General features: G+C 70.5%; 55 protein-coding genes and 1 tRNA gene (1 of these 56 cut by a window edge). 30 read left to right on the top strand and 26 right to left on the bottom strand.

Annotated elements, in window-relative coordinates; all coding sequences use genetic code 11:
* A protein-coding gene (locus LW587_RS11425) for an N-acetylmuramidase domain-containing protein (protein WP_232629718.1) crosses the window boundary here: on the top strand, positions 1-883 show its 3' portion. The gene continues 476 nt to the left of window position 1, outside the view; 883 of the gene's 1,359 nt are visible here — the last part of the coding sequence; the start codon falls outside the window, past its left edge; the stop codon is at positions 881-883.
* 165 nt (positions 884-1,048) lie between these two features.
* Here the strand turns inward: LW587_RS11425 and gorA are convergent, their stop codons facing one another.
* The 5 genes from gorA to LW587_RS11400 form a co-directional block, all read right to left on the bottom strand.
* Positions 1,049-2,434 carry a glutathione-disulfide reductase gene (gene gorA / locus LW587_RS11420; RefSeq protein WP_232629717.1) on the bottom strand — a complete coding sequence of 462 codons (1,386 nt, stop codon included), beginning with the start codon at positions 2,432-2,434 and terminating at the stop codon, positions 1,049-1,051.
* Positions 2,431-3,618, bottom strand: a complete 1,188-nt coding sequence (locus LW587_RS11415; protein WP_232629739.1) for an O-antigen ligase family protein — start codon at positions 3,616-3,618, stop codon at positions 2,431-2,433. Before LW587_RS11415 ends, gorA begins: the two co-directional genes overlap by 4 nt.
* A gap of 74 nt (positions 3,619-3,692) precedes the next feature.
* Complete coding sequence (locus LW587_RS11410; RefSeq protein WP_232629716.1) at positions 3,693-4,271, bottom strand: DUF2059 domain-containing protein; 579 nt, start codon at positions 4,269-4,271, stop codon at positions 3,693-3,695.
* A 96-nt stretch (positions 4,272-4,367) separates the two neighbouring features.
* The gene (gene rpiA / locus LW587_RS11405; protein WP_232629715.1) at positions 4,368-5,081 is read right to left on the bottom strand and encodes a ribose-5-phosphate isomerase RpiA; all 714 of its coding nucleotides are present in this window, start codon (positions 5,079-5,081) and stop codon (positions 4,368-4,370) included.
* 120 nt (positions 5,082-5,201) lie between these two features.
* Positions 5,202-5,711 carry a hypothetical protein gene (locus LW587_RS11400; RefSeq protein ID WP_232629714.1) on the bottom strand — a complete coding sequence of 170 codons (510 nt, stop codon included), beginning with the start codon at positions 5,709-5,711 and terminating at the stop codon, positions 5,202-5,204.
* A gap of 242 nt (positions 5,712-5,953) precedes the next feature.
* On the opposite strand from LW587_RS11400, the gene gph reads away from it, so the two are divergent.
* From gph to LW587_RS11385, 3 genes are all read left to right on the top strand, one after another.
* Positions 5,954-6,664: a phosphoglycolate phosphatase gene (gene gph, locus LW587_RS11395; RefSeq protein WP_232629713.1), complete on the top strand. Its 711-nt coding sequence runs from the start codon at positions 5,954-5,956 to the stop codon at positions 6,662-6,664.
* A gap of 77 nt (positions 6,665-6,741) precedes the next feature.
* The gene (locus LW587_RS11390) at positions 6,742-7,401 is read left to right on the top strand and encodes a hypothetical protein (protein ID WP_232629712.1); all 660 of its coding nucleotides are present in this window, start codon (positions 6,742-6,744) and stop codon (positions 7,399-7,401) included.
* Positions 7,402-7,663: 262 nt separating this feature from the next.
* Entirely contained in the window at positions 7,664-7,960 is a 297-nt protein-coding gene (locus tag LW587_RS11385; protein ID WP_232629711.1) for a GCG_CRPN prefix-to-repeats domain-containing protein, read from the top strand.
* 85 nt (positions 7,961-8,045) lie between these two features.
* On the opposite strand, the gene LW587_RS11380 is transcribed toward LW587_RS11385, so the two are convergent.
* The gene (locus LW587_RS11380; protein ID WP_232629710.1) at positions 8,046-9,287 is read right to left on the bottom strand and encodes an argininosuccinate synthase; all 1,242 of its coding nucleotides are present in this window, start codon (positions 9,285-9,287) and stop codon (positions 8,046-8,048) included.
* 218 nt (positions 9,288-9,505) lie between these two features.
* On the opposite strand from LW587_RS11380, the gene LW587_RS11375 reads away from it, so the two are divergent.
* Positions 9,506-10,132, top strand: a complete 627-nt coding sequence (locus LW587_RS11375; protein WP_232629709.1) for a 2-hydroxychromene-2-carboxylate isomerase — start codon at positions 9,506-9,508, stop codon at positions 10,130-10,132.
* Between the two features lie 101 nt (positions 10,133-10,233).
* Here LW587_RS11375 and LW587_RS11370 read toward each other — a convergent pair whose 3' ends face one another.
* The 4 genes from LW587_RS11370 to LW587_RS11355 form a co-directional block, all read right to left on the bottom strand.
* Entirely contained in the window at positions 10,234-11,559 is a 1,326-nt protein-coding gene (locus LW587_RS11370; protein ID WP_232629708.1) for an MFS transporter, read from the bottom strand.
* A gap of 256 nt (positions 11,560-11,815) precedes the next feature.
* The gene (locus LW587_RS11365; RefSeq protein ID WP_232629707.1) at positions 11,816-13,093 is read right to left on the bottom strand and encodes an MFS transporter; all 1,278 of its coding nucleotides are present in this window, start codon (positions 13,091-13,093) and stop codon (positions 11,816-11,818) included.
* Positions 13,094-13,128: 35 nt separating this feature from the next.
* The gene (locus LW587_RS11360) at positions 13,129-13,509 is read right to left on the bottom strand and encodes a tautomerase family protein (RefSeq protein ID WP_232629706.1); all 381 of its coding nucleotides are present in this window, start codon (positions 13,507-13,509) and stop codon (positions 13,129-13,131) included.
* Between the two features lie 12 nt (positions 13,510-13,521).
* Positions 13,522-13,938: a MarR family winged helix-turn-helix transcriptional regulator gene (locus tag LW587_RS11355; RefSeq protein WP_232629705.1), complete on the bottom strand. Its 417-nt coding sequence runs from the start codon at positions 13,936-13,938 to the stop codon at positions 13,522-13,524.
* Between the two features lie 307 nt (positions 13,939-14,245).
* Here LW587_RS11355 and rlmH point away from each other — a divergent pair, with 307 nt between their 5' ends.
* From rlmH to LW587_RS11340, 3 genes are read left to right on the top strand one after another with little or no spacing between them, the layout of a single operon-like run.
* A complete protein-coding gene (gene rlmH, locus LW587_RS11350; protein ID WP_232629704.1) occupies positions 14,246-14,743 on the top strand; it encodes a 23S rRNA (pseudouridine(1915)-N(3))-methyltransferase RlmH in 498 nt (165 codons plus the stop codon).
* Positions 14,740-16,137 (top strand): murein hydrolase activator EnvC family protein, encoded by a 1,398-nt coding sequence (locus LW587_RS11345; protein WP_232629703.1) that lies wholly within the window; start codon positions 14,740-14,742, stop codon positions 16,135-16,137. Before rlmH ends, LW587_RS11345 begins: the two co-directional genes overlap by 4 nt.
* Positions 16,137-17,459, top strand: a complete 1,323-nt coding sequence (locus tag LW587_RS11340; protein ID WP_232629702.1) for a S41 family peptidase — start codon at positions 16,137-16,139, stop codon at positions 17,457-17,459. Before LW587_RS11345 ends, LW587_RS11340 begins: the two co-directional genes overlap by 1 nt.
* Positions 17,460-17,976: 517 nt before the next feature.
* Here LW587_RS11340 and LW587_RS11335 read toward each other — a convergent pair.
* Entirely contained in the window at positions 17,977-18,753 is a 777-nt protein-coding gene (locus tag LW587_RS11335) for an isocitrate lyase/PEP mutase family protein (RefSeq protein WP_232629701.1), read from the bottom strand.
* Between the two features lie 367 nt (positions 18,754-19,120).
* Positions 19,121-19,282 carry a hypothetical protein gene (locus LW587_RS11330; RefSeq protein WP_232629700.1) on the bottom strand — a complete coding sequence of 54 codons (162 nt, stop codon included), beginning with the start codon at positions 19,280-19,282 and terminating at the stop codon, positions 19,121-19,123.
* 325 nt (positions 19,283-19,607) lie between these two features.
* Between LW587_RS11330 and LW587_RS11325 the strand changes: the two genes are divergently transcribed.
* On the top strand, positions 19,608-20,681 hold the full coding sequence (locus tag LW587_RS11325; RefSeq protein ID WP_232629699.1) for a hypothetical protein: 1,074 nt from the start codon (positions 19,608-19,610) through the stop codon (positions 20,679-20,681).
* 75 nt (positions 20,682-20,756) lie between these two features.
* Here the strand turns inward: LW587_RS11325 and LW587_RS11320 are convergent, their stop codons facing one another.
* Together LW587_RS11320 and LW587_RS11315 are read right to left on the bottom strand one after the other, a co-directional pair.
* Positions 20,757-21,812: a cytochrome-c peroxidase gene (locus tag LW587_RS11320; RefSeq protein WP_232629698.1), complete on the bottom strand. Its 1,056-nt coding sequence runs from the start codon at positions 21,810-21,812 to the stop codon at positions 20,757-20,759.
* A 69-nt stretch (positions 21,813-21,881) separates the two neighbouring features.
* Complete coding sequence (locus tag LW587_RS11315) at positions 21,882-22,229, bottom strand: hypothetical protein (RefSeq protein ID WP_232629697.1); 348 nt, start codon at positions 22,227-22,229, stop codon at positions 21,882-21,884.
* A 207-nt stretch (positions 22,230-22,436) separates the two neighbouring features.
* On the opposite strand from LW587_RS11315, the gene LW587_RS11310 reads away from it, so the two are divergent.
* The 8 genes from LW587_RS11310 (at position 22,437) to LW587_RS11275 (ending at position 33,692) form a co-directional block, all read left to right on the top strand.
* A complete protein-coding gene (locus tag LW587_RS11310; RefSeq protein WP_232629696.1) occupies positions 22,437-25,292 on the top strand; it encodes an EAL domain-containing protein in 2,856 nt (951 codons plus the stop codon).
* Between the two features lie 229 nt (positions 25,293-25,521).
* Positions 25,522-26,379, top strand: coding sequence for a manganese catalase family protein (locus LW587_RS11305; protein ID WP_232629695.1), 858 nt, complete (start codon positions 25,522-25,524; stop codon positions 26,377-26,379).
* A gap of 73 nt (positions 26,380-26,452) precedes the next feature.
* Positions 26,453-26,962, top strand: a complete 510-nt coding sequence (locus tag LW587_RS11300; RefSeq protein ID WP_232629694.1) for a ferritin-like domain-containing protein — start codon at positions 26,453-26,455, stop codon at positions 26,960-26,962.
* A gap of 215 nt (positions 26,963-27,177) precedes the next feature.
* Entirely contained in the window at positions 27,178-29,445 is a 2,268-nt protein-coding gene (locus LW587_RS11295) for an ATP-binding protein (RefSeq protein ID WP_232629693.1), read from the top strand.
* Between the two features lie 5 nt (positions 29,446-29,450).
* Positions 29,451-29,912, top strand: a complete 462-nt coding sequence (locus LW587_RS11290) for a response regulator (protein ID WP_232629692.1) — start codon at positions 29,451-29,453, stop codon at positions 29,910-29,912.
* Entirely contained in the window at positions 29,909-31,630 is a 1,722-nt protein-coding gene (locus LW587_RS11285) for a response regulator (protein ID WP_232629691.1), read from the top strand. Before LW587_RS11290 ends, LW587_RS11285 begins: the two co-directional genes overlap by 4 nt.
* 296 nt (positions 31,631-31,926) lie before the next feature.
* Positions 31,927-32,988, top strand: coding sequence for a tryptophan--tRNA ligase (gene trpS, locus LW587_RS11280; RefSeq protein WP_232629690.1), 1,062 nt, complete (start codon positions 31,927-31,929; stop codon positions 32,986-32,988).
* A gap of 17 nt (positions 32,989-33,005) precedes the next feature.
* A complete protein-coding gene (locus tag LW587_RS11275) occupies positions 33,006-33,692 on the top strand; it encodes a haloacid dehalogenase type II (protein ID WP_232629738.1) in 687 nt (228 codons plus the stop codon).
* Between the two features lie 108 nt (positions 33,693-33,800).
* Here LW587_RS11275 and LW587_RS11270 read toward each other — a convergent pair whose 3' ends face one another.
* The 3 genes from LW587_RS11270 to LW587_RS11260 all read right to left on the bottom strand — a co-directional run bounded on the left by LW587_RS11270 (position 33,801) and on the right by LW587_RS11260 (position 36,331).
* Entirely contained in the window at positions 33,801-34,454 is a 654-nt protein-coding gene (locus LW587_RS11270; protein ID WP_232629689.1) for a pyridoxamine 5'-phosphate oxidase family protein, read from the bottom strand.
* A 181-nt stretch (positions 34,455-34,635) separates the two neighbouring features.
* Complete coding sequence (ilvC, locus tag LW587_RS11265; protein WP_056469640.1) at positions 34,636-35,655, bottom strand: ketol-acid reductoisomerase; 1,020 nt, start codon at positions 35,653-35,655, stop codon at positions 34,636-34,638.
* Between the two features lie 37 nt (positions 35,656-35,692).
* Positions 35,693-36,331 carry a TetR/AcrR family transcriptional regulator C-terminal domain-containing protein gene (locus LW587_RS11260; protein ID WP_232629688.1) on the bottom strand — a complete coding sequence of 213 codons (639 nt, stop codon included), beginning with the start codon at positions 36,329-36,331 and terminating at the stop codon, positions 35,693-35,695.
* A gap of 194 nt (positions 36,332-36,525) precedes the next feature.
* Here LW587_RS11260 and LW587_RS11255 point away from each other — a divergent pair.
* A tRNA-Val gene (locus tag LW587_RS11255) sits at positions 36,526-36,600 on the top strand.
* 196 nt (positions 36,601-36,796) lie between these two features.
* Here the strand turns inward: LW587_RS11255 and LW587_RS11250 are convergent.
* A complete protein-coding gene (locus LW587_RS11250) occupies positions 36,797-38,134 on the bottom strand; it encodes an SLC13 family permease (RefSeq protein WP_442919129.1) in 1,338 nt (445 codons plus the stop codon).
* 223 nt (positions 38,135-38,357) lie between these two features.
* Between LW587_RS11250 and LW587_RS11245 the strand changes: the two genes are divergently transcribed.
* On the top strand, positions 38,358-39,011 hold the full coding sequence (locus tag LW587_RS11245; RefSeq protein WP_232629686.1) for a GntR family transcriptional regulator: 654 nt from the start codon (positions 38,358-38,360) through the stop codon (positions 39,009-39,011).
* Positions 39,012-39,021: 10 nt separating this feature from the next.
* Here the strand turns inward: LW587_RS11245 and LW587_RS11240 are convergent, their stop codons facing one another.
* Positions 39,022-39,249 carry a hypothetical protein gene (locus LW587_RS11240; RefSeq protein ID WP_232629685.1) on the bottom strand — a complete coding sequence of 76 codons (228 nt, stop codon included), beginning with the start codon at positions 39,247-39,249 and terminating at the stop codon, positions 39,022-39,024.
* A gap of 126 nt (positions 39,250-39,375) precedes the next feature.
* The gene (locus LW587_RS11235; protein ID WP_232629684.1) at positions 39,376-40,044 is read right to left on the bottom strand and encodes a GntR family transcriptional regulator; all 669 of its coding nucleotides are present in this window, start codon (positions 40,042-40,044) and stop codon (positions 39,376-39,378) included.
* Between the two features lie 210 nt (positions 40,045-40,254).
* Here LW587_RS11235 and mdcA point away from each other — a divergent pair, with 210 nt between their 5' ends.
* The 9 genes from mdcA to LW587_RS11190 all read left to right on the top strand — a co-directional run bounded on the left by mdcA (position 40,255) and on the right by LW587_RS11190 (position 47,084).
* Positions 40,255-41,913, top strand: a complete 1,659-nt coding sequence (mdcA, locus tag LW587_RS11230; RefSeq protein WP_232629683.1) for a malonate decarboxylase subunit alpha — start codon at positions 40,255-40,257, stop codon at positions 41,911-41,913.
* 10 nt (positions 41,914-41,923) lie between these two features.
* Positions 41,924-42,232 carry a malonate decarboxylase acyl carrier protein gene (gene mdcC / locus LW587_RS11225; protein WP_232629682.1) on the top strand — a complete coding sequence of 103 codons (309 nt, stop codon included), beginning with the start codon at positions 41,924-41,926 and terminating at the stop codon, positions 42,230-42,232.
* Positions 42,233-42,235: 3 nt separating this feature from the next.
* A complete protein-coding gene (locus LW587_RS11220; RefSeq protein ID WP_232629681.1) occupies positions 42,236-43,156 on the top strand; it encodes a biotin-independent malonate decarboxylase subunit beta in 921 nt (306 codons plus the stop codon).
* Positions 43,143-43,859, top strand: a complete 717-nt coding sequence (mdcE, locus tag LW587_RS11215) for a biotin-independent malonate decarboxylase subunit gamma (RefSeq protein ID WP_232629680.1) — start codon at positions 43,143-43,145, stop codon at positions 43,857-43,859. Before LW587_RS11220 ends, mdcE begins: the two co-directional genes overlap by 14 nt.
* The gene (mdcG, locus tag LW587_RS11210) at positions 43,852-44,508 is read left to right on the top strand and encodes a malonate decarboxylase holo-[acyl-carrier-protein] synthase (RefSeq protein ID WP_232629679.1); all 657 of its coding nucleotides are present in this window, start codon (positions 43,852-43,854) and stop codon (positions 44,506-44,508) included. The genes mdcE and mdcG overlap by 8 nt, the downstream gene beginning before the upstream one ends.
* On the top strand, positions 44,505-45,359 hold the full coding sequence (gene mdcB, locus LW587_RS11205; protein ID WP_232629678.1) for a triphosphoribosyl-dephospho-CoA synthase MdcB: 855 nt from the start codon (positions 44,505-44,507) through the stop codon (positions 45,357-45,359). Before mdcG ends, mdcB begins: the two co-directional genes overlap by 4 nt.
* Positions 45,356-46,288 (top strand): acyltransferase domain-containing protein, encoded by a 933-nt coding sequence (locus LW587_RS11200; protein ID WP_232629677.1) that lies wholly within the window; start codon positions 45,356-45,358, stop codon positions 46,286-46,288. Before mdcB ends, LW587_RS11200 begins: the two co-directional genes overlap by 4 nt.
* Positions 46,289-46,427: 139 nt before the next feature.
* Positions 46,428-46,646 carry a hypothetical protein gene (locus tag LW587_RS11195; RefSeq protein ID WP_232629676.1) on the top strand — a complete coding sequence of 73 codons (219 nt, stop codon included), beginning with the start codon at positions 46,428-46,430 and terminating at the stop codon, positions 46,644-46,646.
* Positions 46,647-46,727: 81 nt separating this feature from the next.
* A complete protein-coding gene (locus LW587_RS11190; RefSeq protein WP_232629675.1) occupies positions 46,728-47,084 on the top strand; it encodes a hypothetical protein in 357 nt (118 codons plus the stop codon).
* A gap of 286 nt (positions 47,085-47,370) precedes the next feature.
* Here the strand turns inward: LW587_RS11190 and LW587_RS11185 are convergent, their stop codons facing one another.
* Positions 47,371-48,903: an acyl-CoA carboxylase subunit beta gene (locus LW587_RS11185; RefSeq protein WP_232629674.1), complete on the bottom strand. Its 1,533-nt coding sequence runs from the start codon at positions 48,901-48,903 to the stop codon at positions 47,371-47,373.
* Between the two features lie 221 nt (positions 48,904-49,124).
* Between LW587_RS11185 and LW587_RS11180 the strand changes: the two genes are divergently transcribed.
* Positions 49,125-50,279 (top strand): 2OG-Fe(II) oxygenase, encoded by a 1,155-nt coding sequence (locus LW587_RS11180; protein WP_232629673.1) that lies wholly within the window; start codon positions 49,125-49,127, stop codon positions 50,277-50,279.
* 115 nt (positions 50,280-50,394) lie between these two features.
* On the opposite strand, the gene LW587_RS11175 is transcribed toward LW587_RS11180, so the two are convergent.
* Complete coding sequence (locus LW587_RS11175) at positions 50,395-50,787, bottom strand: winged helix-turn-helix transcriptional regulator (RefSeq protein ID WP_232629672.1); 393 nt, start codon at positions 50,785-50,787, stop codon at positions 50,395-50,397.
* A 103-nt stretch (positions 50,788-50,890) separates the two neighbouring features.
* Here LW587_RS11175 and LW587_RS11170 point away from each other — a divergent pair, with 103 nt between their 5' ends.
* The gene (locus LW587_RS11170; RefSeq protein WP_232629671.1) at positions 50,891-51,760 is read left to right on the top strand and encodes an NAD(P)H-binding protein; all 870 of its coding nucleotides are present in this window, start codon (positions 50,891-50,893) and stop codon (positions 51,758-51,760) included.
* Positions 51,761-51,862: 102 nt separating this feature from the next.
* Here the strand turns inward: LW587_RS11170 and LW587_RS11165 are convergent, their stop codons facing one another.
* From LW587_RS11165 to LW587_RS11150, 4 genes are all read right to left on the bottom strand, one after another.
* Complete coding sequence (locus LW587_RS11165) at positions 51,863-52,675, bottom strand: ATP12 family chaperone protein (RefSeq protein ID WP_232629670.1); 813 nt, start codon at positions 52,673-52,675, stop codon at positions 51,863-51,865.
* A 40-nt stretch (positions 52,676-52,715) separates the two neighbouring features.
* Positions 52,716-53,417, bottom strand: a complete 702-nt coding sequence (locus tag LW587_RS11160; RefSeq protein WP_232629669.1) for an HAD-IA family hydrolase — start codon at positions 53,415-53,417, stop codon at positions 52,716-52,718.
* Positions 53,418-53,436: 19 nt separating this feature from the next.
* The gene (locus LW587_RS11155) at positions 53,437-53,748 is read right to left on the bottom strand and encodes a serine/threonine protein kinase (RefSeq protein WP_232629668.1); all 312 of its coding nucleotides are present in this window, start codon (positions 53,746-53,748) and stop codon (positions 53,437-53,439) included.
* Positions 53,749-54,165: 417 nt separating this feature from the next.
* On the bottom strand, positions 54,166-55,273 hold a 1,108-nt coding region (locus LW587_RS11150; protein ID WP_232629667.1), incomplete at its 5' end, for an RluA family pseudouridine synthase.

Genomic DNA, 55,273 nt, shown 5'->3' with positions numbered 1-55,273 from the left:
ATCTTCAGGCATCGATGATGATTTGAGAGCAAGGCGCTGGGAAGTTGTTGCTAGAGTCTACAACGGTCCGGCTTATAAGAGAAATGGCTATGACATAAAGCTTAAGAGGCGTTACGAATATTGGAGATCTCAACCAGACTCAGTGAAATCGAGCGGAGTAGAAATAAGAAATCCGATAAATATTGTGGAGCAAGGGCTGGATGCTGAAAGGCGCGCAAATTCAAATCCGGTTCTTCTCAGCACATTTTCGAATGATGAGGTCAAGCAGATACAAATTAGATTAAGGGCTCTTAAATATTTTGAGGTTGGGAAGGCCGATGGGCTATGGGGGACAAGAACTATTGGTGCTATCGCCGCATTTCAAGCGAATGAGGGCCTGCCGATCACCGTAAATAAAACACCCATGCTCGATCCGGAGACTCGGCAGCGCCTCACAACCGCTCAAGAGCGTGAAGTTAATTACAAGCGCCAGACAAGCCGTGCGCATGATATTAGAAGTCAAGGATCAATAGCAATTGCCCGAGCAGATCAAATTAATCTTGCCCAATGGGGGCAGATTGTACTAGCCGTATTGGAATGTGTCGTTCTTGCCTACAAAAGTTTTCCAGATCAGAATATCGGGATCTATGGCGGACTGTTGACTATGTTTGGGAGTCCTATCTGGTTAGTTCCGTTGGTTCAATTTGCCATTGCTCTTTATACACGATTGAAATCTAATAGTGTAATTGTGGCGCGCGTGAATGCTGAAAGATCGGGTCTTCACAATGGCGAGCCAGGCCCATCGCGGACTCCTCCAAATGAGTTTCCGCCCACGATCAATCAGGGGCTCGGCATCGAGCGCCGAAGTCCATCGGTCTTTGGGTTGTTGCTTGGTCCACGTTGATTGGTGAAAATAACGCATTGCGTATTATACGACTCTGGCAGAGCGTCGGGTCGACTGAACGGTTTCTGTCCCTAGTCATGAAGGATATATGCTTGGTGGCTGACTGCGATCGAAGTGAAGTGGCCGCACTGCCTCTTTCAGCGCTCGTTCAATCGAGTCCTAATCCTACCCCACCCCGGCCGGATGCTTCACCACGAAGGGCGTGCGCAGGGTCACCAGCTCCTCGCCGAGCGTCGGATGCACGGCGATGGTGCGGTCGAAATCGGCCTTGGTGGCGCCCATCGTCACCGCGATGCCGACAGCCTGGATGATCTCGCCGGCATCCGGCCCCATCACGTGGACGCCGACCACCCGGTCGCTCGCCCGCTCCACGATCACCTTCATGATCACGCGTTCGTCGCGGCCCGAGAGCGTCGCCTTCATCGGGCGGAAGCTCGCCTTGTAGACGTCGATAGCGTCGTAGCAGCCGCGGGCCACGTCCTCGTTATGGCCGATCACGCCGATCTCCGGCGTCGAGAACACGGCGGTGGCGATCAGCCGGTGGTCGACGCACCAGGGCTTGCCGCCGAACACCGTGTCGGCGAAGGCGTGGCCCTCGCGGATCGCCACCGGCGTCAGCGCGGCCCGGCCGGTCACATCCCCGACGGCGTAGATGGACGGCACGCAGGTGCGCGAATCCGGCTCCACGGGAATGGCTCCGCTCGCGTCGAGGGTGATGCCGACCGCCTCGAGGCCGAGGCCCGCGACGTTCGGGCGCCGGCCGGTCGCCACCAGCACGCCATCGACGGTCAGGCTCGCGCCGCCGCTGAGGGTCGCCCGGATGGCGCCGCCGTCCCGCTCCAGGCGCTCGACGGTGCATCCCAGGCGCAGGTCCATCCGCTGGCCATAGGCCTCGCCGAGGGCCGCTGCGATCTCCGGATCGAAGCCGCGCAGCAGGCTCGGCCCCCGGTGAAGCAGGGTGGTCTTCGAGCCCAGCGCGGCAAACACGCCCGCGAACTCGACGGCGATGTAGCCGCCGCCCACCACGAGGATGCGCTCGGGCTGGGTCTCCAGTTCGAACACGCCGTTCGAATCGATGGCGAGTTCGGCCCCGGGGATCAGCGGCTCGCGCACCGGGCTGGCCCCGACGGCGATCAGGATGACCCGCGCCCGCACCCGCGTGCCGGAGCCGACGAGGCGGACCGTGTGCGGGTCCTCGATGACGGCGCGCTCGGCCACCAGGGTGACGCCGGCCGCGCCGAGATTGCGACCGTAGATGCCCTCCAGCCGGGCGACCTCGGCGTCGCGGGCGGTCTTGAGCGCGGCCCAATCGAAGCGGGGGCGCTCCAGGCGCCAGCCGAAGCCGGCCGCATCCTCGAACTCGTCGGCGAAGCGGCCAGCATAGACCATCAGCTTCTTGGGCACGCAGCCGCGGATCACGCAGGTGCCGCCGACGCGATACTCTTCCGCCAGCATCACCCGCGCGCCGTGGCTGGCCGCGATGCGGGCCGCCCGCACCCCGCCCGAGCCGCCGCCAATCACGAACAGGTCGACGTCGAAGGTCTCGCTCATCGCACACTCCCGCTGACGCTCGGCTGGCTCGTGGCCGGGGCCGGACGGTCCGCTTCTCTGGGCCGCAGGGTGCAGGCCACCTTCAGCCATGCGAGGGCGGCGCCGCAGCCCGCGGTCCACCAGCCCTGCCACGCCCCGTGCTCGACGAACATCACCGCCACCGCCGTTCCGAGCAGCCCGAGCGCAACGGCGCATTGCCGGCGCGGCAGGGCGGCGGCGGCCCGCACGACGAGAAACCCGATCAGGGCGCCCAGGATCGCGCCGACGAGGCCGAGTTCGGACCAGATCTGCAGGAAACTGTTATGCGGGTGGCCCACCCCCAGCATCACGTGCATCTCCGGCCCCAGGGACTGGGCCGCCGGCACCTCCGCGAAGCGCGCGCCGGTGCCGTAGCCGGAGCCGATCCAGGGCGCCGCCCGCACCGCCGCCCCGAAGCTCTGGGCGATGGCGACCCGGGCCCGCGACGAACTCTGGATCAGCCGCTCGTGCGCCGCCTCAGGCATGACGCGGTGGAGGAGATCGCCCTCCACCGGGGAGAGCGCGAAGGCGAGGGCCAGGACCGCGCCCGCCACCGACACGCCGACGCGCTTCGGCAGCAGCCGCGCGACCAGGAACAGGAGGAGCCCGGCCAGGAGGCCCAGGGCGGCGGCGCCGCTGATCGAGCGCAGGATCGCCACCGCGCAGACCCCGAGGAGCGCCAGGGCGGCGAGGCGCTGGCCCCGCAGGGCCAGCACGGCGGCGAGGGGCCCGGCGATCAGCACCACGGTCAGCAGCGACCGGTTGAACATGTAGAGGGCGGTGCGCTGCCCCAGGGCCTGCTGCGGCGCGAGGTCGAGGGCGAGGCTCGCCATGATGAAGAGGCAGGCGCCCGCGAGCAGGCCCGCGGCGAGGGGCGGCCCCCAGGCCGGCATCCGGGCGGGGGCGAGGCGGGCGACCCCGTAGGCCCCGGCCACGGTCACCGCGAATTCCGACAAAACCTGACCGGACAGGGCCGGGAACGGGCTCCAGGCGAAGGAGACGAGGCACCAGCCGAGGAAGGCGAGCCCGGCCGCGCCGAGGGGCGTGGTCAGCGGGCGCAGCAGGGCGCCGGCCGCCCCGGTTCCGCGCTCGGTCACGGCGCCCGCGAGGAACAGCAGCGCCGCGATTGCGATCACCAGCGGGCTCGACCGGTTGGCGAGGGCCATCGCCGGCGGGACCAGCGCCAGCGCGACCGTTCCGGCCGCGTCGAAGCGCGCCGCCGCCCGTGCCCGCCGCGCGCTCACTGGAGGGAGTGGCCGCGCTTGCCCATCTCGGCCCGCGTGCGGACCATGATGTATTCGGAGACCTCCTGGGTCCAGTCCTGCATGGCGCCGACCATGTCGTCGAGCACCTGGGGCTGGGTCTCGACGTAGCGCTGGCCCGCGGGCGAGCGGAAGAAGACGACGACCTCGTTGAGCTCGGCCTCGCTCAGGCGCTTGGCGTAGATCCGCGAGGCGACCTCGATCAGGCGGTTCTTCTGGAGCGCCATCTCGGGCTCCAGGCTCTTGAGCACCTCGTCGAGGTCCTTGGCGAGATCGGGCCGCGTCACCGCGTTCTTGCGGATCTGGTCGGCCATGGCCGGCATGATCGTGTCGAACGAGCGGCCGATGCCCGAACTCAGCATCACTTCCCGGGCGAGCGCGAGATGGGAGGGCGTGATGGTGGGCTCGGCCGGCGCCTGCGGTGCGGGCGTGCCGGGCTTGGCGGTCGGCTTTTGCGCGGGAGCCGGCGTGCCGGGCTTCGGGGCTTGCGCGAGGGCGCTCTGCGGCGCGGCCGCCGCGAGGAGGAGGCCGGCGAGCACGGCGAGACGGGGCAGCATGGGGAACGGGCTCCGAGGGGCTGTGCGAAGGATTTGGCGAAGGGTTTGGCGAAGGGCCTAAGCGACGGGCGTTGGGCGAAGGGCGTTGGGCGGGCGTTACAGGGCGCCGAGGACGGTGACGACGGCCTCCTCGCCCCGGGCCTCGGCGAGGATCGCCGCTCCGGCGATGCCGAGGAACAGGCCGTGCTCGACCACGCCGGGCACCGCCCAGAGTCGGGCCGAGAGGCCTTCCGGATCGGGGATGGCTCCGAGATGGGCGTCGAGGAGAGCGTGGCCGCCATCGGTGACAAGGGGCGCGCCCGCCGCGTCGCGCCGGCGGGTGAGGGAGCGGCCGGCGCAGCCGCTTTCGGCCAGCGCGGTCTCGACCGCGCGCCAGGTCGCGCCGAGGCCGAAACGGTTGACCTCGATCGGGAGCGGGAAGGCGCCGAGCGTCTCGACGCGCTTGGCCGCGTCGGCGATCACCACCATGCGCCGGCTCGCCATCGCGACGATCTTCTCGCGCAACAGCGCGGCGCCGCCGCCCTTGATCAGCCGCAGCTGCCCGTCGACCTCGTCGGTGCCGTCGATGGTCAGGTCGAGTTCGGGCAACTCGTCGAGGGTCGCGAGGCGGATGCCCTCGCGCTCGCAGGCGATCCGCGTCGCCTCCGAGGTCGGCACGCCGACGATGTCGAGGCCCGCCCGGACCCGTTCCCCGAGCAGCAGGATGAAGGCGGCCGCGGTCGAGCCCGTGCCGATGCCGAGCCGCATGCCGGGCTCGACCAACGTGAGGGCACGGGCGGCTGCCGCCCGACGCAGGTCCGGTCCGCTCACGTCAGGGTCTCCGGGATCGGGTTCATCGGCTGCATCGCACCGGCTCGCGCGAAGGACGGGCAGGCCCCTAGCACGCCGCGTCGCCGCTGCGAAAGTCGGAGCGGGCCCCGGCGGGGCCGTTCAGGGCCGCGCGCCCGGGCCGCCCTGCGGCGGGGTGGCGCTGGGGCCGGCCCGGCCGGGCGCGGGGCCGGTGGCGGCGGCGCCCGCGCCGCTCGCGGTACCGGCGGGCGGCGGGCCGGCCTGCTCGGTGCAGACGACGAGCTCCTGGCGGATCTGGACGTAGCAGGCGCTCATTGCGCCGGTGCGATGGTTGATCCGGTAGATGCCCGATTCGCGGGCGTGCCGGGAGGCGATCAGCCCGTAGGCGCCCGGATTCTGCGGCCCGGCGCCCTCGCCCGCGGCGAAGCAGAGGGTGACGCCGACGCTGTCGTCGCGCAGGCCGTATTGGCAGGAGGTGACCTCGCCGGTGGCCCGGTCGATTCGGTAGATCCGGTTGAGATCGACGGCGGGCGCCGCGACGAACTCGTACGCCCCCTCCGCGCGGGCGCCGCCGGGAGCGAAGGCGAGAACTGCCAGGAGGGCGAGGCCCGACAGGCGGGCGAGGGAGAAGACCGGGATCAGGCTCGGCATCGATCTCATCGGGGCGCGCGGGGTGAGCAACGGGGAAAGCGGGGAGAAGTCGACTCGTGTCGGGGATCGTCGCGGCGCGATCAAGCGCCCCGTCCATGGCAGAGCTTGGGCAGAGGCGGGTTTTTCCAGCCCGGCACGAAAGCAACAGCGGGCCGCGCGCTAACGCTCGGTCAACCGCCGGGGTTGATCGTCTCGGAGACGACCGCTAGCCAGCTTGACAATTGCTCCGATCCGGGACGCCGATGACTGTTCTTCCCCCCATCGCCGTATTCGATCTCGACGGCACCCTCGCCGAGACCGCGGGCGACCTGATCGGCACCCTCAACGTCATCCTGGCGCGCGAGGGCCATGCGCCCCTGCCGCTGGATCAGGCCCGCGACCTCCTGGGCGCGGGGGCCCGTGCGCTGATCCAGCGGGGCTTCGCCGCCGCGGGGGCCCCGCTGTCGCCGGAGCATCTGGAAACCCTGTTCGACGACTTCCTGGACCATTACGGCGCCCACCTGACCGACCATTCCCACCTCTTTCCCGGCGCCGTCGCGGCCCTCGACCGGCTGGAGGCCGAGGGCTTCCGCCTCGCGGTCTGCACCAACAAGGTCGAATCCCACGCGGTGGCGCTGCTCGAGGCCCTCGGCGTGCGGCGGCGCTTCCCCGTCATCGTCGGCAAGGACACCTTCGCGTTCTCCAAACCCGATCCGCGCCACATCACCGCGACGATCGCCCGCGCCGGGGGCGACCCGTCCCGCGCCGTGATGGTCGGCGATTCCCGGGCCGACGTGGCCGCCGCGAAGGCCGCCGGCATCCCGGTGGTCGGCGTCACCTTCGGCTACACGCCGGTGCCGATGCGCGACCTCGGACCCGACTGGGTGATCGACCATTTCGACGAATTGTGGGAGGCGGTGGCGGCCCTCGTGCCGCACGCCTTTCCCCGCGTCGCCGTGAAGCCGGCCGCCTGAATCTCGCGCTTGCGCCGGGCCGGCGCGTGGGCCACTGAGCCGCGACCGGGACGCCCGGTCGACCGCGAGAGGACTGGATGAGCGACCCGACCCCCTTCGAGCTGACGCTGGAGCGCATCGCGCTGATCCGTCGGATGGTGGTCGCCTGGAACGGCACCGAGGCCGGTGCGCCGATGATCCATCCGGACGCCCCCTATGGCAGTCCGGACCGGGACGACGACATCGCCAACGTCACCGGCGACGACGAAGGGACCGAAGAGGAACACCGCGCCCTCGGCGACGCCCTCGCGGTGTTCCTGCAGAGCGCGGTGCTCAAGCCCGGGCGCTACCAGTACCACAACCCCCTGGCCAAGCTCGAACCGTCCGGCACCTTCGACGTGTTCCGCGACGACGCTACCGGCGAGACCCCCGAGCACATCACCTTCGAGATCACGGAGGAGCACCTGCGGCTCCTGCCCCGCCTCAGCCTCGAATGGAACGAGGATGAGGGCGTGCCGGCCGTCGATCCGAAACGGCCCTACGGCCAGATGACCTGGTACACGGTCGAGATGGCGGCCCATCTCGGCGAGCCGCCGCCGAAGGATGCGGACGGCCGGGCGATCCTGAGCGATGCTGAGGAGGAGCGCCTGATGCGGCTCCACCGCGAGATGCAGCCGGCGATGCAGATCTTCCTGCGCTACGCCGATCTCGGGCCGGGCTTCTTTCGCCTGGGCGCGGCGGGCTGGCAGCCGGCCTGAGCCGAGACGGCGCTCCCCGACCTCCATCGCTGTCCGCCCGCCGGCACCACGGCGCGGCGGCGGCCGAGGCGCTGGCGCCACAGGCCCGGCCGCGTGCGGACCGTACCGGTATGGACTGTCTGGAGGTTTTCAGTACAGCTATACCGATCGTCGGCATCCGGATTGAAGCCTCACCTTGGCTGTCGAGCATTAAAACTTCGTCATCTTGCAACGATCCGCGTTCGCTCCGGCTTTTTGAGGATCTTCGGCATGGACGAAGAAGATGCGATTGGAATTCGTCGGCGCCGCTCTCCTCGCACTGGGCACCCTGGCCGGAACGGCGGGTGTGGCTGAGGCGGCTCAGGGCTGCGGACCGGGCTTCCACCGAGGCTATGACGGCGGGTGCAAGCCGAGCTGGCGGCCCTACGCCTCCCGTCCGGTCTATCTCGCCCGGCCGGTCGTCCACGGCTACGGCGGGCGCCGTCCGTGGGGCTGGCGCCACGCGGGCTGGCACCGTCCCGGGGGCTGGGGCCACCGCCCCTGGGGGTGGCGTCACGCCGGCTGGCATCACCGCTGGTAACGAAAGAAGGGGCCGGCACCCGGGTGCCGGCCCCTCGGGCTGTCGCTCTCTCGGCGCCGCTTCGCCCGCGGCGCCGGCAGGGCCGTCAGCCCTCGCGCTTCTTGCGCTGCGCCAGGGTCCGCAGGCGCAGGGCGTTGAGCTTGATGAAGCCCGCCGCGTCGCGGTGATCGTAGGCGACGGCGCCTTCCTCGAAGGTCACGAGATCCTGATCGTACAGGGAGTGCGGGCTCGTCCGGCCGATGACGTGGACGCCGCCCTTGTAGAGCTTGAGCTGCACCGTGCCGGTGACCTTCTCCTGGCTCTTGTCGATCAAAGCCTGGAGCATCTCGCGCTCGGGGGAGAACCAGAAGCCGTTGTAGATCAGCTCCGCGTATTGCGGCATCAGCTGATCCTTGAGATGGGCCGCGCCGCGATCCAGCGTGATCGACTCGATGGCCCGGTGGGCCGGCAGCAGGATGGTGCCGCCGGGCGTCTCGTACATGCCGCGGCTCTTCATGCCGACGAAGCGGTTCTCGACGAGGTCGAGCCGCCCGATGCCGTTGGCGCGGCCGAGTTCGTTGAGCCGGGCCAGCAGGGCCGCGGGCGAGAGCGCTTCCCCGTCGATCGAGACGGCGTCGCCCCGCTCGAAGCCGATGGTGACGACCGTCGGCTGATCGGGCGCCTCCTCAGGCGAGAGGGTGCGGGAATAGACGTAGTCTGGCACCTCGACCGCCGGGTCCTCCAGCACCTTGCCCTCCGAGGAGGCGTGCAGGAGGTTGGCATCGACCGAGAACGGGCTCTCGCCGCGCTTGTCCTTGGCGATCGGGATCTGGTGCTCCTCGGCGAAGGCGATGAGCTGCTCGCGCGAGCGCAGGTCCCACTCGCGCCAGGGAGCGATCACGGTCACGTCGGGCTTGAGGGCGTAGTAGCCGAGTTCGAACCGGACCTGATCGTTGCCCTTGCCGGTGGCGCCGTGGCAGACCGCGTCGGCCCCGACCCGTTCGGCGATCTCGATCTGCTTCTTGGCGATGAGCGGACGGGCGATGGAGGTGCCGAGCAGATAGACGCCCTCGTAGACCGCGTTGGCCCGGAACATCGGGAACACGTAATCGCGGACGAATTCCTCGCGCAGATCCTCGATAAAAATGTTTTCCGGCTTGATCCCGAGGAGCTCGGCCTTGCGGCGGGCCGGCTCCAACTCCTCGCCCTGGCCGAGATCGGCCGTGAAGGTGACGACCTCGCAGCCGTAGGTGGTCTGCAGCCACTTGAGGATAATCGAGGTATCCAGCCCGCCCGAATAGGCGAGCACGACCTTCCTGACGGCTTTGTTCGGGCTGGCGTCGGACATGGGCGAGGGCTCTGGTAAGGGCTTCGATGGCGGCATCGGTGCGCGAAACCGGTTCGGGGCGGCTTATCAGGAGGCCGGAGCGGCGCGCAACCGTGACGCTGCGGTTCGGTTGTTAGGGGGCGGCCCGCCTCTTGCGGCGCGGTGGCGCCTTGCGGTCGATCGGGCCGCGGGGGACGATGACCGACACGCCGACCATCATGACGCGGAAAGGGTAGGGAATGACGCGGCGGCCGACCCTGGAGTTCTGGTACGAGTTCGCGTCGACCTACTCCTATCTGGCGGCCATGCGCGTCGAGGCCCTGGCGGAAGCCGGCGGGGTCGAGATCCGCTGGCGCCCGTTCCTGCTGGGGCCGATCTTCGCCACCCAGGGCTGGAACAACTCGCCGTTCAACCTCTACCCGGTGAAGGGCCGCAACATGTGGCGCGACGTCGACCGCGAGGCCGCCCGGTTCGGCCTGCCGCCCGTGACCCGGCCGAACCCCTTCCCACAGAACTCGCTCTCGGCGACGCGCGCGGCCACCTACGGCGCCGATCAGGACTGGCTCATCCCCTTCACCAAGGCGGTGTTCACGGCCGCCTACGCCCGGGGCGAATCCGTCGCCGAACCGACGGCGGTCGCCCGGATCCTCGACGGGCTCGGCCTCGACGGCACGGCGATCAACCGGGCCGCTTCCTCGGAAGCCAACAAGGGCCGCCTCAAGGTGGCGGGCGAGGAGGCCCGCTCGCGGGGGATCTACGGCGCGCCGAGCTTCCTCGCCGAGGACGGCGAGTTGTTCTGGGGCAACGACCGCCTGGAGCAGGCGCTGGCCTGGGCCGCGGGCGATCGGCCGGCGGGCCTGCGGTAGGGCATCGTCCCAGATCTCGGATCCGCGGGGTTCCTCTCGAGCCTCTGGCCGCATCGTCGGCTATTCCGCGCTCTCGACCCGTCGGGCCGCTGCGCGATCGCTCACGCCGGCTCCGATGGACGCGTCAGGTCGCGCCCGCGCGTCTCGGGCAGGAAGAAGGCCGCGATCGTGCCGACGAGGCTGAAGGCGGCGAGGTAATAGGCCGGCACCATCCGGTCGCCGGTCGCGGCGATCAGCCAATTCACGAGGTAGTTCGTGCTGCCGCCGAACACCGAGACCGACACCGCGTAAACGATCGACAGTCCCGCCGAGCGCACGGCCCGGGGCAGGGATTCGGGGATCGCGACGATGATCGCTGCCGCGTTGATCGAGGACAGGGCTGAGAGCAGGAAGGTGACGGCATAGACCGCCGGGGCTCCGGGCTCGCGCAGCAGCCACGCGAAGGCCGGGAGCGCCAGCGCGAGGATCAGGGCGCGGGGCCAGATCAGGACCGGGCGCCGGCCCCAGCGGTCGGCGAGCCATCCCCCGAGCAGCGGGAAGGCGACCGAGGCGAGGCCCAGCGCGATCGGCACGGCATTGGCCGCGGTCTCCGATAGGCCGAGGGTCGCGCCCGCATAGACCGGCATGTTGGTGCCGATGGCGTTGGAGACGGTGGAGGCGGCGAAGACCAGGAAGGCGAGCCCGAGCAGGCGTCCGTGCTCGCGCAGGAGCCGGACCACCACCGCGCCGGTGGAGGCGGCCGCTTGCGGATCGTGATCGGCACCGGCCGTCTCGGGCAGGTGGCTGCGGATCACGAGGCCGACCGGCACCACGAGCAGGCCGAGGCCGAACATCAGGCGCCAGCCCCATTCCGCCATCGCGGCGTCCCCCAGGCCGAGCGTGAGGCCGGTGGCAACGAGGCCCGCGAACAGGGCGGCGCAGCCCTGGCTCGCGATCTGCCAGCTCGCCACGAAGCCGCGTCTTTCCGGCGGGGCGGCCTCGATGAGGTAGGCGGTCGAGGGGCCGACCTCGCCGCCGAGCGCCAGCCCCTGGATCAGGCGCCCGGCGATGACGATGCCCTGGGCCCAGCCGCCGAGCACGGCGGTGCCGGGGCAGGCCGCCAGCATCAGCATGCCGAGCGCCATCAGGCCGATGGTCAGCAGCATGGCCGGCTTGCGCCCGGCCCGGTCGGCGAAGGCGCCGATCACCACGCCGCCGACGGGGCGCATCACGTAGCCGATGCCGAACAGGGCGAGGGAGGCGAGCAGGCTGTCGGTGGGGCTGCCGCCGGGAAAGAAGGTGTCGCCGATCGCCTTGGCGAAGAAGGCGTAGATCGTGAAGTCGTAGAATTCGAGGGCGTTGCCGAGGACGACGGCGCCGACCGCCTTGCGGTCGAGGCGGGTCGGCGCCGCCGGCACGGTGGCCTGCGCGCTGTGGTGGAGGCTCATCCGTGTCCTTCCCTACGGTCCCCGCGGGACCGGTGCCGGTGCCGGCGGGCGAGGCTCGCAGGTAGAACGGCCGGGCCGTTCGGACAGCGCAGGTCCGGCCCCGGAAGGCCGTGCGGCCGGCACAAGGGCGTCACGGTTCCGCGAGGCGCGGCGCCGCGCCGGTCCGACGGGCGGTTGCCGAGCGACCGTCTCCGCATTCCCAGTCCGGCAGGCCTCGGCGCAGGCGCGAGGGCCCCGAGGGGGATCGGCGACCGGCTCACGCGGTCGCGGGCGCAGCCTCCGGTGGCCGCGACCCGATGAAGAGGGCCATCATCGTCGCGGCGAGGCACAGGAAACCGGCGGCGAGAAACGCCGAATGGTAATCGCCCGTGTTGGTGCGCATCGTGCCGGCCGCCCAGGCGGCGGAGGCGGCGCCGATCTGGTGGGCGGCGGCGATCCAGCCGAACATGAGCGCCGCATTCTCCTCCCCGAACGCCTTGCCGGCGAGGCTCACGGTCGGCGGGACGGTGGCGATCCAGTCGAGTCCGTAGAAGACCGCGAACAGCGACAGCCCGTAGACGGAGTGGTCGAAGGCGGCGGGCAGGAACATCAGCGAGAGCCCGCGCAGGCCGTAATACCACGCCAGCAGCCGGCGCGGGTCGTAGCGGTCGGTGAGCCAGCCCGAGGCCGTGGTGCCGAGGAGGTCGCACAGCCCCATCAGTGCGAGCATGCTCGCCGCGGCGACCTCGGGGATGCCGTGATCGACGCAGGCCGGGATCAGGTGGGTGCCGACGAGCCCGTTGGTGGAGGCGCCGCAGATGAAGAAGGTTCCGGACAGGAGCCAGAAGTCGCGGGAGCGCAGCCCCATGGCGAGGCCCTGGAGAGCGCGCCGAGCCGGGTTGATGCCCGATTGCGGCGTCGGCGCCACCCGGTCCTCGCCGACCCGCGCCAGGCCGAGATCGGACGGGTGGTCGCGCATCAGCCACGCCACCAGAGGCACCAGGGCGAGCGCCGCGAGGGCCACGGTGATCGACACCGCACGCCACCCCTGGCCGACGACGAGGCTCGCCAGCAGCGGCAGGAACACGAGCTGGCCCGTGGCGGCGCTCGCGGTGAGCAGGCCGACCACGAGGCCGCGATGGCGCACGAACCAGCGCGAGGCGATGGTGGCGCCGAGCACGTTGGCCACCATGCCGGTGCCGGCGCCGACCACGACGCCCCAGAGCAGCACCATCTGCCAGACCTCGCGCATCAGCGTGGTCGCGGCGGTGCCGGCCGACACCACCACGAGCGTGACGCAGACCGAGCGGCGCAGGCCGAACCGCTCGATGATCGCCACCGCGAAGGGGCCGATCATGCCGTAGAGGAAGATGTTGACCGCGATGGCGAAGCTGATTGTCGCGGTGCTCCAGCCGAATTCCCGCTCCCAGGGCACGATCAGGATGCCCGGCGTCGCCCGCACGCCCGCGCCGATCAGGAGGATCAGGAAGGTCACGCCCGCGACGATCCAGCCGTAATGCAGGCGCGCGGGCGCGGGGGGCGTGGGGGAGAGCATGAGCCCGCTTTCGGTCGGTGGGGGAGAGCGGGTGCTCAGGCGTATTGCGCGTCGCCGTTGCCGAAGGACCAGTTCTCCTTGGGCACTTCGACGAGGCTGATGAACACGTCCTCCCGGCGCAGGCCCAGCCGCGCGTGGAGCCCGTCGGCGACCGCCCGGTAGAAGGCAGTCTTCAACGCGACGCTGCGCCCGGCGTTCAGCGTCACCTGGATCGCGATGGCCTCGGCGCTCCGTTCGATGCCGAGATAGGTCGGATCGATGATGAGGCCGTCCGGCCCGTGCTCGGCGATGACCTGGAAGCGGTCGTTCTCCGGCACGTTGAGGGTCGCCCGCATCGCTTCGTAGACGATGTCGCCGACAGCGCGGCGGTCATCCGGCGACTGGCCTCGGGGCAGGTCGATACGCACGAACGGCATGGAAGGCTCCTGTCAGGGACGGTCGAGGGTGGCGAGGCGGCCGGTGATGTCGGCGACGACGGTGGAGGGCAGAGCTGCCTCGATCCGCGCCTGGGCCTCCCGCCACAGCGGCACCGCCGCGACGAGGGCGTCCCGACCCGCCTCGGTGAGACTGGCGACGCGCTCGCGCTGGTCGGCGGCATTGACCGTGAGCCGCACGAACCCGCGCCGCTCCAGCGGATCGAGGTTGCGGCCCATGGTGGAGCGATCGAGCACGGCTTCCGTCGCGAGGCGCGTCACCGGCATGGGGCCCAGGCGCTCGAGCATGCGCAGGATCGAGAATTGCGTGACCCGCAGACCCGCCGGCCGCAGGGCCGCATCGTAGGTCGCGGTGAGCGCACGGGTCGCGCGGCGCAGCGTCGAGCACAGGCAGGGCGGGTCTGCGGCCATAGTGCGGGTATATACCCTTTTCTCGGCCTGTCCAGCACCGCATCCGGCCCCGCCCACGCCGGATCGGGGGGAACCCGGAGCCGAGGCCTCGTCACCCACCCTCATGACTCGTGCAAGACCCCCGCGGCTCCCTGGCGCCTGCCGGGGAAACCGGCGGCGATCCGGTGTTTTGCCAGGCACTCTCGACGCCCGAACCGACCTCCCCGCCGACGGGGAGGCTTCTCACAGGCACGCGGCGAGGGGAGGAAGGCGGCGGGCGATCGTGCTATCGGTCGCGCCCCGAAACATCCGGACCGGCCCTCACCCCGTGCGTCTCCTCGTCGTCGCCGTCGGCCGCCTGAAGAACGGGCCGGAGCGGGAGCTCGCCGCCCGCTACCGGGAGCGCGCCGCCGCGCTGGGGCGGGGCCTCGGCGTGTCGGCCTGCGACCTGACGGAGATCCCGGAATCCCGCGCCCGGCGCTCCGCCGACCGGGTCGCCGAGGAGGCGGAGGCGATCCTCGCCCTCGTGCCGGCGGAAGCGGCCCTGCTCGCCTGCGACGAGCGCGGGCGTTCCGACTGGCCGAGCGAGCGCCTCGCGGCCCGGGTGGGGGCGTGGCGGGATGACGGCCGCCCCGCCCTCGTCCTCGCGATCGGCGGGGCCGACGGCCTTCACGAGCGCGTGCGCGGCCGGGCCGACCACATTCTCGCCTTCGGAGCCGCGACATTGCCGCACGGCCTGGTGCGCGTGCTCGTCCTGGAGCAGGCCTATCGGGTGCTGACCATCCTGGCGGGTCACCCCTATCACCGGGGCGATCCGGATTCATGAGGCCCCGCGTGACGATCCCCACACGGCCGGCGCGCATCCTGGCCATCCTCGCGTGCCTCGCCGCCGCAGGACCGGCCGCCCTCGCGCAGGAATCCGGCCAGGGGGCTGGCCAAGGGGCCGGCCAGGGCGCCGGCAGCGCCGAGGCCCTGCGGCAGGCGCAGGAGGAGCGCGACCGCCGCGCCCAGAACCTGCGTCAGATCGAGGAGGCGCTCGCGGCGAGTGCGGGCAGCCGCAAGGCGCTGGAGGCCGAGATCGCGGCGATCGGCTCGGACCGGACCAAGCTCAGCGCCGCCCTGCTCGATGCCGGCCGACAGGCCCAGGCCACCGAGGACCGCCTGAACCGGCTGGAGGAGCGACTGAAGGCGCTGACCGAGAGCGACGGGGCGATCCGCAAGTCCCTGGAGGCGCGCCGCGCCGTCATCGCCGAGATCCTGGCCGCGCTCCAGCGCATGGGCCGGCGCCCGCCGCCAGCGGTGCTGGTGCGGCCCGAGGACGTCCTCGCGGCGATCCGCACCTCCATGCTCCTCGGCGCTGTGGTGCCGGAGCTGCGCGGCGAGGCCGAGACCCTGGCGGGCGATCTCAGCGAGCTGGTCCGCGTCCGGGGCCTCATCGCCGCCGACCGCGAGGCCCTGCGCAAGGACCTGTCCGGTTGGGCCACCGAGCGCCAGCGCCTCGACGGCCTGATCGCGGCCCGCCGCACCCGGCAGGCGCAGATCGAGACCGACCTCACCACCGAGCGCCAGCGGAGCGCCGAACTCGGCACCCAGGCGAAAAGCCTGAAGGATCTCGTCGACCGGATGGAGGGCGAGGTGTCCGCCGTCCGCCGCGCCGAGGACGAGGCCCGGGCCGCCCAGGAGCGCGAGGCCCGCGTGATCCAGGAGAAGTTCGCCGCCGCCGGCGCCCGCGATCCGGCCCGTCTCGCCCCGAAGGTGAAGTTCGCCGAAGCCCGGGGCGACCTGCCCCGGCCCGTCAGCGGAACGCTGACCCGCGGCTTCGGCCAGCCCGACGGCCAGGGGGGCACCACCCGCGGCATCTCGCTGCGGACCCGGTCGCGGGCGATCGTTTCCTCTCCGGCCGATGGCTGGGTTTCGTTCGCCGGACCCTTCCGCTCCTACGGCCGTCTCTTGATCATCAATGCGGGCGACGGCTACTATCTCTTGTTGGCGGGCATGGACCAGATCAACGTCGAGGTCGGCCAGTTCGTACTGGCGGGCGAGCCGGTGGCTGCTATGGGCGAGGGTGGCAGCTCCGGTGGCGTGTCGCAGGCCAGTGCGTCACAGAGGGACGATGATCGGAACGATCCCGTCCTGTACGTCGAGTTCAGGAAAGACGGCGGCTCCATCGATCCGGAGCCGTGGTGGGCGAGAAGTTCCAGCGAGAAGGTTCGCGGATAATGCGCAAAGTGTCCCTCGTGTTGCTCGGCGCGGCCCTCGGCATCGGCGCCTCGGCCTTGTCGACCCAGACCCAACTCCTCTCCGGTACGAGCGCCATCGCGGCCTCCGCCGAGACCTATCGCCAGCTCAGCCTCTTCGGTGACGTGTTCGAAAAGGTGCGCACCGACTACGTCGAGAAGCCCGAGGAATCGAAGCTGATCGAGTCGGCGGTCAACGGCATGCTGACCTCCCTCGACCCGCATTCGAGCTACATGGACGGCAAGGCCTTCCGTGACATGCAGACCCAGACGAAGGGCGAGTTCGGCGGGCTCGGCATCGAGGTCACGATGGAGGATGGCCTGATCAAGGTCGTCTCGCCCATCGACGACACCCCGGCCTCCAAGGCGGGCTTGCTCGCCAACGACATCATCACCCAGATCGACGACGAGCAGGTGCAGGGCCTCACCCTGAACCAGGCCGTCGACAAGATGCGTGGCCCGGTGAACTCCGCGGTGCGCCTCAAGATCACCCGCAAGGAGGCCAAGGACCCGATCGACGTCTCGCTCACCCGCGACGTCATCAAGATCCGTCCGGTGCGCTCCAAGGTCGAGGGCGGCGATGTCGGCTACGTGCGCCTGACCCAGTTCAACGAGCAGACCTTCGAGGGCCTGAAGACCGCCATCGACAAGCTCCAGACCGAGATCGGCCCCGACAAGCTCAAGGGCTTCGTCCTCGACATGCGCAACAACCCGGGCGGCCTGCTCGATCAGGCCGTGATGGTGTCCGACGCCTTCCTCGACCGGGGCGAGATCGTCTCGACCCGCGGACGCAACCCCGACGAGACCCAGCGCTTCTCGGCCAAGGCGGGCGATCTCGCCAAGGGCAAGCCGATCGTGGTGCTGGTGAACGGCGGCGCGGCCTCGGCCTCCGAGATCGTGGCCGGCGCCCTCCAGGATCACAAGCGCGCGACCATCATGGGCACGCGCTCCTTCGGCAAGGGCTCGGTCCAGTCGATTATCCCGCTCGGCGGCCAGGGCGCGCTGCGGCTGACCACCGCGCGCTACTACACGCCGTCGGGCCGCTCGATCCAGGCCAAGGGCATCGAGCCGGATCAGGAGGTGCTGCAGGAGGTCCCGGACGAGCTGAAGGGCAAGGACGAGACCAAGGGCGAGGCCGGCCTGAAGGGTCACCTGAAGCAGAAGGACACCGAGGAGCGCGGCGGTTCCTCGGCCTACATCCCGCCGGACCCGGCCAAGGACAAGCAGCTCATCGCCGCGGTCGACTTCCTGCACGGCATCCAGAAGGGTGCGGCCAACGTCACGAAGCCGGCCACGCAGAACTGACCCAGCCTCGCCGGCCCATGGCCGGCGGATGCGGGGCCGAGGCGGCGAGCGATCGGTCGCGGCCTAAGGGGATGAAATTTCGAGGCACCCACCGCTTTCGAGCGGCGAGTGCCTCGTTTCGTCTGAAGGGGTGGGAAGCCCGGGTCCGGCTCGCCCTATCGATCGCGACTTGTCGCCCGGCCTCGACACAGGACGTCATACCAAATCCGGTTGATCCCTTCGGGATGGCGGATTTGGGCTTCGCTCAAACGCCGCGCGGGCTTGCCTGAGACGGGCGTTGGCTCGACGGCTCTCCCGGACGCCGCGCGCTCCTCACTTCCACCGGTCCGCTTCCGACGGACGAAGGGCACGGGAGGCCGAGTGCTCCCGGTCAGGGCACCCACCACACGGCGTTCATGCCCTTGCGCACCAAGACCCGTGAATGATGGGACCCCTCGCCTGACAGACGCTCCGGCTCCGGCCGTCCCGTGTTCCGCGATGGGGTCGATGGGCCCAAAAACCTTTCCCTTCGCGACCTTCAGGGGCCATCGCCCAATTCGTAGCGCCTCAAACTCTGCGCCGCGGTATCGAACGCCGCCCAGGTCTTGCGAGCGAGGCTTCCCCCCACGCTGCACCGACGGACCCCGCATTCGGCGAACGCCCGGATGCCCGCGTCGTACTGGTGCACGACGACGTTGACCGGCTTCGGGGCCACCGCCGCGACGAGTTCCGCGACGGCCCCGTGATCGCGGAGGAAGGGCACGAACAGGCAGTCGGCGCCGGCCTCCGCATAGGCGACGGCGCGGGCGATGTTGGCACCGACCGACATGTCGGGGACACGGAAGTTCTCGTTGCGACCGACGAGCATCACGGCCGGATCGATGGCGTCGATGGCACGGCGCGCGGCAGCGATCCGTTCGACGGCGTGCTCCGTCGCGTATATCGCGGTTCCGGACCAATCCTGGATCGACAGGGCGGCGACACCCGTGTCGACCGCGAGCGCGACGTTCCGTGCCACATCCTCCGGACGGTCGGCGAAGCCGTTCTCGAAATCCGCGTTGACCGGCAGATCGGTGCTGGCCACCAGCATCCTCAGGTGGTCGAGGATGGCCTCCAGGCCGAGGTCCCCATCCTCCTGGCCGGCGGCCCAGGCCGCACCCGCACTCGTCGAGGCGATGGCCTTGAAGCCGAGCTTGGCAAGCCGCACCGCGCTGCCGCCATCCCAGGCATTGGGCAGGAGGAAGAAGCCGCTTTCGTGGAGGCTGCGAAACGCCCTCCGCTTCGACGCCGTGGTGGCCATGGCGTGGTCCATCATCGTCAGGCCCTGACCTCGTCCCGCCGTCGGCGCTGCGGCCCGGCCTCGTCGACGTTCGAGGGCGCGAGCCAGGCGGTCAACCCGGTTGAGAGCCGGGGCCAGTCAGGGCCGAGGATCGAAAACCAAGCCGTGTCCCGGCTCTCGCCCTTCACCAACCCTGTGGTGGCGAATGGCTCGATCGATGACCTTCAATCCGACGTGTGGCGTCCATTCGACCGGAAGCTCCAAACGGCCGAGTTGCGAACGTCCGCTGTCTGGCCGTGCCCAAAGCCCGCTGACGATCCCTTGCCCAGCTTCCGATGCCGGGTCCGGTGGTCCCTCGCGCGCGGCGGATCGAGGAGATTTGCGGGCCTCCACCTCCCTGGCCTCAGGCGTGGCCGTTCAGCCCGACCCCAATCATCGCCAGCCCGACGACCAAGGCGAGGCCGCCTGCGGTCTCCATCCGGGCGGTCCAAGTCGGAAAACGGGCGGCGTTCGCCGCGAGGGCGGCGCCGCCGGTCAGGCAGACGAGGCTGGTGAGGGCGGTCATCCGTTCTCCGGGAGCATACGACGAAGCGGGCCCCTCGGACCGATGGGGCGTCGTCCCCACCGTCACCCACAGGCCCTTCGAAGCTCCTAACGCCGGGACGTCCCTCGGGGGCCTCCCCACAGCCCCCGCTTTCCACAGGAGGATGACCGGACGGCAATGCTGCAGTGCAAGGAAAGCGAGGGAGCGCGGCGCGCCCGCCTGCACCCACAGCTTGCGGTCTTCGTTAACCAACAGGTAATATCCGTCAACAAAGCCTTAGCGACATGGGTCGGGTTTTGTTAAGTTTTCTTCGAACTACGGCTCTTCCTTCCGATCCGGCGGCACCATGACCAACGTGTCCAACATTTGGGTGCGATCTCCCGCTGTGCTTGCGAGCGCGGCTGGTTTTCTCCTTCTCGGGACGGGGGCGGCGAGCGCCCATGTCAAATGGTTCTGCGCCTTCGACGTGGCCGGTCAGCCCCGGGGCCTGGAACAGGTCCTGTGTACGGATTTCGAATGGCTGACCGGCCTGGCGATCCTGTGCCTGATGTTCGGCTGCCTCGCCGAGGGCACGCCCCTCGGCACCGCGCTGCTGAACAGCCTCGACCGGGTGACGGCGCGCCTGCGCCAGGACACCAGCCTGATCGTCCGCGTTGTGGTCGGCTTCTTCCTGATCTCGGTGTGGAACCTCGGCGGCATCATCCTGACGCCGGAACTCAAGACCGACGCGGCCTGGATCCCGTGGCTCCAGCTCGCCATGGCCGGCGGCCTCATCTGGAAGCGCACCCTGCCGCTCACGGCGCTCGGCATCGTCTTCCTGTTCGGCTTCGCGGTGTGGCATTACGGCGCCTTCCACCTGGCCGATTACCCGGTCTTCCTCGGAGTCGCCGCCTATCTCGCCCTCACCGGGCTCGACCGCACCCTGTTCGGCTACCGTCCGATCGATGTGGTGCGGGTCACCGCCGCCGTCACGCTGATGTGGGCCTCGGTCGAGAAATGGGCCTATCCCCACTGGACCGACCCGCTGCTCGCCGCCAAGCCCAGCATGACGATGGGCGCGACGCCCGAGCTGTTCATGCAGGCCGCGGGCGTCATCGAGTTTACCCTGGCCTTCGCCCTGATCTGGACGCCGCTGGTGCGCCGCGCCTCGGCCATCATCCTGGCGGCGGTCTTCATCTCGGCGATCTTCGAATTCGGCAAGGTCGACGCGATCGGCCACTCGGGCATCATCGCGGTGCTGATCGCCATCGCCGCCGACGATGCCCGGGCCCCCGCCACCCGCCGGGACGTCGTGCTGGCGCCCGTCTACTATGCCAGCGCGCTGATGACGTTCCTCGGGGTCTACTACCTCGCCCACAGCCTGCTCTACGGCGACCTCTACGGAGCCGCCGCGGCGCTCGCCACCGTACCGACGATCTGACCGTTCCTGTGCGGCCAGCGGAGCGCTCCCCGGATCCTAGGATCCGGGGAGCGTCGTCCTGTTCAGGGCCCCCGGTCAGGGCGTGGGGGGATGGTCCGGAAGGGGTTGGTAGGCCGGGCCGTCCGCCCCGGCATCGGTCAGGCTTTCCAGGAAGGCGATCAGGTCGGCCTTCTCCCCCGGCGTCAGGTTCAGCGGGCGGATGTCGCGGGACCGGCTCGGCCGGTCGATGCCCCCGCGGTCGTAGAGATCGATCACCGCGGCCAGGGTGGTGACCGACCCGTCATGCATGTAGGGCGGGCGCCGCGCCACATTGCGCAGGGTCGGCGTCTTGAAGGCGTGGCGCAGGGCCGTCGAGGTCGGGAAGAAGCGCCCGCGGCCGATCTCCTCGCCCTGGGCGGTGCCGATGTCGTGGAACGAGCCGTCGGTGAAGCTCGGCCCGGAATGGCAGGCCTCGCAATGGGCCCGGCCGGTGAAGAGGTCGAAGCCGCGCCGGGCCGCCGCGCTCACCGCGCCCGTCTCGCCGGAAACCCAGCGATCGAAGGGGGCGGGGCCGGCGACGATGAGGCGCTGGAAGGTGGCGAGCGCCTGCTCGATGCGCAGCCGCGTGATCGGCCGAGCCTCGTCGGCCGCCTCCGGAAACGCCGCGCGGAAGGCGCTGACATAGGATGGCACCGCGCTCAGGCGCTCGATCAGGAGCGCCTCCGTCATGTTCATGTTGGCCGCCGCCGTGATCGGTCCGAAGGCGACGGATTCGAGATCGCGGAACTGCCCGTCCCAACCGAGGCTGCGCTCGGACCAGGCCACGTCGAGCAGGGTCGGCGTGCGGGTCGCCATCGCGGCGCCGTCGTTGCGCGGGGCCCGCGGCCGGTCGTCGGTCCAGTCGTTGGAGGGCAGATGGCAGGTCCCGCAGGTCCGGGTCCCGTCCCGCGACAGGACCGGATCGAAGAACAGGGACCGGCCGAGTTCGGCCTTGGCGCGGCTGTAGGGATTGGTCTCCGGGAAGGGGATCGCGTCGGCGCGCCGGAACGGGGCGAGCTGGGCCGTGCGGTCGGGCTCTGTCATCCCGACGGCCCAACTGCATCCCACAATTGCGATCAGGGCGATCGCCGCGCCCGCGATTCTCGTCGCCATCCGAACCTCTTCGATCCGGAACCGTAAGCTGCTAGACTTTGCAAATGATGAACGGTCGCGGGGGACCGATCATTTCACCGCCACCAGAAGCTTCATTTTTGGATGGATGCCGCAGAGCACGGTGAAGGTGCCCTTCTTCGGGAAGGCCACCACGCTCTTGCTGCCCGGGCTCTGCTCGCCGATGTCGAAGCCGAAATCGGGATGTTCGAGATAGGCATGGTGGACGAGTTCGCCGTCGTCGTTGACGATCTCGATCCGCTCTCCCGCCTGCAGGCTCACCGCGCCGGGCGCGAAGGCGCGTCCCTTCTGGGTGACCCGGGTGAGCGCCGGGCTGCCGGTCAGGGCGAGCGCCGCTCCGGCCGAGGCGACGGCGAATCCGGCGACGCAGAGGAACTGCGGCCACCGCCTCGCGCTCACGACTGACATTCGCAATTCCCCGAACACGGGGGCGCCCTCGGCGCTCACCCGACGGATAACCTGACATTCAGCCGGTTGCCGTCGCCTTAACGGCGGACGAAGGGGGAGACGAAGGGGGACGATCCGGCAAGTCCCGCCGCCGGAGACAGTGCAGAGTACCTTAACGTTTTTCCGCCAGCGTCCTCGTGCGGAGTATCCGATGGTCCCATGACTGCTTCACGTCTCCCGAAGCGCGCCTTTCTTCCCTGGCCCGCGGCCTTCGAGGCCTGCCTGCGCGGCGGTCGGACCATTCGTGGACGGATCCTCCTCGCGTTTCTGATGCTGAGCGGGATCACCGCGCTGCTCGGCGGATATGCGGCGCTCGGCGTCGTGAGCACCGGCAACCTCGTCGACAAGACCTACGACCGGTCGCTGATGTCGATCAATTACGCCCGCGCCGCCGCGACCGACCTCGCGATGATCCAGGCCGCCGTCGCCCGGGCGCGGCTCGCGGGCGACGCGGAGGAGCGCCAGGCTCTGGAGACCCGCATCGACACCCTCGCGCAATCCTTCGAGGAGGATATCGGCATCGCCGCCGAGCGTGCCCAGTCCGCCCGGGCCGCCGCCGAGGCGACCCAGGCCAAGGAGGCCGTGAGCCACTGGCTGGCGGCGCGGCGCGAATTCGGCACCGGGCCGCAGACGGCCGATGTCTGGCAGGCCCTCGACGCCCACGCGGCGACCGCCGAGCAGCATCTCGACCTGTTCATCAACTTCACGGCCGGCGACGGCTTCTCCTACCGGCAGGCGGCCCGCGCCATGGTGGCCCGCGACGTGCGCCTCAGCATCGCCGCGACCGTCTTCGCCATTCTCCTCTCGGGCATCGTGGCGCTGCTGCTGTCGCGCCAGATCGTGCGGCCGGTGGCCGAGGCCTCCCGCGCCGCCGCCCGCATCGCCGCGGGCGAGCTGACGGTCCCGGTGCCGGAGGGCGGCGCCGACGAGTTCGGCGCGCTCCTGCGGGCGATGGACGGGATGCGCGACAACATCCGGGCGATGATGCAGGAGGAGGTCGCGCAGCGCCGCTCCGCCCAGGGATTGCTCGCCGACGCGGTGCAGGGCTCGAACGAGGGCATCGTCGTCGCCGATGCGGGCGGTCGCCTCGTGATGGCCAATGCCCGTGCGGCGGCGCTGCTCGGTCTCGATCCGGCCGCGGTCGGGGCCCGCTCCCTCGGCGAACTGGCCGGCACGGCGGTCGCCGACGCGCTGCTCGCCATGCCGGCGGGCGGCACCGCCAGCGCGGAGACGCGGGCGGCGGATGGCCGGTGGCTGCGCATCAGCCGGAGCCCCACCCGCGACGGCGGGTTCGTAGCCGTGTGCTCCGACATGTCCCGTCTCAAGGAGCAGGAGGATCAGCTCAAGCGCAGCAACCTCCAGCTCGACGCGGCCCTGAGCAACATGCTCCAGGGCCTGTGCCTCTACGACGCCGAGGGCGGCCTGCTCGTCTACAACCGGCGCTTCTGCGACATGTTCGGCCTCGACGCCAACGCCCTGCGGACCGGCATGAGCCTGCGCGCCGTGGCCGGGGCGGTCGCGGTGGGCTCGGCCTGCGAGGACGCCCGCGCCCTCGACCTGCTGCTCGAGCAGGAGCATCTCCTGCGCACGGGGGTCGGCGGAGCCCTGTGCCGCTCGATCCGCTCGGACTTCATCGTCTCGGTGCGCCAGCAATCGACCGCCGAGGGCGGCTGGATCGCGACCTACGAGGACGTGACCCAGCGGTTCGAGGCCGAGGCGCAGATCATCACCATGGCGCGCCGCGACGCGCTGACGGGACTCGCCAACCGCATGGTGTTCGGCGAGCGCCTGGAGGAGGCCACCGCCCGCCTCGCCGAGGGCGCCGGCTTCGCGATCCTGTGCCTCGACCTCGACCGCTTCAAGGAGGTCAACGACACCTTCGGCCATCCGGTCGGCGACGGCCTCCTGCGGGCGGTGGCCGAGCGGCTCCAGGGCTGCCTGCGCGAAACCGACCTCGTCGCCCGGCTCGGCGGCGACGAATTCGCCATCGTGCAGTCGGGCTCGCGGCTGCGGGACGACGCGGTCGCCCTGGCCCGGCGGCTGATCGCGACGTTCCAGCACCCCTTCCTCGTCGACGGCCACATCGTCACCGTCGGCATCAGCATCGGCATCTCGCTCGCGCCCGAGCACGGGTCGCATCCGGAAAAGCTCCTCAAGAGCGCCGATCTCGCCCTCTACCGCGCCAAGGCGGGCGGACGGGGCGGCTGGGCGTTCTTCGACGAGGAGATGGACCTGGAGCTGCGCCGCCGCCGCGCCCTGGAACACGACCTCAAACAGGCCGTCGTCCACGGCGAGTTCGAGCTTCACTTCCAGCCGATCGTCAGCCTCGCGCATCAGCGCGTGTCCTGCTGCGAGGCGCTCCTGCGCTGGCGCCATCCCGAGCGCGGCCTCGTCTCGCCGGCCGAGTTCATCCCGATCGCCGAGGAGACCGGCGCCATCGGCGAGATCGGGGCCTGGGTGCTGCGCCAAGCCTGTCGCGACGCCGCCGGCTGGCCGGGCAATGTCGGCGTCGCGGTCAACGTCTCCGCGGCCCAGTTCCGCAACGCGGCGGTGGTGCGTGCCGTCATGGAGGCGCTCACCGAGAGCGGGCTGCCGGCGCACCGCCTCGAGCTGGAGATCACCGAATCGGTCCTGCTCACCGACAGCGTCGCGACGCTGGCCACCCTTCACGCCCTCAAGCGGCTCGGCGTGCGCATCTCGATGGACGATTTCGGCACCGGCTATTCGAGCTTGAGCTACCTGCAGAGCTTCCCCTTCGACAAGATCAAGATCGACCAGTCCTTCGTGCGCAACCTCGACGTGACCGGCAATTCCCGCCTCATCGTCCGCTCAGTGGCTGGCCTCGGCCGCAGCCTCGGCATGACCGTCACGGCCGAGGGCATCGAGACCGAGGCCCAACTGGAGCAGGTCCGCCTCGAAGGCTGCGACGAGGCGCAGGGCTACCTGTTCAGCCGCCCGGTTCCCGCCCTGCGCATCCTGGACCTGTTCGAGACCCTCCGGAGCCGGGCCGCCTGATCCTCCTGAGGTACAGTCAAGCCAAGGTCGCGCAAAGGTCACGTTTCTTTAGCCTGGGTTAATGCCGGCTCCGGCATAGAACAACATATGTTCTCGTGCGCATTCGCGAGCATTTCCTTCTGAACAATCGCCGCGTCCAGCGATTTCCCTCGCATTGACGGAGCCAGCCGCCCGGCTTTCGGCCGGGTTGGCTGCGTCTTCCGGGCCGTTCAGCTGCGAGACTGTGCCGATGTATTCTTTCGACAAGCGCCTCCAATATCCCGTGAAGGTCGATCGCCCCGACCCGATCTACGCCCGCATGCTGCAGCAGGCGATCGGCGGCGTCGAGGGCGAGATTCGCGTCTGCATGCAGTACTTCTTCCAGGCCTGGGGCAATCGCGCGCCCCATACCCGGTATCGCGACATGCTTCTGCACACCGCGACGGAGGAGATCGGGCATATCGAGATGCTCGCCACCGCGGTGGCGATGAACCTGGAAAACGCGCCGACCAGCGTTCAGGAAGCGGGAGCCGCCGACGCGCTGGTCGGCGCCGTGATGGGCGGCGAGAACCCGCGCCACATCGCCGAGGGCATGCTGCACAAGCACCTGCTCTCGTCGGGTCTTGCCGCCTTCCCGGGCAATGCCGACGGCGTCCCGTTCGACATGAACCACATCTATGCGAGCGGAAATCTCGCCGCGGACATGTATTGCAACGTCGCCGCCGAGGCGACCGGGCGGACGCTGGCGGTGCGGCTGTCGAACGCCACCAACGATCCGGGCATGAAGGACATGTGGTCCTTTCTCATCGCCCGCGACACGATGCACCAGCAGCAATGGCTCGCGGTGATCGAGGAACTGGGCGGCGCGGAAGGCGCGCTGCCGATCCCGAACAGCCTCCCACCATCCGCGGAGAACCAGAGATTCAGCTACAGCTTCTTCGCGACCGCGCGCGACGGTGCGCCGCCTCCGGAGGGCCGCTGGACCCAGGGCCCCTCGCTGGACGGGAAGGGCACGTTCTCCGTCTTCCAGAACGCGCCGATGGGCGAGGAGCCGGTGCTGGGCCCGGCCCGGCCCGACAGCGGCGCCGAGACGCAGCAGATGGGCTGAGGCCCCCCGGGTCCGGCCGCGGCGCCGGATCCTCCCGCCCCACGGGGCTTTGCAACGACATTCGGAGAACGTCATGGCGAGCGACGCGCGCGACCTCTACGTCACGGCCCTCAAGAACACCCACGCCCTCGAGATGCAGGCTCTGCAGATCATGGAGCGGCAGGTCGAGCGGCTGAAGAACTATCCCGAGATGGAGGACGCCCTGCGCCGCCACATCCAGGAGACCCACGGCCAGCGGGATCGCCTGGAGGAGGTCCTGCAGTCCCTGGGCGATGCGCCCTCGACCCTCAAGGAAGGGTTCCTGGGCTTCGTCGGGAACATGATGGCGCTGGGCCACACCCCGGCCCAGGACGAGATCCTGAAGAACACCTACGCCAACCACGCCTTCGAGAATTTCGAGATCGCGGCCTACCAGTCGCTGCTGGCCATCGGCGATGCCGCCGGCCAGGGGGCGAGCCTGTCGGGTTTCCGCCAGTCGCTCCAGGAGGAAGAGGCGATGGCCCAGCGCGTGCGCGATCTCATCGATCCCACGACCCGGCGCTACGTCGAACTGACCCTGGCGGGCGAGCGGGCCGACCGCTGACCCGGGCGCCGGGCCCCGCCCCGGGGCCGGCATGAGAGGGGCGCCGGCCCCTCCACCGGGCCCGTCCTCCGGCCGGGGCGCGTGGCGGTGCGCGTGTCAAACCTCGCGCATCGGTGAGCGGTCCCGGTGCATTTCCCGGATGGGCCGGGTCGCTTCGGCGGGCCACGGCCTCTATGGTCGTCCTCCGAGACCGATCGCCGGGAGACAGGCTCGTTTTGACCGCCGAGACGTCCGCGCAGGCCCGGGTGGACCTGACTGCCTGCGACCGCGAGCCGATCCACATCCTGGGAACCCTCCAGCCGCACGGCTTCCTGCTGGCCGCGGAGGGGGACGATCTGCGGGTGGTGCAGGCGAGCGCCAACGTCCCCGACGGCCCGGACCGGTCCGGCGCGGCCCTGCGGGGCCAGCCGCTCGCGGCGAACTTTCCCGAGATCGCCGCGGCACTCGCGGAGTACCGCGCGGCCCTTCCCCGGGAAGGGGCGATCTACCTGCGCACCCTCACCCTGGACACCCGCGACGGGTCCCGTCGCTACGACCTCGCCGCCCACCGCTCCGGCGAGCTGATCGTCGCCGAGCTGGAGGAGACCGAGGGTGAGGCCACAGGCGGCCTCGACGCCCTGGCTCCGCGCCTCAACGCCTTCGTCGACGGACTCCATGCGGCGACGACGGTGGAGGTGCTGTGCAGCCTGCTCGCCGCCGACATCCGCCACGTCACCGGGTTCGACCGCGCCCTCGTCTACCGGTTCGACCGGGATTGGCACGGCACGGTCGTGGCGGAGGACGGCAACGGCGTGCTGCCCTCCTATCTCGACCTGCGCTTTCCCGCCTCCGACATCCCGGTCCAGGCCCGCGAGCTCTACCGTCGCAACCGCCTGCGGATCATCCCGGATGCCGGCTACGCCCCCGTGCCGGTCGTGCCGGAGCGGACCCCGTCGAGCGGACGCCCGCTCGATCTCAGCCACTCGATCCTGCGCAGCGTCTCGCCGGTCCATGTCGAGTACATGCGCAACATGGGGACCATGGCCTCCATGTCCGTCTCGATCCTCGTCGACGGGGCGCTCTGGGGTCTGGTCTCCTGCCACAACCAGACCCCGCGGCGGGTGCCGCTGCAGGCCCGCAACGCCTGCGACTTCCTCTCCCGGGTGTTCGCGCTCCAGCTCGCCGCCAAGGAGCGCGGCGTGCTGGCGGAGGAGCGGGTCGCCCTCGGCACGATCCGCGGCCGGCTGCTGGCCCACATGGCGCGGGAGGAGTCCTTCCTCGACGGCCTGCTGAACCAGCCCGACGACACGCTGGCCCTCGTCCAGGCCACGGGTGCCGCGCTGGTCGGGCGCGAGCAATGCCGCCTCATCGGTGTCACGCCGAGCGCCGACGAGGTCCGCGGCCTGTACGCGTGGCTGTCGGCCCGTCACGCCGGCGAGGAGGTGTTCGAGACCGACGCGCTCGGCGAGGTCTACCCGCCGGCGGCGGCCTTCGCCGCGAGCGCGAGCGGCGTGCTCGCCATCTCGATCTCGCAGAAATACGCGCATTACGTGATCTGGTTCAGGCCGGAGGTGGTGCGGACGGTGCGCTGGGGCGGCGACCCGCACAAGGCCGCCACGGCCGATCCGGCGGGCGGGCCCGAGCGGCTTCATCCGCGCAAATCCTTCGAGATCTGGAAGGAGACGCTTCAGGGCCGCTCCGCTCCATGGACGCTGCCCCAGGTCGAGGCGGCCCGCGACCTGCGCGCCTCGGTCCTCGGCATCGTGCTGCGCCGGGCCGAGGAGATGGCGTCCTTAAGCGAGGAACTCCAGCGGTCCAACAAGGAACTCGAGGCCTTCTCCTACTCGGTCAGCCACGACCTGCGCGCGCCGTTCCGCCACATCGTCGGCTATTCCGAGCTGCTGCGGACCCGGGAGGGCGAGCGGCTCTCCGAGAACGGGCGCCGCTACGTCGAGACCATCATCGAGGCGGCGCATTCCGCCGGCACGCTGGTCGACAACCTCCTCACCTTCTCGCAGATGGGCCGCAACGCCCTCAACCGCGTGACCGGCGACATGAACGTCCTGGTCGAGGAGGTGCGCCGCAAGGTGCTGCGCGACCTCGAGCCCGACCGGCAGGTGCGGTGGCAGGTCAGCTCGCTCGGCCGTGTCCACGCCGACCCGGTGATGCTGCGGCTCGCCGTGGAGAACCTGCTGTCGAACGCGGTGAAGTACACCCGCGGCAAGCCCGAGGCGATGATCGAGGTTGGGCGCGAGCCCGACCGGGACGGCGAGGCCGTGTTCTTCGTGCGCGACAACGGCGTCGGGTTCGACATGGCCTATGTCGGCAAGCTGTTCGGCGTGTTCCAGCGCCTCCACCGGGCCGAGGAGTTCGAGGGCACCGGCATCGGGCTGGCGAACGTGCGCCGGATCATCGAGCGCCACGGCGGCCGGACCTGGGCCGAGGGCGTGCTCGGGCGCGGCGCGACCTTCTACTTCACGCTTCCGGCACAAGGCCCCAGATAACACCCATGGCCGACCTCAAACCGATCCTCCTCGTCGAGGACAGTCCCAACGACGTCGAACTCACGCTGGCGGCGCTCGAACAGAGCCAACTCGCCAACGAGATCGTCATCTGCCGCGACGGGGCGGAGGCGCTGGACTACCTCTATCGCCGCGGCGCCTTCGAGGGGCGCGACGTGCGCGATCCGGCCGTCGTCTTGCTCGACCTGAAGCTGCCGAAGGTCGACGGCCTCGAAGTGCTGGCCGCCGTCAAGGGCGACCCCCAGACCCGCTCCATCCCGATCGTCATGCTGACCTCCTCGCGGGAGGAGGCCGATCTCGTGCGCTCCTACCAGCTCGGGGTGAACGCCTTCGTGGTGAAGCCCGTCGGCTTCAAGGCGTTCTTCGAGGCGATCCAGGATCTCGGTGTGTTCTGGGCGGTGCTGAACGAGCCGCCGCCGCACCGGGCGGACTGGCCCTCGAACGCATGACCGACGCCGACAGACTTCCCGATCCCCTGCGCGTCCTCCTCCTGGAAGACAGCGACCTCGATTCGGAGCTGCTTGAGGCGGTCCTCGACGATGCGGGCCTGCCCCATCGCATCGAACGCGTCGTCACGCGCGAGGCCTTCGCCGCGGCGGCCCTGCCCGGCCGGCACGACCTGATCCTGGCCGATTACAACCTGCCGACCTTCGATGGCATGACGGCCCTCGAGATCGCCTGCGAGGCCTGCCCCGAGACGCCGTTCGTGTTCGTCTCCGGCACGCTCGGCGAGGAGGTCGCCGTCGAGGCGCTCAAGCACGGCGCGACCGACTACGTCACCAAGCAGCGGCTCGACCGGCTGCCGCGGGTCATCGTAAGGGCGCTCTCCGAGGCGCATGCGCATTCCGAGCGCCGCGCTGCCGAAGCCGCCTTGCGGGAGCTGGCCGGCAGCCTGGAGCGGCGGGTCGAGGCGCGCACCCGCGAACTCGCCGAGGCCAATGCCGAGCTGCGCCGCCAGATCGTCGAGCGCGAGCGCGTCGAGGTGGCCCTGCGGCAGGCCCAGCGCCTGGAGGCGGTGGGCCAGCTCACCAGCGGCGTCGCCCACGACTTCAACAACCTGCTCACCGTGATCCTCGGCAATCTCGAGTTCCTGAAGCAGGGCGGGACCGAGGAGCGGCAGAAGCGCCGCTTGACCACGATGCAGGAGGCCGCCGAGCGCGGCGCGCGGTTGACGAGCCAATTGCTCGCCTTCTCGCGGCGGCAGCGGCTCGAGCCGACGCCGGTCCAGCTCAACGACACCGTCGCCTCCATGCGCGACCTCCTCGAGAGCTCGATCGGCGGCGCCGTGCGGATCGAGACGACGCTTCAGCCGAACCTGTGGCCGGCGCTGGTGGACGCGACGCAGATCGAGCTCGTCATCCTCAACCTCGCCATCAACGCCCGCGACGCCATGGCGGTCGGCGGTCGGCTGACGATCGAGACCGCCAACGTGAAGGTCGCGGCCCCGACCCGGCCGGAGGAGCCCGCCGCGGGCGACTACGTCATGGTCGCCGTCAGCGACACCGGCACCGGCATGACGCCGGAGATCCTGGCGCGGGTGTTCGAACCGTTCTTCACCACCAAGGAGGTCGGCAAGGGCTCCGGCCTCGGCCTCGCCCAGGTCTACGGCTTCGCCAAGCAATCGGGCGGGGGCGTGCGCATCGATACCCGGGTCGGGGAGGGGACCACCGTGCGGGTCTACCTGCCCCGTGTCGGCACCGCGGCCGAGGGCACCGCCCCCGCGCGGCCGGCGCTCGACGGGGCCGAGATCCGCCAGCCCGACGACCGGCCGATCCTCCTCGTCGTGGACGACGACCGCGCGGTCCGCGAGATCACCGCGACCAAGCTCGCCGAGGCCGGCTACGAGATCCGCGAGGCCGGCTCCGGGCTCGCCGCCCTGCAGGGGCTCGCCGAGGATTCCCACGTCGATCTCGTCGTGATGGATTTCGCCATGCCCGGCATGAACGGCGCGGAGGCCGCGGCGGAGATGCAGCGGCGCTGGCCCACCGTTCCGGTCCTGTTCGTGACGGGCTACGCCGACGTGACCGAACTCGCCCGGCTCGGCCATGTCGGCGAGGATCGCATCGCCCAGAAGCCGTTCCGCGACGGCGAACTGGAGCGCAAGGCCGCCGCCGTGCTCGCCACCCGGGCCAAGCCCGACCTGAAGCTCGTCTCGAACCGCGCCTGAGGCGGATCCGGCACGGCCAAATGCGTCATTCCGGGTCGCTGACCAGCGCACCCGGAATCCATGATGGGCCACGGGGCCGGATCCCGTCGCCGCATCACGGGTGGGGTCCGTGTTCCGCTCCGCGGCCCTGGGCGGACGCACGAGGTCGAACCGAGGCGATCCCGACCGCGTCAGTCCGCATCGGCGGCCTCGGGGACGCGAAGCCCGTCCTTGACCCGCTGCCGCTGTGGGTGCCAGTAACCGCCGCTTCGAGCGAGATCGCCTCTCAGTACCGTCTTGTCCAAGGACCCGCGCCGATGGCCGCGTTCACCGAACTCGTGTTCTCCGGCGTTCAGCCGACCGGAAACCTCCATCTCGGCAACTATCTTGGCGCGATCAAGCGCTTCGTCGAGATGCAGGCGCGCGACGCGCAGTGCCTCTATTGCGTGGTCGATCTCCACGCGATCACCCTGTGGCAGGACCCGCAGGCGCTGCGGGGACAGATCCGCGAGGTGACCGCCGCGTTCCTCGCCGCCGGGATCGATCCCGCGCGCTCGATCGTCTTCAATCAGAGCCAGGTGCCGCAGCACGCCGAACTCGCCTGGATCTTCAACTGCGTCGCCCGCCTCGGCTGGCTCAACCGCATGACGCAGTTCAAGGACAAGGCCGGCAAGGACCGCGAGAACGCCTCGATCGGCCTCTACGCCTATCCGGTGCTGATGGCCGCCGACATCCTGGCCTACCGGGCGACGCACGTGCCCGTGGGCGAGGACCAGAAGCAGCACCTCGAACTGACCCGCGACATCGCCCAGAAGTTCAACAACGACTTCGCAGGCTCGATCCAGGCGCATGGCCACGGCGAGCAGTTCTTCCCGGTCACCGAGCCCCTGATCGGCGGGCCGGCCGCGCGGGTGATGTCGCTGCGCGACGGCACCAAGAAGATGTCGAAGTCGGACCCCTCCGAGTATTCGCGCATCGCGCTGACCGACGATGCCGACGCCATCGCCCAGAAGGTCCGCAAGGCCAAGACCGATCCCGAGGCGCTGCCGTCCGAGCTCGAGGGGCTGAAGGGCCGGCCCGAGGCCGACAACCTCGTGGGCATCTTCGCGGCTCTGCGCGGCATCACCCGCGAGGAGGTCCTGCGGGATTTCGGCGGCGCGCAATTCTCCAGCTTCAAGCCGGCGCTGGTGGACCTCGCCGTCGAGACCCTGGCGCCGATCAGCGCCGAGATGAAGCGGCTCGTGGCCGACCCGGCCCATATCGACGCGGTTCTCGCCGACGGCGCCGCGCGGGCGGAGCAGATCGCCGCGCCGACCCTCGACGCGGTCAAGGACATCGTCGGCTTCGTCCGGCGCGGGCCCGCCTTGCGGGCGGTGTGAGCCGCATGGCGGTCCGGATGGCGATCCGGGCGCTCGTCTTCGACACGTTCGGGACGCTGGTGGATTGGCGCTCGGGCGTCGCGCGCGAGGCGGAGCGCCTGTGCCCGGGGCTCGACGGGGGCGCCTTCGCCGATGCGTGGCGGGCGCGCTACCAGCCCTCCATGGAGCCGGTGCGCGCCGGCCGCCGGCCCTTCGCCGATCTCGACGTGCTTCAGGCCGAGAGCCTGGCGGATGTGTTGTCGGAGTTCGGCAGGGTCGTGGCACCCGAGACCCGGCACGAACTGGTGCGCGCTTGGCACCGGCTCGAAGCGTGGCCGGAGGTGCCCGCCGCGATGACCGAACTGCGAAAACGCTTCGTGCTGGCGCCGCTCTCCAATGGGCACGTCGCCCTCATCGTGGCGCTCGCCCGTCGCAACGGCTTCGTCTTCGACGCGGTGCTCGGGGCCGGCTTCTCCCGCGACTACAAGCCGAAGCCGGCTCTCTACCGCGACGCGGTCGCCGCTCTGGGTTTTGCCGCCGGAGAGATCCTCATGGTCGCCGCCCATTCGGACGACCTCGCCGCAGCGGCGGGGGAGGGGCTCGCCACCGCCCATATCGCCCGCCCGCGGGAGAACGGGCCCGCGGGCGGCGAGACGGCGCCGCACGGGCCGGTCACCTACGCGGCGAGCGATCTCGCCGACCTGGCGCGGCAGCTCGAGCCCTGAGTCATACCAAATCCGGTTGATCCCTTCGGGATGGCGGATTTGGGCTTCGCTCAAACGCCGCGCGGGCTTGCCTGAACCGGGCTCCGCTTTGATCAAGCGGAGCCCGGATCAGGCCTCGCCCCGCATCACCTTCGCGCCGTAGGCGTCGAGGTCGAGCACGCCTTCCTGCGCGACCCGTGCCCGGTCCTCGTCGCTGATGACCTCCTGCACCATGTCGAGGCGCTTCCACTGGGCGAGCGGCGTTTCGGCATCGGGCTTGGGCACATAGCGGCTCTGCTCGACCTTGCTGTGCCTGTGGATGTAGCGCGGGCAGTTCACCCAGGCCTTGGCCACGTCGACGCGCACGACGTACTTCGCCTCCGTCCACTCCGAGAGCAGGGGATCGTCGCGCACGATCCGGGCGGTGCCCTGGACGCGCAGGCGGTGCGGCGTTTCGAAATCGATGAACAGCAGTCCGACCCGGCTCTGGCCGGCGAGGTTGCCCATCGACAAGAACATGCCGTTGCCGTCGAAGCCCGGAAAGGCGAGCTCGTTGGCGCCCAGCACCTTCACCACGCCGGTCGGGCCGCCCTTGTAGGAAACGGTCGGGTTGCCGTCCGGGTCGACGGTCGAGAGGAAGAACATGTCGCGGCTCTCGATGAACGCGCGCTCCTGATCGCCGATCGCCGGCTGGACGTGGTGCTGGTCGAGGAAGTCGGCGAGCTTGGTCGTGCCGAATTCTTCCTGGAGCGCGCGGTGCTCGCCGCTGTAGAGCGATTCCATCCTTGTTTCCTCCAGCTGTTCTTATTCGGTTTCCGCGGGTGCTTCTCGCACGGCATCGGGCCGCGCGCGAACGGAAATCGGCGTGAGCGGGCGGCACGAAAAAAGCCGGTGCCGCACACGCGACACCGGCCAGTTCCACGACGTGAGGCCGAGCAAAGCACGGCCTCGAAGTCGCAAAAAATCAGTTCTTGGACTTGTCCACGAGGGCCTTCTCCGAGATCCACGGCATCATGCCGCGGAGCTTGGCGCCGACTTCCTCGATCGGATGGGCCGCGAGCTTGGCGCGGGTGGCCTTGAACGAGGTCTGGCCGACCTTGTTCTCCAGCATCCAGTTGCGGGTGAAGATGCCCGACTGGATGTCGTTGAGGACGCGCTTCATCTCGGCCTTGGTCTCCGGCGTCACGATGCGCGGGCCGGTGACGTACTCGCCGTACTCGGCGGTGTTCGAGATCGAGTAGTTCATGTTGGCGATGCCGCCCTCGTAGATGAGGTCGACGATGAGCTTCACCTCGTGCAGGCACTCGAAATAGGCCATCTCGGGGGCGTAGCCGGCCTCGACCAGGGTCTCGAAGCCGGCCTTGATCAGCTCGACGAGGCCGCCGCAGAGCACGGCCTGCTCGCCGAACAGGTCGGTCTCGCACTCTTCCTTGAAGGTGGTCTCGATGATGCCGGCGCGGCCGCCGCCATTGGCCGAGGCGTAGGACAGGCCGAGATCGTGGGCGTTGCCAGACGCGTCCTGTGCGATGGCGATGAGCGTCGGCACGCCGCCGCCCTTGAGGTACTCGCCGCGCACGGTGTGGCCGGGGCCCTTCGGGGCGACCATCAGCACGTCGAGATCCTTGCGGGGCTCGATCAGGTTGAAGTGGACGTTGAGGCCGTGGGCGAACAGGAGGGCGGCGCCCTGCTTCATGTTCGGCTCGAGCGACTCCTTGTAGATGTCGCCCTGCAACTCGTCGGGGGTGAGCATCATGACGACGTCGGCCTGCTTGGCGGCGTCGGCGACATTCATCACCGTGAAGCCCTCGTGCTCCGCCTTCTTGGCGGTGGCGGAGCCCTCGCGGAGGGCGATGACGATGCCCTTCACGCCGGAATCGCGCAGGTTGAGCGCGTGGGCGTGGCCCTGGGAGCCGTAGCCGACGATGACGACCTTCTTGCCCTTGATCAGGTTCAGGTCGGCGTCGCGATCGTAATAGACGCGCATGGTGTGGTCCTCTCTCGCTGGTGAATCGTGTCGGGGTTCAAGCCTGCCCGTAGAGGGTCAGGAACTGCTCGACGGCCCTTGCCGCGTCGCTGCGGATCTCGGCGACGTCGAGGGGGATCGCGTCGCCGAGGAGAAGTCGGATCTGGATGTCGCGGCCGACCAGGCCGAAGAAGGTCCGGAAGGCGGCCTCGCCGTCCTCGAAGGCCAGCAACCCCGCCGCGCGTCCGGCCTCCAGCACGGGCTTGACCCGCTCGCCGATGGCGAAGCGCCCGTTGGCCAGCACGATGGCGCCGAGATTGCTCTTGTGCGAGCCCGCATGGGCCACCGCGATGCGGTTGAGCGCCACCGAGCTGCGACTCGCGATGACCGCGAGCCAGGATTCGGCGAAGTCCTGGAGGTTGTCGCGCAGGGTCGCGGCATCGAGGCCGTGGACCTCGTAGCGACCGGCATGGACCCGGGAGGCCTGCCAGCGCACGGTCGCGGTGAGCAGGCCGTCGCGGTCACCGAACCACTTGTAGAGGGTCTCCTTCGAGCAGCTCGCTCGCCGCGCCACCGCGTCCATGGTGAGCGGATCGTCGCCCTCGACGATCAGCGACAGCACCGCGTCCAGCACGGCCTGCTGCCGGGGAGAGGGCGCCTCGTCGCAGATGTCGAGTGGTTCGGCGGTGAGCGGCATGGTCCGTTGGCATTGCCGTACTGTACGGTACGGTTCGGCCTGCTAGACCGATTCGGCTCGAGGGACAAGCGGGGAGTGGGGTCTGCTTCGACCTGGCAAGGAACGGCTTTACGAGCGCCCCGGCCCGGCGTATACGGCCCTCCGTCGCCACGGCGACGCCCGTGCCGCTTTCCCGAGCGGCATGCGAGGGGTTCGGGTGCGTAGCTCAGCGGGAGAGCATTCGCTTCACACGCGAAGGGTCACAGGTTCGATCCCTGTCGCGCCCACCATCCCCACCGGCCCGCTTCGCGGGCCTTTTTCTTGTCCTGGCCGACCTTTCCCGTGATCGACGGCGCCCGATGGGCCCCGGGCGATGATGCGCGCCCGCCCGTCCGAGGCCGCATCGGTTCGTCCCTGCCCAACTCAAAAAAGGGCCCGGCGGGAATCCCCCGCCGGGCCTCCGGATCGTATGCGCCGTGATGGTGGTCAGAGCACGACGAACAGGAACCAGACCACCACCGGCGCCACGACCGTGATGAGGGCGCCGTAGCCCATCAGCTTGCGGAAGAAGGCGTCACGGTCGACGTTCTTCGCGCTGGCGAGCACGATGGCGCCGTTGGTCGAGAAGGGGCTCACATCGACGATGGTGGAGGAGACCGCCATCGCGCCGATGAAGCCGACCGGGTTCACCCCGGTGCCCGATTGCAGGAACGGCACCGCGAGCGGGATCAGCGAGCCCAGCACCGCCGTCGAGGAGGCGAAGGCCGAGACCACGGCGCCGATGAAGCAGAGCAGCAGGGCCGCCGTCATCGGCGAGGCGAGGCCGGCGACGCTGTGCCCGACGAAGTTGATGGTGCCCATCTTCTCCAGCACGACGACGTAGGTGCTCACGCCGGTGATCAGCATGATCTCGGGCCAGCTCACCTGCCCGATGGCCCGCTTCTGGAGGTTGGGCGCCATCAGCGACAGGACGAGGCCGATCGTGATCGAGACGAAGCCGATATCCTGGTTGAAGCCGAGCACCAGCACCGCCAGCGTGACGAGGCCGACGAGAGTCGTGATCTGGTAGAGCCGCGAGCCGCCGGTCGGCTGGGCCGCGTCCTCGCCCAACGGATCCTCCGGATCGTTGGAGATGCGCCGCTCCTCGCTGCGCGCCTCGTTCTCGGAATCCCCGTAGGCCTGGGGTCCGCGCTGGGCCGTCACGACCTGGGTGTTGGGCACCGGCATCGGGGTCGCGGCGGAGAAGTCGGCCCGCGCCGAGAGCAGCTTGCGCCCGCCCATGGCGAAGAACAGGATCACCGAGACCGTGAGGTTGACGCCGAGGCTTGCGAAGAAGGTGAACAGCTCGCTCACCGGCAGCCCGGCCTTCATCACCACCGTGTTGGTGATGCCGCCGTAGATGCTGATCGGCGAGAAGCCGCCGCCCTGCGCCCCGTGGATGACGAGCAGCCCCATCAGCAACTGGTTGATGCCGTAGCGGACGGCAAAGCCCATGGCGATCGGCGCGATGATGGCGACCGCGGCCGGGCTCACGGCGCCGACCGAGGTGAGGGCGGCGGTGATGCCGAACATGATCCACGGAATCGCGGCGATCCGGCCGCGCACCGCCCGCACCGCGACCCGCACGAGCAGGTCGATCGTGCCGTTGTTCTGCGCGATGGCGAACAAATAGGTGATGCCGACGAGCGTCAGGAACAGCGTGCCGGGAAAGCCGGCGATGATGTCCTTGGTCTGCATGCCGGCGACCAGCGTGCCGACCAGGAAGGCGCCGACGAAGGCGAGCACGCCCATGTTGATCGGCCAGATCGTGGCCACCACGAACATGGCGCAGAGCGCGTATATGGAAATCAGTTGGGGGGTCACGGCGTCTCCTCCGAGCAGGGATGCGGCGCGATTCGCACCGGGGCGCAGGGTGGCGTGCAAACCCCCCGTCTTGCCTGCTCGGTATACCGGACAGCACTATCCTGCAAGGGAATTGTATACAATGACGCGGGTTGGCGCCTATGTTGCCACTCGCCCTGTATGCGCAATCTCGGGAGAAGGGGCCATGCGCCGTGCGGAAGCGCTGCGGGATCAGCTCGAGCAGGACATCGTCACGGGCCATTTCCGGCCGGGGGAGCATCTCGACGAACAGGGGCTTGCCGCGCGATTCGGAGTCTCACGCACCCCGATTCGGGAGGCGCTGATGCAGCTCGCCTCGACCGGGATGATCGACCTTCAACCGAATCGTGGGGCCTTCGTCGCCTGCCTGTCGCTGCGGGACGTGGTCGAGCGCTTCGAGACGATGGCGGCGCTCGAGGGGATGTGCGGCGCGCTCGCCGCGCGCCGCATCGACGACGAGGAACGTGTGACCCTCGTCGAGGCCCACGACGCCTGCATGGCCGCGACGATCCAGGGCTGCGCCGACACCTACTATTACGCCAATGAGCGGTTCCACCGGACGATCTACGGGATGGGCCGCAATGCCCATCTCGCGGAGCAGGCGAATCAGCTCCACACTCTGCTCAAGCCCTATCGCCGGCTCCAACTTCGGGCGCGGCATCGCCTGACCCAGTCCCTGGCCGAGCACGGCCTGATCGTGGACGCGATCGTGGCGGGCAATGCCGCCGCCGCCGAGCGGCATCTGCGGGCGCATGTCCTGATCCAGGGCGAGCGCCTGAGCGATTTCGTCACCAGCTTCGGCACCGGCGACGGCGCCTGAAGCCGACGCTTCAGCGCACCGGGACGCCGAACCGCCAGGACAGGGCGTGCTCCGGCTCTGGGCTGGCCGAGGGGCGGCCGGGGCGAAACCGGGCGAGGTCGAAGCGTATGCGGGCGCGGTGGGCCGCCGTGAGCGCACGCAGCACGCGCCGCAGACCGGTGGCGGATTCGTCCGCCGCGGGAGACCCGGCCGTGGTGCGGCCGTGGGACGAGATCGGGGATTGAGACTGGAACGCCATGCGTGACTCCGGAGCCGTTCGGCTCGATGAATCCGGGCGTTTCCTCCGTCCTTCCATATGGGACGCTTCTGCTGCGCTGCAACATCGGGGCGGCCCCCCGTCGCAGGCGGGCCGGTGGCGACGGGCTCACGATCCGGTCTGCTCCGCGACGTAGCGGCCGAGGGCGCTCGCGGCGTTGAGCATGTGCGCCCGCATCCGCCGCGCGGCCCCGTCGCCGTCCCCCTCGGCGATCGCCTGGAGGATGCCGCCATGTTCCGCATGGGAGCGCCGGATCCGCTCGCCGTGGCGCAACTGGGTGCGGCGGAAGGCCGAGAGGCGGGCCCGGATCGCGAGCGCCTGCTCGACCATGAAGCGGTTGTGGGTGGCCTCGTAGAGGGCCTCGTGGAATCCGCGGTTGAGTGCGTCGTAAGTATCGAAGTCGCTCGCTTTGACGGGGACGGCCGATTGCTCATGCAGGTTCATGAGGGTGCTCAGTTCCAGCGGCGTCATGCGGTAGGTCGCCAGCCGTACGCACATCGCCTCGAACTCGGCCGTGGTCTCGAACATCTCCATGATGCGCTCGGGCGTCATGCGGGTGACCACGACGCCGCGCCGGGGCCGCACCTCCACGAGGCCGCTGGAGGCGAGTTGCCGCAACGCCTCGCGGACGGGCGTCCGGGAGGCCCCGAACCGGTCGGCCAGTTCCTGCTCGTCGAGGGAGACCCCCGCGGCCAGCGCCCCCGCGGCGATCTCGTCCGTCAGCGCGTTGCGGATCCGATCGGAGAGAAGACCCCGCCCTTCGCCACCACCGTCCATCACCTCCGTCCCTCCCCGCCCGGCTTCGTGCCGGCTCGGCGTAGTATGCCACGGCGCGGGGCCGCATGGCGCGATCCCCTCAATCGTATGCGCGGCCTTGACGCAGGCGCGCTTTAGGATGCAAAATTCCAGTTAATGGCGACGCATGAATTTTATTGCGCCTGATAACCCGCCTCCTGTATACAGAAGGCGCGACAGGGAGCGGAGCGGATGAACGAGTGGCGTCGGGAGCGGGCCGCCCGGGAGGCGCGGATCGAGGCGGGCCGGGCCCAGGTCGAGGGCAAGGCCGAGGGCAAGGTCGTGCCCGCCGACCGGGTGGTCGCGCTGTTGGAGGCGATCCTCCGGCCCGGCGACCGGGTCTGCCTGGAGGGCGACAACCAGAAACAGGCCGATTGCCTCGCGCGCGGGCTCGTCCAGTGCGACCCCGCCCGGGTGCATGACCTGCACATGGTGCAATCGGGCGTCGTGCTGCCCGAGCATCTCGACGTGTTCGAGACCGGGATCGCTCGGCGGCTCGACTACTCGTATTCCGGCCCGCAAGGCGCGCGCATCGCCCGGATGCTCTATGGCGGGCAGATCGAGCTCGGGGCGGTGCACACCTATCTCGAGCTGTTCGCCCGCTACTTCGTGGACCTGACGCCGAACGTCGCCCTGATCGCCGGCGTCTCAGCCGACCGGGACGGCAACCTCTATACGGGCCCCAACACCGAGGACACGCCGACCGTCGTCGAGGCGACCGCCTTCAAGAACGGCGTCGTGGTGGCGCAGGTCAACGAGATCGTCGATCGGGTGCCCCGGGTCGACATCCCCGGCGACCGGATCGACTTCGTGGTCGAGGCCGACAAGCCCTTCTACGTTGAGCCGCTCTTCACCCGCGATCCGGCGGCGATGACCGAGACGCAGATCCTGATCGCCATGATGGCGATCAAGGGCATCTACGCCGAGTACGGCGTGCGCCGGCTCAACCACGGCATCGGCTTCGGCACGGCGGCGATCGAGCTGCTGCTGCCGACCTACGGCGAGCGCCTCGGGCTGAAGGGCGAGATCGCGACCCACTGGGCGCTCAACCCGCACCCGACCCTGATCCCGGCGATCGAATCGGGCTGGGTCCGCCAGGTCCACTGCTTCGGCTCGGAAGTCGGCATGGACCGCTACATCCGCGAGCGGCCGGACATCTTCTTCACGGGAGCCGACGGCTCCCTGCGCTCGAACCGTGCCTTCTGCCAGACGGCGGGCTTGTACGCCTGCGACATGTTCATCGGCGCGACCCTCCAGATCGACCTCGCGGGCCATTCCTCCACCGTCACGCAATCGCGGGTGGCAGGCTTCGGCGGCGCGCCGAACATGGGCTCGGACCCACACGGGCGGCGCCACCCGTCCGACACCTGGATGAAGGCCGGCCGCGAGGCGGGCGGCGTGGGCGATCCGTCGCTGATGCGCGGACGCAAGCTCGTGGTGCAGCTCGTCGAGACCTTCGGCGACGGGCTGGTGCCGACCTTCGTCGAGCGGCTCGACGCGATGGAGCTCGCCCGGAAGATCGGGCTCGAACTGGCCCCGGTGATGATCTACGGCGACGACGTCACCCACATCGTCACGGAGGAGGGCATCGCCAACCTCCTACTCTGCCGGGACGCGGACGAGCGGGAGCAGGCGATCCGCGGGGTCGCGGGCTACACCGAGATCGGCCGCGGGCGCGACCGCGCCAAGGTCGAGGAATTGCGGGGGAGGGGGATCATCCGCCGCCCCGAGGACCTCGGCATCGAGCCCCTCGACGCCGACCGGTCGCTGCTGGCCGCGCGCTCGATCAAGGACCTCGTGCACTGGTCCGGCGGGCTCTACGAGCCGCCGGCCAAGTTCCGGAACTGGTGAGGCCAGAGCGATGGAAAAGCTGAGCTTCCGACACGCCACCCCGGGCCCGCTGCCGGGCCGGAAATCCCAGGCGATCACTGGCGTGGTCGCCTCGGGCAACCTCGAAATCCTGCTGGAGCGCGTGCTCGAACCGACCGTCTGCACCGTCGAGATCGAGACGCCGATCCGCGGCTACGGCGATGTCTGGGAGGCGGTCATCGCCGATTTCGTCGCCCGCGCCCGGCCCGGTGGCCTGCGCATCACGATCAATGACGGCGGCGCCCGCCCCGACACCGTCTCCCTGCGCCTGCTGCAGGGCGCCCGACTGATGGAGGTCTAGACGATGATCGATCGCTTGGCCGATCCCACCTCCGCCAGCTGGTACGAGGCGAGCGCCCGCGCCCGCATCGACGGATTGCTGGACGCGGGCGGCTTCCGCGAGTTCGTCGGCCCCGAGCAGCGTCGGATGAGCCCGCACCTGCCGCTGTTCGACCTGCCGCGGGCCTTCGATGACGGCATGGTGGTCGGCGAGGGCATCCTCGACGGGCGGCCGGTCCTCGTCGCCGCCCAGGAGGGCCGTTTCATGGGCGGCGCTTTCGGCGAGGTGCACGGGGCCAAGCTCGTCGGCCTCCTGCGGGCCGCCCGGCAGCGCAAGCCCGCCGCGGTGCTGATCCTGTTCGACACCGGCGGCGTCCGCCTCCAGGAGGCCAATGCCGGCGAGACGGCCATCGCCGAGGTGATGCGCGCCATCGCCGAGGTGCGGGCACTCGGCGTGCCGGTGATCGGCCTGATCGGCGGGCGGGCGGGCGCCTATGGCGGCGGCGGCCTCATCGCCGGGACCTGCTCGCGGCTCGCCGTCTCGGAGAGCGGGCGCATCAGCGTCTCGGGCCCCGAGGTGATCGAGACCAACCGGGGCGCGGAGGAATTCGATTCCCGCGACCGGGCCCTGGTGTGGCGGACCATGGGCGGCAAGCACCGCCGCCTCACCGGCGGCGCCGACGCCTTCGCCGACGACACGGTGGCGGCCTTCCGCGCGGCGGCGCTCAACCTCATCGGACGGGCACCGGCCTTCGATCTCGCCACGCTCGAGGCCGAGCAGGCGCGGCTCGAACAGCGCCTCGCCCGTTTCGGGGATTGCCGCGAGGCCACCGAGATCTGGTCGCGGCTCGGCGTGAACGATCCGGCTGCGGTGCCGGCGACGACGGCGTCCGCCTTCGACGCGCTCCTGTCCGGCCTCGGGGAGACCACCCATGACGCTCGCTGAGATCCTCGATTCGCTCTTCCCCGACGGCCACACCGTCGCGGTCGCCGACGGGATCGTGTCCGGCGACGGCCCGTTCCGGGGCGGGCGCCTCGCCGTGATCGGCGTGGACGGCGGGACCCCGCTCGGCATCGAGGGCGCCTGTCGCCTGTCCGGCCTCGTCCTCGACGTGGTGCGCCGGGGCGGCGGCACGCCGATCCTGGTCGCCGTCGATTCCGGCAGCCAGCGCATGAGCCGGCGCGACGAATTGCTGGGGCTGAACGAGTACCTCGCCCATCTCGCCAAGACCCTGCTGCTCGCCGACGCGCAGGGCCATGCCACGATCGGGCTCGTCTACGGGCACAGCGCGGCCGGCGCCTTCATCGCCACCGCGCTGGCGACCCGCGTCCTGGCCGGGCTTCCCGGCGCCAACCCGACGGTGATGGACCTGCCCTCGGTCGCTCGGGTCACCAAGCTGCCCCTCGACCGGCTCGAGGCCATGGCCAAGGATACGCCGGTCTTCGCCCCTGGCCTCGACAACATGGTCCAGACCGGCGCCGTGCACGCGGTGCTCGATCCCGGCCAGCCCCTCGCGCCGCAGATCGCCGCCCTCATGGACGACCGGTCCGACGCCGATATCCGCGACCGCCTCGGCGCCGAGCGCGGCGGCCGGCCCGTGGCCGGGGACATCGCCGATCGGGTGATGCGGGAAGCCGGGCTTGGCTGAGGCGTACCGCCGCCACGACCTGCTCGATGTCGCGCCCGCGGCCTGGGCGGCGGCCCTGGCCGAACGCCCCGATCTCGACGGGCTCGCGCCTGTGGCCGAATGGGTCGGCCGCGGGCATCCGGTCATCGTGCGCCGCCGCCATCCGGGCGAGGCGCGGGAGCGCGTGCCGGTGGGCCTGCCCTTGCCCCCGCGGGACGGGAAGCGGCGCATCGGCCTCGCCGTGCCGCCCGAGGCCGTGCGCCCCCGGGCCCCCGTCCGCCTCGCCGAGGCCAGCGGGGCCGCGCCGGACGCCTGGGCGGCGACGATCGCCGCCGTGGTCGCACTCGGGGCCCGGGTCGGCGCCGCGCCCTGCCTCTTCGGCGGCCTGCTCTGGCAGCACCTGACCGGGCTGCCCTATCTCTCCGAGACCTCCGACCTCGACCTGCTCTGGCCGAGCGAGAGCCTCGATCGCCCCGCCCTCCTGTCCGGCCTCGCGGCGATCGAGGCGCGGGCGCCGATGCGGCTCGACGGGGAGATCCTGCTGCCCGACGGCGGGGGCGTGAACTGGCGCGAGTGGCACGGGGCCGGGCCGGGCGAGACCGTGCTGGTCAAGTCCCTCGACCGGGTCGCCCTGCGGGACGCGGACGCGATCCACGGAGGCATCCGGTGACCGCTCTTCCGGCGTCGCGGCGGGGTTTCGCCTGGGCTGGATCCTCGGCCGACACCCTCGCGGCCGTCGGCGTGGCGTGCCTACGGCTCGAACTCGAGACCTATCCGAAGCCCGGCCTCGTCAGCCATGTCGATGCCGGCAGCCACACCGACATGGACGCGGCGACCTTCCGGGCGAGCGCGGCGGCGCTTCGGCCGTTCTTCGCCGACCTCGCCGAGGCCGGGGCCGAGGGCGCCCCGATGGCGGGCCTGCGCCGCATCGGCCTCGACGCGGAGGCGGCGATGCGGGACGCGACCGGCGGCGTGAACACCCATCGCGGCGCGATCTTCGGGCTCGGCCTCCTCTGCGCCGCCGCGGGAGCGATGTCGGCTCCCATGGCGGGCGCCCTCGGGGCGCGGGTGCGGCAGCTTTGGGCCGGAGCGATCCTCGACGGGCCGGTGCTGCTGCACGCCCCGGGCGCGCAGGCGCGGCGCCGCCACGGCGTCGGTGGTGCCCCGGCCGAGGCTGCGGCCGGATTTCCGACCCTCTATCGGGTCGGGCTGCCGGCCCTGCGCCGCGCCCGCGCCCGGCGGCCGGACGATGCGGAGGCCGCGCGGGTCGAAACCTGCCTCGCCCTGATCGCGCATCTCGAAGACACCAACCTGCTTCACCGGGGCGGACCCGAGGGCTACGCCTTCGCCCGGCAGGCGGCGGCGCGTTTCCTCGACGAGGGCGGGATCGCGCGGGACGATTGGCGGGAGCGCGCGGAAGGCCTGCACCGCGCCTTCGTGGCGCGCCGGCTCAGCCCCGGGGGCGCCGCCGATCTCCTCGCCATGACGCTCTTCGTCGACCGGATCGAGGTGTGGCCGTGACCCTGGCGGTGCTCCTCTCCGGCCAGGGCGGGCAGAACCCGGACATGTTCGCCCTCACGGCGGATTGGCCGGCGGCGCAGGCGATCTTCGAAGCGGGCGAGCGGCTCCTCGGCACCGACCCGCGCGCCCTGGTCCGGGCCGGCGGCTCCGCCCTGCACGCGAACCGCACCGGGCAGATCCTGTGCTGCATCGCCGGGCTGGCGGGCTGGACGATCGTCGCGGCGGCGCGGCCGGGGCGCACGATCGTCGCCGGCTACAGCATCGGCGATCTGGCGGCTTGGGGCTGCGCCGGCCGCTTCGAGCCGGAGACGATTCTGCGCCTCGCGGCCGCCCGGGCCGAGGCCATGGACCGCGCCTCCGGCACGGGGTTCGGCCTTGCCGGCATCCGGGGGATCGGCTTGGCCGCCATCGCCGAACTCGCAGCCCGGCACGAGGGCCACGTCGCCATCCGCAACGCCGCCGACAGTGCCGTCGTCGGCGGCCCGGTGTCGGCGCTGGAGGCCCTCTGCGCGGCGGCACTGGCCGCGGGCGCGCGCCGTGCCGTCGTCCTGCCGGTGCACACGCCCTCGCACACGCCGCTGCTGGAGGCCGCGCGCCAGGACTTCGCGCAAGCCCTCGCCCGGGAGACGCCGCGGCGCCCGCCCCCGGGGGCGCCGCGTCTCGTCAGCGGCCTCGACGGCGCCCCGGTGCTGAACCCGCAGGCCGGCCTCGACAAGCTCGCGGGCCAGATCGCGCAGACCATCGACTGGGCCGCCTGCCTCCAGGCCTGCGACGAGTTCGGCGCCCGCACCGTGCTCGAACTCGGCCCCGGCCATGCCCTGGCCACCATGGCCCGCGACGCGCTCCCGCAGGCCCGTGTCCATGCGCTCGAGGATTTCCGCTCGGCGGACGGGCTCGCCGACTGGCTCGCCCGCGGCTCCGGTGCCTGATCCGGGCTCCGCTTGATCAAAGCGGAGCCCGGATCAGGCAAGCCCGCGCGGCGTTTGAGCGAAGCCCAAATCCGCCATCCCGAAGGGATCAACCGGATTTGGTATGAGACCCGTCGACGATGACGGTGACGCATCGTCGATGGCCCCCTTCTCCCTCGTCGCCGATCCCCTGCTGCCCCTGTTCCGCGAGGCGCTGACCGAGGACGAGCGGATGCAATTCCTCGACATGCTGACCCAGGGCGCGTCCGCCCCTTCGGCTCCGAGCGAGCGTCAGCGCGCGGCGCTGGCCCGGCTGAAGCGGCGGCGCGCCGGTGGCGTCCCGGCCCTGCGGACGAACCGGGCGGGCAATATTGGCTGACCGATTGACCTTGACCCTTCCCGGGTCGGCACCGTCACACTGAGGGGAGGCCCCGCCCCGGGGCCGAGCCACGGACCCTCCATGCCGCTTCCCCGCGCCGGAACCCCGACGACCCGCGCGCAGGCGCCGGACCCTTCCGGGCCGCGGCGACGGGCCTGCGCCCTGCTGATCCTGGCCTGCGGACTCCTCGCCGCCGCGACGGGCGTGGCCGAGGCGCGGCTGGCGGTCACCGACAAGCTCAGCACCTATCGCCGCGCGTCGAGCGCGGAGCGGATCGACCTCGCCACCCGGCTCGCGAAGTCCTTCTCCGCCCTTTCGCCCCGGCTGGACCGGGACTACTTCATCCGCTGCCTGGAGGAGACCGTGAACATCGGCGATCCCCGTGACCTCGAACTCGACGCCGCGGTCCGCCTCTGTGTCGCGGCGGTGCCGGAATAGCGGCCGGGCCCCCCCGACCCGACAGGATCTCGGAGCCGGGCCAACCGGGGCGACGTCTGCCGCCCATGCGCCGAGGCTGACTGTCTGCGCGACGCCGGCCGCGCGGCCGAGTCCGTCCGGGACTGTGACCCGAAAGGGGAGGGGCCCACTCTCGGAACGAGCCGAGGGAGGCCCGCAACGCTCCAAAAAAAGATCGCCCTGAATCTCGGATCCAGGGCGATTCTCTCGGCTCGTGTTCCGCGTCGTCTTGATCCGAAAGCCGGAAACCGGCGTTCGGGATGACGCCTTACAGCGGGATGTTGTCGTGCTTCTTCCAGGGCTGCTCCATCTCCTTGGTGCGCAGCATGCCCAGCGCCCGGGCGATGCGCTTGCGCGTGGAGTGGGGCATGATCACCTCGTCGATATAGCCACGCTCGGCCGCGACGAAGGGCGAGAGGAAGCGGTCCTCGTACTCCTTGGTGCGCTCGGCGATCTTCTCGTTGTCGCCGATCTCGCTCCGGAAAATGATCTCGACCGCGCCCTTGGCGCCCATCACGGCGATTTGGGCGGTGGGCCACGCGTAGTTCAGGTCGGCCCCGACATGCTTGGAGGCCATCACGTCATAGGCGCCGCCGAAGGCCTTGCGGGTGATGATGGTCACGAGCGGCACCGTCGCCTGGCTATAGGCGAAGAGCAGCTTGGCGCCGTGCTTGATCAGGCCGCCATATTCCTGCGCGGTGCCCGGCAGGAAGCCCGGCACGTCCACGAAGGTGACGATCGGGATCGAGAAGGCGTCGCAGTAGCGCACGAAGCGGGCCGCCTTGCGGGAGGCGTCCGAGTCGAGCACGCCCGCCAGCACCAGCGGCTGGTTGGCGACGAAGCCGACGGTCCGGCCCTCGATGCGGCCGAAGCCGGTGATGATGTTGCGGGCGTAGGCGGCCTGGATCTCGAAGAAATCGCCCTCGTCGACGACCCGGCGGATCAGCTCGCCCATGTCGTAGGGCTTGTTCGGGTTGTCCGGGATCAGGGTGTCGAGCGACTTGTCGAGGCGGTTGACGTCGTCGAAGCTCTCGATCTCCGGCACGCCCTCGATGTTGTTGGCGGGCAGAAAGTCGAGCAGCCGCCGGATCTGCAGGATCGCCTCGACATCGTTCTCGAACGAGCCGTCGGCGATCGAGGACTTGGTGGTGTGGACCTTGGCGCCGCCGAGCTCCTCCGCGGTCACGACCTCGTTGGTGACGGTCTTCACCACGTCCGGGCCGGTGACGAACATGTAGCTCGTGTCACGCACCATGAAGATGAAGTCGGTCATGGCCGGCGAATACACGTCGCCGCCGGCGCAGGGGCCCATGATGACCGAGATCTGCGGGATCACGCCCGAGGCCGCGACGTTGCGGCGGAACACCTCGCCATAGCCGCCGAGCGCGGCCACGCCCTCCTGGATGCGGGCGCCGCCGGCATCGAAGATGCCGATGATCGGGGCGCGCATCTTCAGGGCCATGTCCTGGACCTTGACGATCTTGGCGGCGTGCGCCTCGGACAGGGACCCCCCGAAGACCGTGAAGTCCTTCGAGAACAGGAAGACCGTCCGCCCGTTCACCGTGCCCCAGCCGGTCACGACGCCGTCGCCGGAGATCTTCTGCTTCTCCATGCCGAAATCGGTCGAGCGGTGCTGCACGAACATGTCGAACTCTTCGAACGACCCGTGGTCGAGCAGGAGTTCGATGCGCTCGCGCGCGGTGAGCTTGCCGCGCTTGTGCTGGGCCTCGAGCCGCTTCTCCCCGCCGCCGAGGCGGGCCTGGGCGCGACGCTCCTCAAGCTTCTCGAGAATGTCCTTCATGATCCTGAGGAGCCTCCCTGCGGCCAAATCGTCTTTTGAATGCAAAGCGAGCCGTAGAGCTTGACCTTGCCTTGATCGATCGCCCTTAGCACGCGGCTCAGCCGGCGGGAACGGGCCTGTCGAAGCCCCGGCCTTCGCATATTGGCGAGGTCGCGCACCCCGTGCCATGGTCCGCCACCGGCCGCCGAGGGGGCGGCGAAGACTGTCGAACGAGTCCGCCGATGAGCGCGCCCGCCGATTCGAATCCGTCCTACGCCATGCTGGGGGTGGGCGATCCGGCGCCCTGGTTCGCGCAGGCGAGCACCAGCAACCCGCGCTACACCTTCGACACCGTGGCCGGCCGTTACGTGGTGATGTGCTTCTTCGGGTCGGCCGGGAGCGAGGCGGGCGCGGCGGCTTTGGCCGCGGTCGAGCGGCACCGGGCCCTGTTCGACGACGAGCGGGTCTGCTTGTTCGGCGTCAGCCTCGATCCGGCCGATCGCAGCGAGGGGCGGGTGCGCGAGAGCCTGCCCGGCATCCGCCATTTCTGGGATTTCGACCGGGCGGTGTCGCGCCTCTACGGCGCCGTGCCGAAGGAGGCCGAGGCGGATGGCCGGGTCGATATCCGCCCGTTCTGGCTGATCCTCGATCCGACCCTGCGGGTCATCGCCCGCATCCCGTTCGCCCGCGACGGCAGTGACCGCGAGACCCTGTTCGCCGAACTTGCCCGCCTGCCGCCGCCCGAGCGCTTCGCGGGCTTCGAGGTCCCCCCCGCCATTCTCGTCTTGCCGAACGTGTTCGAGCCGGCCCTGTGCCGCGACCTGATCGCCCTCTACGAGCGCCGGGGCGGCGAGGAATCGGGCTTCATGCGCGAGGTCGACGGCAAGACGACGCTCATCCACGACCACGCCCACAAGCGCCGCCGCGACGTGACGGTCGAGGAGCCGCACCTCGTCGGCGCGATCCAGGCCCGCATCCACCGTCGCGTCGCGAGCGAGATCAAGAAGATCTACGCCTTCGACGCCACCCGGATGGAGCGCTACATCGTCTCCTGCTACGCGGCCGAAGACGGCGCGCATTTCCGCGCCCACCGCGACAACACCACCCGCGGGACGGCACACCGCCGCTTCGCCGTCTCGATCAACCTCAACGCGGAGTTCGAGGGCGGCGAGGTCAGCTTCCCGGAATATGGGCGGCGCAGCTACAAGGCCCCGCCCGGCGGCGCGGTGATTTTCCCCTGCGCCCTCCTGCACGCGGTCTCGCGGGTCACCGCGGGCCGGCGCTACGCCTTCCTGCCCTTCCTCTACGACGACGCCGCAGCGAAGCTGCGCGAGGCGAACGCGGTGTTCCTCAGCGAGGGCAGCGCCTATCGGGCGGAGACGGCGCCGGCGGCGTAGCGCCTCGTCCCGAGGGCCGGCATGGGCCGCCCGGGCCGATGCGAGGGACGGGGGCGCCGTTCGACCCCACGACGCATCCCGGGTACCGGTCGCCGCGCGCGGCCCCGCTCCGATCTCACGCGCCGCCGTCATAGGCTGCGCGGCACCGGCGGATCGGCTCGTGGTGCTCCTTGGCCCAGCCGATCATGGCCCTCAGGGGGACCAGGAACGACCGTCCCATCTCGGTCAGGGCATATTCGACCGCCGGCAGCTTCGTCTCGAACACCGTGCGGCTGATGAATCCGTCACGCTCGAGCTGACGCAGCGTTTCCGTCAGCATCCGTTTCGAGATCGGCGGAATCATCCGCGCCAATCCCCCGAAGCGGCAGGGCCCGGCGTCGAGACAGAGCAGGATCAGGGTGCTCCACTTGTCGGCCACGGGCGCCAGGACGTTGCGGACCGGGCAGGCCTCGGGGCCCGCCTCCATCGCGGCGGCCATGTCGAAAGTCTGGGGGATCGCGGCGGTCATCGTGGGAACCTCGCGGTAACTGGGGCGGAAATGATGCCTGATTGCATCGCTCGTCACTTGGTACGAAGAGAGACCGGTTCCTTTTTAAGACCGGAGTGCAACGATGTCGAACCTGAACAGCGGCAAGATCCTCGTGACGGGCGCCGCGGGCCGCCTCGGGACGATCGCGGTGCAAACGCTGCGCGAGGCGGGGCTGCCCGTCGTGGCGGGCACCCGGGACCCGGCGAAGCTGGCCTTGCCGATCGAGACCCGGCGAGTCGATTTCGACGATCCCGACACGCTGACGCAGGCCTTCGCCGGCATCGATCGGCTTCTGCTGATCTCGACCGACGTGATCGACCAACCGGGTCGCCGGCTCACCCAGCACCGCGCCGCGGTGGCAGCGGCCGCTGCGGCCGGCATCTCCCACATCGCCTACACCTCGACGATGAATCCGGGACGCGAATCACCGCTCCCGTTGGCCAAGGATCACCACGGCACCGAGGCGGCCATCCTCGAGACCGGGATCCCGTTCACGTTCCTGCGCAACAGCCTGTATCAGGAGAACCTCGCCCTCGACCTCCCGGCCATCAAGGCGGGGGACGTGTACAGCGCCGCCGGCGAAGGGCGGACCTCCTACGTCGCGATCGGCGATGCCGCCCGGGCGGCCGCGGGCGTCGTGGCTCAGGCAATCCCCGGCATCTTCGACATCACGGGCCCCGAATCGCTCACCACCGCGGAGGTGATCGCGCGGGCCAGCGAGGCGCTCGGCCAGTCGGTGACCGTGCGCACCGTGACCGAGGACGCGCTGATCGCCGCCCTGGTGGCCGCGGGCCTGCCGCAGGGCGTCGTGGAGCTGATGGCGGCGTTGGAGCGCGTGAAACGCCTGAACCTGTCGGCGCAGGTCACCGACCGCGTCAAGCTTCTGTCCGGGCGCGATCCCGAGCCGATCACCGCCCTGTTCGCGCGGGCCCCCTTCGCGCCGTCGCGATGACGGGAGCGGGGCCCTTGGTTGGTGCGGGCTCGAGACGCGTATCGGAGAATCGAATCCCGGATGTGTGGCGCCGCCTCGGGCCGAGGGGTGATCGCCCCGCGCTCAGGCGGCCGGACGGGCCAGACGCGCCACCTGCGCCGCCGCCTCGAACTCCCTCCGGCGATGCGCCAGCCGTGCCTCGGCCTCCGCGTCGCGGCCCCAGACGCCCGCCTGATAGGTCTCGTCCACATGGGCGGCGTCCCAGGCCGCGTCGGCGGTGAGGCGCCCGCGCAGCACCGCGAGGCCGATCACCAGCGAGCCGGTGAGAGTGGTCATCGTGTGGAGCGCGGCGAGTTGGAAGGGATCCTCCACCGCCTCGACGGCCATGCGCAGGGCCTCGACCGAGGCGGGGGGCTGCGCGACATGCATGAGCCCCTCGGCGAGGAACAGCCGGGCCCCGAGGCTCTCCTGCGCCCAGGCCACCAGCGGGTCCCAGGCGGCGGATTGGGCGGCGACCAGGCGCTCGGGATCGCCCGCGCGATAGGCGACGAGGTCGGTGCCCGCGAAGGCGCCGAGATCGGCGGCAACCTCGGGTCGGCGGTCGGCCACGCCGTCGATCGCCGTGTTGACGAGGCGGGTCAGCGGCATGGTGCGCGGATCGATCACGCTCGCCTGCGCCTCCCATTCGGCGGCGAGGGCCTGCCCCAGGGCGGCCGTCGGCACCGCCAGGGGCCGACGGCCCGGCGTGTTGGCGCCGCGCCCGTCGAGGAGGAGGCGATGGCCGTGCTCCGTCTCGGCGATCTCGGCCCGGGCGTAGAAGCGCTTGGGCAGGCGCGGGGCGCCGCTGCCGCGGGCGGCCTGCTGGGGATCGGGCCGGGGGGCGTCGCCGGGCTCGCCGAGCCAGTCGCGGGTCACGTCGTCGTCGGTGCTGCTCATGGCCCGCAAATAGGATGTTCCGGGGCGCGGCGCGAGCCTCTCAGCCGGCGCCGAGACGCTCCGCCACCGGGCCGCCCGCCGAAGCGTCGAGGGGGCCGGAGAACAGGTCGCCCAGCGCCTCCGCCGAGTCGACCACCGTAACGGCGCCCGCGCCGAACAGGGCGCCGGGCGTGTGATAGCCCCAGGCCACGCCGACGGCGGCCGCGCCCGCATCGCGGGCCATCAGCATGTCGAACGTGGTGTCGCCGATCATCACGGTCATGGCGGGCTCGGCCCCGGCCTCCGCCATGGCTTGGCGCAGCATGGTGGGGTCGGGCTTCGAGGGCGCGTCGTCGGCGGTCTGGATCGCGGAGAACCAGCCCTCCCAGTGGTACTTGTCGAGGAGATGGTTCACCCCGCGCCGCGACTTGCCGGTGGCGATGCCGAGCCGGACGTCGTCGCGGCTCCGCAGGCGGGCGACGAGTTCGGCCATGCCGGGAAACAGGGGCTCCTCGTAATCCGGATCGATCCGCAGGGCCTGGAACGCGCGGCGGTAGCTGTGGGACAGCGCCTCGATCGGCCCGGCCTCGCCGACGAGCCGCCGGAACGCCTCGGGCAGCGAGAGGCCGACCACGGAGAGCGCCTCCTTGCGCGGTGGCGGCACCAGCCCATGCTCCGAGAAGGCGCGGCGCTGCGCCTCGACGATGAGGTGCTGGCTGTCGACGAGGGTTCCGTCGACGTCGAAGACGACGAGCTTCACCACGAAGGGGCGCGTCCGCGGATCACGGCCGGCGCGCCGGGCCGGCGGCGGGGCTGCCGGACGGATTCTGGCGCCGCTCGTAGCCGAGGCGACAGCGAATCAGGAAGCGCCGTCGCGGTCCGCCATGGAGGTCGCGTCGGTGGGATTCGCGGTTGCAGGCCGCGTAGGAATTGCGCCGTCGCTTCTCGAAGGGGCGCGCCGCCCCGCCTTGGCTTCCGCCCTGGGCTGCGGCCGGTGTGGCGGCGGGCGGGCGCTCGGGTGGCGCCGCGCAAGCCGGCCCAGCGGCGCCGAGCAGGGCGGCGAGCGCGAGGGACATCAGCGTGGCGTGCCTCATGCGGTCCTGACCTCGTGCGGCCGTGGAAACGGCCGGGAAGGGGCACGGCGGAAACGCCCTGCTCCGGCGCCCCTCGCCGACGATACAATCATCTCTCCGGGCACCCGTCCACGCGGCATCGGCGACGCCGCACCCGACCTGTCAGGCTTGCGCCCGTGGCGACCCGTCGGACCTCCGACCCGATCCCGGTTGCGGGCCGGACAATGCGGGCAGCGAGCGGTGCGGCGGACGACCGATGCGGCGGGACGGGACGCGGAGACTTGGACGGGACACCTAAGGCAGGCGCCCCGCTTTCCAAGCCGGCGCGCGGTCTCATACCCAATCCGGTTGATCCCTTCGGGATGGCGGATCTGGGCTTCGCACAAACGCCGCGTGGGCTTGCCTGATACGGGCCACTTTGATCAAGCGGAGCCCGGATCAGGCCTCCGGCGCCTCGACGATCGGGTCGTAGCGGGCGGCATCGAAGCCGAGGAGATTCCAACTCTGCGCCATGTGCGGCGGCAGCGGCGCGCTGACGTCGACCGGCTGGCCGGTGCGCGGGTGCGGGATCACGATCCGGCGGGCCAGGAGGTGCAGGCGGCTCTGGATGCCGCCGGGCAATTCCCAGTTCTCGACCTCGAAATATTTCGGGTCGCCGACGATCGGGTGGCCGATATGAGCGGCATGCGCCCGCAGCTGGTGGGTGCGGCCGGTGACGGGCTTCAGCGAGAGCCAGGCCAGCTTCTGCGCCGCCTGATCGACGGTGGCGTAATAGGTCAGCGCGTGGCTCGCGCCCTCGTCGCCGTGCTTGGCCACCCGCATCCGCGCATCGGCATCCGTCGGCTCGTCCTTGGCGAGATAGGTCGAGACCCGGCCCTGCCGGGTGCGCGGCACGCCCACCACCAGCGCCCAGTAGATCTTGCGGGCCGCCCGGGACCGGAAGCTCTTCGCGAGGGTCGCCGCCGCGAGCCGGGTCTTGGCCACGATGAGGCAGCCGGCGGTGTCCTTGTCGAGGCGGTGGACGAGGCGGGGGCGCTGCCCGTCCGGCCCGGTCAGGGCCTCGAGGAGGCCGTCGACATGGCGCACCGTGCCCGAGCCGCCCTGCACCGCGAGGCCGAACGGCTTGTTGAGGATCATCATCTCCGCGTCCTCGTAGAGGATCAGCGAGCGGAGGAACTCGGCATCGCCCGCGGCCTTGGCGGGGCTGCGCGGGCGGTCGGGCTGCGGATCGAGCTTGAGCGGCGGCACCCGCACCGCGGCGCCGGGCTCCAGCCGGTCGGCGGCCTTGGCGCGCTTGCCGTCGACCCGGAGCTCGCCCTTGCGCACGAGGCTCTGGACGCGGGTGAACGGAAGCTGGGGAAAACGCGCGCTGAGGAAGCGGTCGATGCGCATGCCCGCCTCGTCCTCGGCGACGGTGAGGGTCTGCACCCCGCTCGCCAGGGTCGCCGAGGCGGCGGCGCGCTGCTCGCGCCGGGTCGGGCCGGCGGGGGGCGGCGCCTCGAACAGGGTGCGGATCGAGAGTTCGGTGTCGAAGGCCTGGCGGATG

The sequence above is a fragment of the Methylobacterium sp. Leaf118 genome, assembly GCF_920984675.1.
In the GTDB taxonomy this organism is placed as follows: Bacteria; Pseudomonadota; Alphaproteobacteria; order Rhizobiales; family Beijerinckiaceae; genus Methylobacterium.
This window is presented reverse-complemented; position numbering and strand designations above follow the sequence as displayed.

Bases quoted from the DNA above. Each gene is read 5' to 3' on its own strand.
- ilvC (WP_056469640.1), bottom strand. From the start codon at position 35,655: ATGCGCGTCTATTACGATCGCGACGCCGACCTGAACCTGATCAAGGGC.
- LW587_RS11365 (WP_232629707.1), bottom strand. From the start codon at position 13,093: ATGCTCTCCCCCACGCCCCCCGCGCCCGCGCGCCTGCATTACGGCTGG.
- LW587_RS11195 (WP_232629676.1), top strand. From the start codon at position 46,428: ATGGCCCCCTTCTCCCTCGTCGCCGATCCCCTGCTGCCCCTGTTCCGC.
- LW587_RS11170 (WP_232629671.1), top strand. From the start codon at position 50,891: ATGTCGAACCTGAACAGCGGCAAGATCCTCGTGACGGGCGCCGCGGGC.
- mdcA (WP_232629683.1), top strand. From the start codon at position 40,255: ATGAACGAGTGGCGTCGGGAGCGGGCCGCCCGGGAGGCGCGGATCGAG.
- LW587_RS11245 (WP_232629686.1), top strand. From the start codon at position 38,358: ATGCGCCGTGCGGAAGCGCTGCGGGATCAGCTCGAGCAGGACATCGTC.
- LW587_RS11380 (WP_232629710.1), bottom strand. From the start codon at position 9,287: ATGTCCGACGCCAGCCCGAACAAAGCCGTCAGGAAGGTCGTGCTCGCC.
- LW587_RS11165 (WP_232629670.1), bottom strand. From the start codon at position 52,675: ATGAGCAGCACCGACGACGACGTGACCCGCGACTGGCTCGGCGAGCCC.
- LW587_RS11375 (WP_232629709.1), top strand. From the start codon at position 9,506: ATGACGCGGCGGCCGACCCTGGAGTTCTGGTACGAGTTCGCGTCGACC.
- LW587_RS11330 (WP_232629700.1), bottom strand. From the start codon at position 19,282: ATGACCGCCCTCACCAGCCTCGTCTGCCTGACCGGCGGCGCCGCCCTC.
- LW587_RS11400 (WP_232629714.1), bottom strand. From the start codon at position 5,711: ATGCCGAGCCTGATCCCGGTCTTCTCCCTCGCCCGCCTGTCGGGCCTC.
- LW587_RS11235 (WP_232629684.1), bottom strand. From the start codon at position 40,044: ATGGACGGTGGTGGCGAAGGGCGGGGTCTTCTCTCCGATCGGATCCGC.
- gph (WP_232629713.1), top strand. From the start codon at position 5,954: ATGACTGTTCTTCCCCCCATCGCCGTATTCGATCTCGACGGCACCCTC.
- LW587_RS11185 (WP_232629674.1), bottom strand. From the start codon at position 48,903: ATGAAGGACATTCTCGAGAAGCTTGAGGAGCGTCGCGCCCAGGCCCGC.
- LW587_RS11325 (WP_232629699.1), top strand. From the start codon at position 19,608: ATGACCAACGTGTCCAACATTTGGGTGCGATCTCCCGCTGTGCTTGCG.
- mdcE (WP_232629680.1), top strand. From the start codon at position 43,143: ATGACGCTCGCTGAGATCCTCGATTCGCTCTTCCCCGACGGCCACACC.
- LW587_RS11345 (WP_232629703.1), top strand. From the start codon at position 14,740: ATGAGGCCCCGCGTGACGATCCCCACACGGCCGGCGCGCATCCTGGCC.
- LW587_RS11340 (WP_232629702.1), top strand. From the start codon at position 16,137: ATGCGCAAAGTGTCCCTCGTGTTGCTCGGCGCGGCCCTCGGCATCGGC.
- LW587_RS11290 (WP_232629692.1), top strand. From the start codon at position 29,451: ATGGCCGACCTCAAACCGATCCTCCTCGTCGAGGACAGTCCCAACGAC.
- LW587_RS11175 (WP_232629672.1), bottom strand. From the start codon at position 50,787: ATGACCGCCGCGATCCCCCAGACTTTCGACATGGCCGCCGCGATGGAG.
- LW587_RS11310 (WP_232629696.1), top strand. From the start codon at position 22,437: ATGACTGCTTCACGTCTCCCGAAGCGCGCCTTTCTTCCCTGGCCCGCG.
- LW587_RS11300 (WP_232629694.1), top strand. From the start codon at position 26,453: ATGGCGAGCGACGCGCGCGACCTCTACGTCACGGCCCTCAAGAACACC.
- LW587_RS11240 (WP_232629685.1), bottom strand. From the start codon at position 39,249: ATGGCGTTCCAGTCTCAATCCCCGATCTCGTCCCACGGCCGCACCACG.
- LW587_RS11180 (WP_232629673.1), top strand. From the start codon at position 49,125: ATGAGCGCGCCCGCCGATTCGAATCCGTCCTACGCCATGCTGGGGGTG.
- LW587_RS11385 (WP_232629711.1), top strand. From the start codon at position 7,664: ATGCGATTGGAATTCGTCGGCGCCGCTCTCCTCGCACTGGGCACCCTG.
- LW587_RS11410 (WP_232629716.1), bottom strand. From the start codon at position 4,271: ATGCTGCCCCGTCTCGCCGTGCTCGCCGGCCTCCTCCTCGCGGCGGCC.
- LW587_RS11155 (WP_232629668.1), bottom strand. From the start codon at position 53,748: ATGAGGCACGCCACGCTGATGTCCCTCGCGCTCGCCGCCCTGCTCGGC.
- LW587_RS11270 (WP_232629689.1), bottom strand. From the start codon at position 34,454: ATGGAATCGCTCTACAGCGGCGAGCACCGCGCGCTCCAGGAAGAATTC.
- gorA (WP_232629717.1), bottom strand. From the start codon at position 2,434: ATGAGCGAGACCTTCGACGTCGACCTGTTCGTGATTGGCGGCGGCTCG.
- LW587_RS11390 (WP_232629712.1), top strand. From the start codon at position 6,742: ATGAGCGACCCGACCCCCTTCGAGCTGACGCTGGAGCGCATCGCGCTG.
- LW587_RS11355 (WP_232629705.1), bottom strand. From the start codon at position 13,938: ATGGCCGCAGACCCGCCCTGCCTGTGCTCGACGCTGCGCCGCGCGACC.
- LW587_RS11250 (WP_442919129.1), bottom strand. From the start codon at position 38,134: ATGTTCGTGGTGGCCACGATCTGGCCGATCAACATGGGCGTGCTCGCC.
- LW587_RS11260 (WP_232629688.1), bottom strand. From the start codon at position 36,331: ATGCCGCTCACCGCCGAACCACTCGACATCTGCGACGAGGCGCCCTCT.
- LW587_RS11220 (WP_232629681.1), top strand. From the start codon at position 42,236: ATGATCGATCGCTTGGCCGATCCCACCTCCGCCAGCTGGTACGAGGCG.
- LW587_RS11190 (WP_232629675.1), top strand. From the start codon at position 46,728: ATGCCGCTTCCCCGCGCCGGAACCCCGACGACCCGCGCGCAGGCGCCG.
- LW587_RS11370 (WP_232629708.1), bottom strand. From the start codon at position 11,559: ATGAGCCTCCACCACAGCGCGCAGGCCACCGTGCCGGCGGCGCCGACC.
- LW587_RS11285 (WP_232629691.1), top strand. From the start codon at position 29,909: ATGACCGACGCCGACAGACTTCCCGATCCCCTGCGCGTCCTCCTCCTG.
- mdcC (WP_232629682.1), top strand. From the start codon at position 41,924: ATGGAAAAGCTGAGCTTCCGACACGCCACCCCGGGCCCGCTGCCGGGC.
- LW587_RS11335 (WP_232629701.1), bottom strand. From the start codon at position 18,753: ATGATGGACCACGCCATGGCCACCACGGCGTCGAAGCGGAGGGCGTTT.
- LW587_RS11320 (WP_232629698.1), bottom strand. From the start codon at position 21,812: ATGGCGACGAGAATCGCGGGCGCGGCGATCGCCCTGATCGCAATTGTG.
- LW587_RS11415 (WP_232629739.1), bottom strand. From the start codon at position 3,618: ATGGCCCTCGCCAACCGGTCGAGCCCGCTGGTGATCGCAATCGCGGCG.
- LW587_RS11275 (WP_232629738.1), top strand. From the start codon at position 33,006: ATGGCGATCCGGGCGCTCGTCTTCGACACGTTCGGGACGCTGGTGGAT.
- trpS (WP_232629690.1), top strand. From the start codon at position 31,927: ATGGCCGCGTTCACCGAACTCGTGTTCTCCGGCGTTCAGCCGACCGGA.
- LW587_RS11305 (WP_232629695.1), top strand. From the start codon at position 25,522: ATGTATTCTTTCGACAAGCGCCTCCAATATCCCGTGAAGGTCGATCGC.
- LW587_RS11360 (WP_232629706.1), bottom strand. From the start codon at position 13,509: ATGCCGTTCGTGCGTATCGACCTGCCCCGAGGCCAGTCGCCGGATGAC.